52 protein-coding genes and 1 riboswitch (1 of these 53 cut by a window edge) are annotated in these 57002 nt (G+C 71.6%); of the genes, 13 read left to right on the top strand and 39 right to left on the bottom strand.

Features of this window, described 5'->3' with window-relative positions; translation table 11 throughout:
- The 7 genes from ACGFT2_RS16095 to ACGFT2_RS16065 form a co-directional block, all read left to right on the top strand.
- On the top strand, positions 1–172 hold the end of the coding sequence (locus ACGFT2_RS16095) for an Lrp/AsnC family transcriptional regulator (protein WP_393278235.1). It extends 347 nt beyond the left edge of the window; only the last 172 of its 519 coding nucleotides appear in the window; the start codon falls outside the window, past its left edge; it ends in the stop codon at positions 170–172.
- Positions 157–1539, top strand: coding sequence for an aspartate aminotransferase family protein (locus tag ACGFT2_RS16090; RefSeq protein WP_393278233.1), 1383 nt, complete (start codon positions 157–159; stop codon positions 1537–1539). Before ACGFT2_RS16095 ends, ACGFT2_RS16090 begins: the two co-directional genes overlap by 16 nt.
- A 190-nt stretch (positions 1540–1729) precedes the next feature.
- The gene (locus ACGFT2_RS16085; protein ID WP_393278231.1) at positions 1730–2470 is read left to right on the top strand and encodes an ABC transporter ATP-binding protein; all 741 of its coding nucleotides are present in this window, start codon (positions 1730–1732) and stop codon (positions 2468–2470) included.
- The gene (locus tag ACGFT2_RS16080; RefSeq protein WP_393278230.1) at positions 2452–4014 is read left to right on the top strand and encodes a hypothetical protein; all 1563 of its coding nucleotides are present in this window, start codon (positions 2452–2454) and stop codon (positions 4012–4014) included. Before ACGFT2_RS16085 ends, ACGFT2_RS16080 begins: the two co-directional genes overlap by 19 nt.
- Positions 4015–4151: 137 nt before the next feature.
- Positions 4152–4559 carry a VOC family protein gene (locus ACGFT2_RS16075; RefSeq protein ID WP_393278229.1) on the top strand — a complete coding sequence of 136 codons (408 nt, stop codon included), beginning with the start codon at positions 4152–4154 and terminating at the stop codon, positions 4557–4559.
- Positions 4560–4642: 83 nt separating this feature from the next.
- Entirely contained in the window at positions 4643–5782 is a 1140-nt protein-coding gene (locus tag ACGFT2_RS16070) for an LOG family protein (protein ID WP_393278428.1), read from the top strand.
- A gap of 159 nt (positions 5783–5941) precedes the next feature.
- On the top strand, positions 5942–6631 hold the full coding sequence (locus tag ACGFT2_RS16065; RefSeq protein WP_393278227.1) for an LAETG motif-containing sortase-dependent surface protein: 690 nt from the start codon (positions 5942–5944) through the stop codon (positions 6629–6631).
- Positions 6632–6846: 215 nt separating this feature from the next.
- Here ACGFT2_RS16065 and ACGFT2_RS16060 read toward each other — a convergent pair whose 3' ends face one another.
- From ACGFT2_RS16060 to rlmN, 4 genes are all read right to left on the bottom strand, one after another.
- Positions 6847–7866, bottom strand: coding sequence for an ABC transporter ATP-binding protein (locus ACGFT2_RS16060; protein ID WP_393278225.1), 1020 nt, complete (start codon positions 7864–7866; stop codon positions 6847–6849).
- A complete protein-coding gene (locus tag ACGFT2_RS16055; protein WP_393278426.1) occupies positions 7866–9467 on the bottom strand; it encodes an ABC transporter permease in 1602 nt (533 codons plus the stop codon). The genes ACGFT2_RS16060 and ACGFT2_RS16055 overlap by 1 nt, the downstream gene beginning before the upstream one ends.
- A 53-nt stretch (positions 9468–9520) precedes the next feature.
- Positions 9521–10603, bottom strand: a complete 1083-nt coding sequence (locus ACGFT2_RS16050) for a thiamine ABC transporter substrate binding subunit (RefSeq protein ID WP_393278223.1) — start codon at positions 10601–10603, stop codon at positions 9521–9523.
- A gap of 82 nt (positions 10604–10685) precedes the next feature.
- Positions 10686–10793, bottom strand: a riboswitch (TPP riboswitch).
- Between the two features lie 23 nt (positions 10794–10816).
- Positions 10817–11923, bottom strand: a complete 1107-nt coding sequence (rlmN, locus tag ACGFT2_RS16045) for a 23S rRNA (adenine(2503)-C(2))-methyltransferase RlmN (RefSeq protein WP_393278221.1) — start codon at positions 11921–11923, stop codon at positions 10817–10819.
- A gap of 258 nt (positions 11924–12181) precedes the next feature.
- Between rlmN and ACGFT2_RS16040 the strand changes: the two genes are divergently transcribed.
- Positions 12182–12712, top strand: coding sequence for a hypothetical protein (locus ACGFT2_RS16040; protein WP_393278218.1), 531 nt, complete (start codon positions 12182–12184; stop codon positions 12710–12712).
- Between the two features lie 192 nt (positions 12713–12904).
- On the opposite strand, the gene ACGFT2_RS16035 is transcribed toward ACGFT2_RS16040, so the two are convergent.
- The 7 genes from ACGFT2_RS16035 to rpsB all read right to left on the bottom strand — a co-directional run bounded on the left by ACGFT2_RS16035 (position 12905) and on the right by rpsB (position 20554).
- Positions 12905–13699 carry an SDR family NAD(P)-dependent oxidoreductase gene (locus tag ACGFT2_RS16035; protein WP_393278216.1) on the bottom strand — a complete coding sequence of 265 codons (795 nt, stop codon included), beginning with the start codon at positions 13697–13699 and terminating at the stop codon, positions 12905–12907.
- A gap of 21 nt (positions 13700–13720) precedes the next feature.
- A complete protein-coding gene (locus ACGFT2_RS16030) occupies positions 13721–14893 on the bottom strand; it encodes a cytochrome P450 (protein ID WP_393278424.1) in 1173 nt (390 codons plus the stop codon).
- Between the two features lie 850 nt (positions 14894–15743).
- Positions 15744–16895, bottom strand: coding sequence for a phosphatidate cytidylyltransferase (locus ACGFT2_RS16025; RefSeq protein ID WP_393278214.1), 1152 nt, complete (start codon positions 16893–16895; stop codon positions 15744–15746).
- Positions 16895–17452, bottom strand: a complete 558-nt coding sequence (gene frr, locus ACGFT2_RS16020; protein ID WP_393278212.1) for a ribosome recycling factor — start codon at positions 17450–17452, stop codon at positions 16895–16897. The genes ACGFT2_RS16025 and frr overlap by 1 nt, the downstream gene beginning before the upstream one ends.
- Before the next feature lie 184 nt (positions 17453–17636).
- Positions 17637–18395, bottom strand: coding sequence for a UMP kinase (gene pyrH, locus ACGFT2_RS16015; RefSeq protein ID WP_393278210.1), 759 nt, complete (start codon positions 18393–18395; stop codon positions 17637–17639).
- A 203-nt stretch (positions 18396–18598) separates the two neighbouring features.
- The gene (gene tsf / locus ACGFT2_RS16010; RefSeq protein ID WP_393278208.1) at positions 18599–19435 is read right to left on the bottom strand and encodes a translation elongation factor Ts; all 837 of its coding nucleotides are present in this window, start codon (positions 19433–19435) and stop codon (positions 18599–18601) included.
- A gap of 174 nt (positions 19436–19609) precedes the next feature.
- On the bottom strand, positions 19610–20554 hold the full coding sequence (gene rpsB / locus ACGFT2_RS16005; protein ID WP_393278206.1) for a 30S ribosomal protein S2: 945 nt from the start codon (positions 20552–20554) through the stop codon (positions 19610–19612).
- Between the two features lie 285 nt (positions 20555–20839).
- On the opposite strand from rpsB, the gene ACGFT2_RS16000 reads away from it, so the two are divergent.
- On the top strand, positions 20840–21409 hold the full coding sequence (locus tag ACGFT2_RS16000) for a peptidoglycan DD-metalloendopeptidase family protein (protein WP_393278422.1): 570 nt from the start codon (positions 20840–20842) through the stop codon (positions 21407–21409).
- 267 nt (positions 21410–21676) lie between these two features.
- Here ACGFT2_RS16000 and ACGFT2_RS15995 read toward each other — a convergent pair whose 3' ends face one another.
- From ACGFT2_RS15995 to ACGFT2_RS15915, 17 genes are all read right to left on the bottom strand, one after another.
- Complete coding sequence (locus ACGFT2_RS15995; protein ID WP_393278420.1) at positions 21677–22234, bottom strand: TetR/AcrR family transcriptional regulator; 558 nt, start codon at positions 22232–22234, stop codon at positions 21677–21679.
- Positions 22235–22298: 64 nt separating this feature from the next.
- Positions 22299–23141 (bottom strand): RNA polymerase sigma factor WhiG, encoded by an 843-nt coding sequence (whiG, locus tag ACGFT2_RS15990; RefSeq protein ID WP_100828489.1) that lies wholly within the window; start codon positions 23139–23141, stop codon positions 22299–22301.
- 322 nt (positions 23142–23463) lie between these two features.
- The gene (gene dprA, locus ACGFT2_RS15985) at positions 23464–24657 is read right to left on the bottom strand and encodes a DNA-processing protein DprA (protein ID WP_393278203.1); all 1194 of its coding nucleotides are present in this window, start codon (positions 24655–24657) and stop codon (positions 23464–23466) included.
- A gap of 112 nt (positions 24658–24769) precedes the next feature.
- Positions 24770–26380, bottom strand: a complete 1611-nt coding sequence (locus ACGFT2_RS15980; RefSeq protein WP_393278201.1) for a YifB family Mg chelatase-like AAA ATPase — start codon at positions 26378–26380, stop codon at positions 24770–24772.
- Positions 26381–26746, bottom strand: coding sequence for a YraN family protein (locus ACGFT2_RS15975; protein ID WP_393278199.1), 366 nt, complete (start codon positions 26744–26746; stop codon positions 26381–26383). It abuts the gene before it with no gap.
- Positions 26747–26866: 120 nt separating this feature from the next.
- Entirely contained in the window at positions 26867–27175 is a 309-nt protein-coding gene (locus ACGFT2_RS15970; RefSeq protein ID WP_014675276.1) for a DUF2469 domain-containing protein, read from the bottom strand.
- A gap of 56 nt (positions 27176–27231) precedes the next feature.
- Positions 27232–27756 (bottom strand): NUDIX hydrolase, encoded by a 525-nt coding sequence (locus tag ACGFT2_RS15965; protein ID WP_393278196.1) that lies wholly within the window; start codon positions 27754–27756, stop codon positions 27232–27234.
- Complete coding sequence (gene lepB / locus ACGFT2_RS15960) at positions 27746–28528, bottom strand: signal peptidase I (RefSeq protein WP_393278194.1); 783 nt, start codon at positions 28526–28528, stop codon at positions 27746–27748. The genes ACGFT2_RS15965 and lepB (ACGFT2_RS15960) overlap by 11 nt, the downstream gene beginning before the upstream one ends.
- Positions 28529–28678: 150 nt before the next feature.
- A complete protein-coding gene (lepB, locus tag ACGFT2_RS15955) occupies positions 28679–29692 on the bottom strand; it encodes a signal peptidase I (RefSeq protein ID WP_393278192.1) in 1014 nt (337 codons plus the stop codon).
- Positions 29580–30671, bottom strand: coding sequence for a signal peptidase I (gene lepB / locus ACGFT2_RS15950; RefSeq protein ID WP_393278190.1), 1092 nt, complete (start codon positions 30669–30671; stop codon positions 29580–29582). The genes lepB (ACGFT2_RS15955) and lepB (ACGFT2_RS15950) overlap by 113 nt, the downstream gene beginning before the upstream one ends.
- Positions 30664–31365, bottom strand: coding sequence for a signal peptidase I (gene lepB / locus ACGFT2_RS15945; protein ID WP_393278188.1), 702 nt, complete (start codon positions 31363–31365; stop codon positions 30664–30666). The genes lepB (ACGFT2_RS15950) and lepB (ACGFT2_RS15945) overlap by 8 nt, the downstream gene beginning before the upstream one ends.
- Positions 31366–31410: 45 nt before the next feature.
- The gene (rplS, locus tag ACGFT2_RS15940; protein ID WP_393278186.1) at positions 31411–31761 is read right to left on the bottom strand and encodes a 50S ribosomal protein L19; all 351 of its coding nucleotides are present in this window, start codon (positions 31759–31761) and stop codon (positions 31411–31413) included.
- 135 nt (positions 31762–31896) lie between these two features.
- Positions 31897–32730, bottom strand: coding sequence for a tRNA (guanosine(37)-N1)-methyltransferase TrmD (gene trmD, locus ACGFT2_RS15935; protein ID WP_393278184.1), 834 nt, complete (start codon positions 32728–32730; stop codon positions 31897–31899).
- Complete coding sequence (gene rimM / locus ACGFT2_RS15930) at positions 32727–33272, bottom strand: ribosome maturation factor RimM (protein WP_393278182.1); 546 nt, start codon at positions 33270–33272, stop codon at positions 32727–32729. Before rimM ends, trmD begins: the two co-directional genes overlap by 4 nt.
- A gap of 82 nt (positions 33273–33354) precedes the next feature.
- Positions 33355–33594, bottom strand: coding sequence for an RNA-binding protein (locus ACGFT2_RS15925; protein WP_005479813.1), 240 nt, complete (start codon positions 33592–33594; stop codon positions 33355–33357).
- 5 nt (positions 33595–33599) lie between these two features.
- The gene (rpsP, locus tag ACGFT2_RS15920; RefSeq protein WP_388389265.1) at positions 33600–34019 is read right to left on the bottom strand and encodes a 30S ribosomal protein S16; all 420 of its coding nucleotides are present in this window, start codon (positions 34017–34019) and stop codon (positions 33600–33602) included.
- 307 nt (positions 34020–34326) lie between these two features.
- A complete protein-coding gene (locus ACGFT2_RS15915) occupies positions 34327–34923 on the bottom strand; it encodes a hypothetical protein (RefSeq protein WP_393278180.1) in 597 nt (198 codons plus the stop codon).
- A 522-nt stretch (positions 34924–35445) separates the two neighbouring features.
- Here ACGFT2_RS15915 and ACGFT2_RS15910 point away from each other — a divergent pair.
- Positions 35446–36333 (top strand): SAM-dependent methyltransferase, encoded by an 888-nt coding sequence (locus ACGFT2_RS15910; protein WP_393278178.1) that lies wholly within the window; start codon positions 35446–35448, stop codon positions 36331–36333.
- A gap of 177 nt (positions 36334–36510) precedes the next feature.
- On the opposite strand, the gene ACGFT2_RS15905 is transcribed toward ACGFT2_RS15910, so the two are convergent.
- The 6 genes from ACGFT2_RS15905 to ACGFT2_RS15880 all read right to left on the bottom strand — a co-directional run bounded on the left by ACGFT2_RS15905 (position 36511) and on the right by ACGFT2_RS15880 (position 44882).
- Complete coding sequence (locus tag ACGFT2_RS15905; RefSeq protein ID WP_393278176.1) at positions 36511–36801, bottom strand: DUF6355 family natural product biosynthesis protein; 291 nt, start codon at positions 36799–36801, stop codon at positions 36511–36513.
- Positions 36802–37149: 348 nt separating this feature from the next.
- Complete coding sequence (ffh, locus tag ACGFT2_RS15900; protein WP_393278174.1) at positions 37150–38700, bottom strand: signal recognition particle protein; 1551 nt, start codon at positions 38698–38700, stop codon at positions 37150–37152.
- Positions 38701–38889: 189 nt separating this feature from the next.
- Positions 38890–41358 (bottom strand): [protein-PII] uridylyltransferase, encoded by a 2469-nt coding sequence (locus ACGFT2_RS15895; protein WP_393278172.1) that lies wholly within the window; start codon positions 41356–41358, stop codon positions 38890–38892.
- A 28-nt stretch (positions 41359–41386) separates the two neighbouring features.
- Positions 41387–41725, bottom strand: a complete 339-nt coding sequence (locus ACGFT2_RS15890; RefSeq protein ID WP_393278170.1) for a P-II family nitrogen regulator — start codon at positions 41723–41725, stop codon at positions 41387–41389.
- The gene (locus ACGFT2_RS15885; protein ID WP_393278168.1) at positions 41722–43062 is read right to left on the bottom strand and encodes an ammonium transporter; all 1341 of its coding nucleotides are present in this window, start codon (positions 43060–43062) and stop codon (positions 41722–41724) included. Before ACGFT2_RS15885 ends, ACGFT2_RS15890 begins: the two co-directional genes overlap by 4 nt.
- Positions 43063–43403: 341 nt before the next feature.
- On the bottom strand, positions 43404–44882 hold the full coding sequence (locus tag ACGFT2_RS15880) for a hypothetical protein (RefSeq protein WP_393278166.1): 1479 nt from the start codon (positions 44880–44882) through the stop codon (positions 43404–43406).
- Between the two features lie 459 nt (positions 44883–45341).
- Between ACGFT2_RS15880 and ACGFT2_RS15875 the strand changes: the two genes are divergently transcribed.
- A complete protein-coding gene (locus ACGFT2_RS15875; RefSeq protein ID WP_393278164.1) occupies positions 45342–46013 on the top strand; it encodes a bifunctional DNA primase/polymerase in 672 nt (223 codons plus the stop codon).
- A 129-nt stretch (positions 46014–46142) separates the two neighbouring features.
- Here ACGFT2_RS15875 and ftsY read toward each other — a convergent pair whose 3' ends face one another.
- Complete coding sequence (ftsY, locus tag ACGFT2_RS15870) at positions 46143–47345, bottom strand: signal recognition particle-docking protein FtsY (protein WP_393278418.1); 1203 nt, start codon at positions 47343–47345, stop codon at positions 46143–46145.
- Positions 47346–47515: 170 nt separating this feature from the next.
- Between ftsY and ACGFT2_RS15865 the strand changes: the two genes are divergently transcribed.
- Both ACGFT2_RS15865 and ACGFT2_RS15860 read left to right on the top strand, forming a co-directional pair.
- Positions 47516–48967: a cytosine permease gene (locus ACGFT2_RS15865; RefSeq protein ID WP_393278162.1), complete on the top strand. Its 1452-nt coding sequence runs from the start codon at positions 47516–47518 to the stop codon at positions 48965–48967.
- 118 nt (positions 48968–49085) lie between these two features.
- Positions 49086–50057 (top strand): LLM class flavin-dependent oxidoreductase, encoded by a 972-nt coding sequence (locus tag ACGFT2_RS15860; protein ID WP_393278160.1) that lies wholly within the window; start codon positions 49086–49088, stop codon positions 50055–50057.
- Positions 50058–50254: 197 nt separating this feature from the next.
- Here ACGFT2_RS15860 and ACGFT2_RS15855 read toward each other — a convergent pair whose 3' ends face one another.
- From ACGFT2_RS15855 to ACGFT2_RS15840, 4 genes are all read right to left on the bottom strand, one after another.
- On the bottom strand, positions 50255–51673 hold the full coding sequence (locus ACGFT2_RS15855; protein WP_393278158.1) for a sugar porter family MFS transporter: 1419 nt from the start codon (positions 51671–51673) through the stop codon (positions 50255–50257).
- A 228-nt stretch (positions 51674–51901) separates the two neighbouring features.
- On the bottom strand, positions 51902–55738 hold the full coding sequence (locus tag ACGFT2_RS15850) for an AAA family ATPase (protein ID WP_393278156.1): 3837 nt from the start codon (positions 55736–55738) through the stop codon (positions 51902–51904).
- Between the two features lie 261 nt (positions 55739–55999).
- Entirely contained in the window at positions 56000–56203 is a 204-nt protein-coding gene (locus ACGFT2_RS15845; RefSeq protein WP_393278154.1) for a hypothetical protein, read from the bottom strand.
- A 381-nt stretch (positions 56204–56584) separates the two neighbouring features.
- Positions 56585–56866, bottom strand: a complete 282-nt coding sequence (locus ACGFT2_RS15840; RefSeq protein ID WP_393278152.1) for an acylphosphatase — start codon at positions 56864–56866, stop codon at positions 56585–56587.
- Positions 56867–57002 lie beyond the last annotated feature (136 nt).

Here is a 57002-nt window from a genome sequence, read left to right as displayed (position 1 = left end):
GGTGATGGCCGCGGGCTCGTTCGACATCCTCGCCGAGATCGTCTGCGAGGACGACGACCACCTGCTGGACGTCATCAACAAACGCATCCGGGCGCTGCCCGGCGTGCGCTCCACCGAGAGCTTCGTCTACCTCAAGCTCAAGAAGCAGACCTACATGTGGGGAACCCGATAACCGTGAGTTCTAAGGACCTCAGCAAGACCGCGTACGACCACCTGTGGATGCACTTCACCCGCATGTCCTCGTACGAGAACTCCCCCGTTCCGACCATCGTCCGGGGCGAGGGCACCTATATCTACGACGACAAGGGCAAGCGCTACCTCGACGGTCTCGCGGGTCTGTTCGTGGTCCAGGCCGGTCACGGCCGCACGGAGCTCGCCGAGACCGCCTTCAAGCAGGCCCAGGAGCTGGCCTTCTTCCCGGTGTGGTCCTACGCCCACCCCAAGGCCGTCGAGCTGGCCGAGCGCCTCGCCGACTACGCCCCGGGCGACCTGAACAAGGTCTTCTTCACCACCGGTGGCGGCGAGGCCGTCGAGACCGCGTGGAAGCTCGCCAAGCAGTACTTCAAGCTCCAGGGCAAGCCGACCAAGTACAAGGTCATCTCCCGCGCGGTCGCCTACCACGGCACCCCGCAGGGCGCCCTGTCGATCACCGGCCTGCCGGCCCTGAAGGCCCCCTTCGAGCCGCTCGTCCCGGGCGCGCACAAGGTGCCGAACACCAACATCTACCGCGCGCCGCTCTTCGGTGACGACCCGGAGGCCTTCGGCCGCTGGGCCGCCGACCAGATCGAGCAGCAGATCCTCTTCGAGGGCCCGGAGACGGTCGCCGCCGTGTTCCTGGAGCCGGTGCAGAACGCCGGCGGCTGCTTCCCGCCCCCGCCCGGCTACTTCCAGCGCGTGCGCGAGATCTGCGACCAGTACGACGTACTGCTCGTCTCGGACGAGGTCATCTGCGCCTTCGGCCGCCTGGGCACGATGTTCGCCTGCGACAAGTTCGGCTACGTCCCGGACATGATCACCTGCGCCAAGGGCATGACCTCGGGCTACTCCCCGATCGGCGCCTGCATCATCTCCGACAAGCTCGCCGAGCCGTTCTACAAGGGCGACAACACCTTCCTGCACGGCTACACCTTCGGCGGCCACCCGGTCTCCGCCGCGGTGGGCGTGGCCAACCTCGACCTGTTCGAGCGCGAGGGCATCAACCAGCACGTGCTGGACAACGAGGGCGCCTTCCTGCAGACCCTGCAGAAGCTGCACGACCTGCCGATCGTCGGCGACGTCCGCGGCAACGGCTTCTTCTACGGCATCGAGCTGGTGAAGGACAAGAACACCAAGGAGTCGTTCAACGACGAGGAGACCGAGCGCGTCCTGTACGGCTTCCTCTCCAAGGCGCTGTTCGACAACGGCCTGTACTGCCGTGCCGACGACCGTGGCGACCCGGTCATCCAGCTCGCCCCGCCGCTGATCTCCAACCAGGAGACCTTCGACGAGATCGAGCAGATCCTGCGCGCCACCCTCACGGAGGCGTGGACGAAACTCTGATCATCCGACTGGATGATCGATCTCGGCCCCGGCGCCGTCCGTTCGAGTGAGAACGGCGGCCCGGGGCCGTGTGCTGTCCGGCCACACCGCCCCGGCTGCCTAGCGTTCCAGTGACCGATCGGCCCAGCCCTCGTTCCCCCGCACGGGGGAACAGACACGGGAAAACGGATCTGAACCGAGGTGTACGCCCATGGAGGCCCCGCCGGACAACGACGTGCTCTGGGCACGCTCCCTGCACTTCAAGCACCCCGACGGCTCGCCCGGACTCACCGGGGTCTCGCTCGGCGTGCGGGAGAGCGAGATCCTCGCCGTCGGCGGCCCCCGCGGCAGCGGCAAGACCACGCTGCTGCGCTGCCTGTCGGGGCAGGTACCGGTGCGGCACGGCGAGGTCTGGTTCAACAGCGCGCCCATGCACACCCTGGGCCCGGCGGCCCGGGAACGGCTGCGCCGGGACCGCTTCGGCTGGATCGACCCCGAGCCGGTCCTGATCCCCGAGCTGAACGTCTGGGAGAACACCGCGCTCCCGCTGATGCTGCGCGGCACCGGCCGCCGCCGCGCCAAGGTGGCCGCGCTGGAGTGGCTGGAACGGCTGGACGTCGGCGACAAGTCCCGCAGACGCCCGCACGAACTGCAGCACGCCGAACGCCAGCGCGTCGCCATCGCCCGCGCGCTCGCGCCCGCACCCACGATCCTCTTCGCCGACGAGCCGACGGCCCCGCTGCACCGCGCCGACCGCTCCCACGTCCTGCGCACGCTCACCGCGGCGGCGCGCTCGCACGGCATCACCGTGGTCCTCGCCACGCACGACTCCGACACCGCCGCCCTCGCCGACCGCACGGTGACGCTGCTGGACGGGCGGCGCGTGAACACCGTGCACCTGCCGGAGGCCCTCGAAGCGGAAGGCCGGGCCGCGTGCTCGCTCTCCGTCTGACCCGCGCCGCCCGGCCCGCCGTCCAGCTGCGCCGCCTGCTGGTGGCTGCGGCCTCGGCGGGTACCGGATTCCTCCTGCTGTCCTGCCTCGGCTACGCACTGGACCACCCCAGGGCGGCGGACGCCGCCGCCCTGCGCCTGGCCTGGTGCGCGGTGCCGCTGGCCGCCACCGTGTACCTCGCGCTCGCGGTCGCCCGCACCGACCCCGGCACCCGGCCGCGCACCGGGCTGTCCGCCGTAGGCCTCGGGCCGGCCCGTCTGATGGCGATCTCGGCCCTGACCACGGCGCTGGCCTGCGTCCTGGGCTCGATGCTGGCCCTGCTGGTCTTCCTGCACCTGCGTGGTGACCTGACGGGCATGCCCTTCGACGGCGCGGCGGCGGACTTCCTGGCCGCGGACCAGCCCCTCCCGGTCCCGGCCACCCTCACCCTGCTGGCCCTGCCCCCGACGATCACCTCGGCGGCGGTGGCCCTCGCCCTGCGCCCCACGGACCCGCGCCCGGCCGGCCCGGGCCCCCGGAGGTTCGGCCGTTTCGGGGCGTACGGCCACTCGGTGGCGCGCGAGACGTTCGGGGCGTACGCGAGGTTCGGCGCACGGCGCGGCGGCCGGCCGGCCGGCAAAGGTGTGCCGGGGGCCCCGGGCGCGGACGCCGAGGACGGCGGGCAGCGCGACCGCCGGACCGCGGCCGGTCACGGCTCAGCGGCGGCTCCCGTCCCCGAACCGTCCGGCCCAGCGGCGGCTCCTGCTCCGGAGTCGTCCGGCCCAGCGGCGGCTCCCGTCCCGGAACCGTCCGGCTCCCCGGCGGCGCCCGTCCCGGGCGCGGACGGCGCCCCGCCGTCGCCGGCCGGCGTGACCGTCGCCGAGCTGCCGGGCCCGAGTACCGGCACCGGCACCACCCGTACGGTCGACCCCACCCTCGCGCCCACCCCCGCACAAGCACCGGCGGATCGCGCTCCCGGTGGCCTTCCGTGGGGCATCGCCCTCCTCGCCGCCGGGCTCGCCGCACCGGCGTACGCGAACCGCTCGGTCACCACCCCCTCCCTCATCAGCCTCCCCGGCGACGCCGTCGCCGTACTGCTCGGCTGGGTGCTCACCGCCGCCGGGCTCGTCCTCGCCGCTCCGGGCCTGACCGACCTCTGCGGGCGGCTGCTGCAGTCGGCGCGCCCGGGTGCGCTCCGGCTGCTCGCGGGCCGGGTCCTCATGTCGGAGGCCGGCCGGATCGGCCGCCCCCTCGGTGTGGTCTGCGCGGTGGCGTCCGCCGGCTACGCCATGACCGCCCTGTACGACCACTCGGCACGCGCCGTCGGCCCGCTGACCACCCTCGGCGCGCTCCTCGTCGGCGGCTGCACGGTCGCGACCCTGCTCACCGCGGCGGTCGAGGCCCGCCAGTGCCGCGCCGGCACCACCGCGGCGCTGCTCCGCCTGGGCGCGCCGGCCACGATGCTGCGCGGTGCCGCCGCCCTGCGCGCGGCCGCCCTGCTGGCCGTGTTCGCCCCGCTCACCCTGGTGATCGCCACCCTCGCGGCACTGCCGCTCACCCGCTGAGGGATCCGGTACGAACGGCCGCCGAGCGATCCGGTACGAAAAAACTCTCGGCCGGCGATGAGTTCGGCGGGGGCCGCCGGTCTACCCACCGACCGCGACACCACGCGGGAGAGACACCCCCGACGGGAGAGGCCCCCATGTACCAGCAGATGATCTTCGTCAACCTGCCCGTGAACGACCTCGACGCCTCGAAGAGGTTCTTCACGGAACTCGGCTACACGATCAACCCGCAGTTCAGCGACGAGAAGGCGGCGTCCGTCGTGATCAGCGACACCATCTTCGCGATGCTGCTCACCAAGCCGTTCTACGCGACCTTCACCAAGAAGGAGGTCGCCGACGCGACGACGACCAGCGAGGTGCTCGTCTGTCTGAGCGCCGAGAGCCGCGAGAAGGTCGACGAGCTGGTCGGCAAGGCGATCGCGGCCGGCGGCACGGAGAGCGGCGAGACCCAGGACCACGGCTTCATGTACGGCCGGGCCTTCGACGACCTCGACGGCCACACCTGGGAGATCATGTGGATGGACCCGGCCGCGGTCCAGGGCTGACCCCGCGGTCCAGGGCTGACACCAACGTCGAACTTCCGTGCCAGCATGGGCGGGTGCATCCGATACCCGCCCAGCCGCTCCCCGTGGACCCCGGTCCCGCCCGAGCGGGGGACACCTCCGGCCCCGCCCCCGACCGCGAGATCGAGTCCCTCGCCGAGTTCGACGCGGTGGTCGCCGCGCACCGCTCGCTCGCCCGGTTCCGTGTGCAGGCCGTCGACCTGACCGGCCGCACCGACGTACTGCTCCGCCTGGACGCCACGGCCGCCGTCTTCCTCGGCTGCCCGATGACCCCCGAGGCCGCCGCCCACGTCCGCGCGACCGGCGCCCTGGTGTTCCCGCCGGTCCCCGGCCTCGCCTTCGACCCGTACCGCGGCCTGGTCTACACACCCGACGAGCTGTTCGAGTCGCTGGACGGGGAAGAGGGGTACGCGGCGACGCCGGACGCGCGGACCTACGCCTGGTTCCGGCGGACGAAGGCCGACGGTGACGTGTTCTCCTCGATGCTCAGGGCGATCCACGACGACGCCGTCTCCGACGCGCTGGACGAAATCCTCGACGGCACCCGGGTGGTGGGCGTCATGGGCGGCCACGCGATGGCGCGCGGGACGGCCGCCTATGCGGGTGCCGCCCGGCTGGGCCGCGAGCTGACCCGGGCCGGCTTCACGGTCGCCACCGGCGGCGGACCGGGCGCCATGGAGGCCGCGAACCTCGGTGCCTACGCGGCGCCCTTCGCCGACGGCATGCTCGACGACGCGCTCCGGCTGCTCGCCGAGGCGCCCTCGTTCCGTCCGTCGGTCACCGACTGGGCACGGGCCGCCTTCGAGGTGCGCGAACGCTGGCCGGGCGGCGGGGAGTCGGTGGGCGTCCCCACCTGGTTCTACGGCCATGAGCCGCCGAACGCGTTCGCCGCCCACATCGCCAAGTACTTCGCCAACGCAACCCGCGAGGACGGCCTGCTGGCCCGGTCCACCGCCGGGGTGGTCTTCCTGCCGGGCGCCGCCGGAACCGTACAGGAGATCTTCGACAACGCGACACCGAACTACTACGAGTCACGCGGTGAGCCGACGCCGATGGTGCTCGTGGACGAGGCGCACTGGACGCGGGAGCTGCCGGCCTGGCCGTTGCTGCAGGCACTGGCGCGCGGCCGGTCGATGGAGTCCCGTATCACCCTCGTTGACCGGATCGAGCAGGCGCCGGACGCGATCAAACGTCTAGGCGGTTAATAAGACGGCAAAGCCAACAGCTGTCGACGGCATATTCATTGACACTGCTTACGAGGCGCTTATAAACCTGTGAGCCTCTTGGGGGTGCTGGGACCTCACCTCATCCGTCGTCCCAAATCCCCCTCAGCCCCCCGCAGTTATGCTCTGTAAAGGACAAACGTGTCCATAACTCGTCGTAGCGCACGCCGTTCCGTGCGCATCCTGGGTGTCGCCTCCGCTTCGGCCGCGGTGGTGCTGGGTCTGTCCAGCTCCGCCCTCGCGTGCAACATCCGTGACTTCAAGGCCGAAGCGAAGTGCGACGGTGACAAGGGCGTCATCGTCGTGACCGACATCGACGCCACCGGCGTCCCCGCCACCGTCAGCGTCTTCCTCGAGGGCGACGGTGGCGTCGAGACCAAGGTGGGCGACCAGAAGGTCAAGGGTTCGAAGGAGGGTACGGCGGTCACCTTCCCGGAGGACTGGAAGCCGAACGCCACCTACCGCGTTCACATCAAGGCGGGCAAGTTCGTCGACGAGGACGTCAAGCCCAGCCTGGTGGCCCCTTCCACCGCCTGCAAGACGGAGGAGAGCGAGACCCCGAAGCCGCCGGCCTCCACGACGCCCTCGCCGTCCGAGTCGGCCCCGGCCGAGTCGGCGAGCCCGACGCCGTCGGCCTCCGAGTCCAGCTCCGCCCCGGCCGGCACGTCGAGCAACGCGCCGTCCCCGGCCGTCGGTGACTCCAACCTCGCCGAGACCGGCGCCAACTCCAACACCGGCCTCATCGCCGGCGTCGCGGCCGCCCTGGTCGTCGTCGGCGGCGGCGCGGTCTTCCTCGGCATGCGCCGGCGCGGCGCCCGCAACGACGGCTGACGCCTCCTCGTCCGGTACCGCACCGCGGCCCGTCCCCCCGTCCCCGGGGGACGGGCCGCGGTCGTTGCGCTACCAGTCCGGGCAGGTCGGCACGGTGGCGGACAGATCGGCGCCGGAGGTCACCAGAACTCGCAACTGCCCTACCTGGTGGGCGATTTCGTCGCAGTACCGGCCATGCGCGAGTGACGTCATGGCCTCAGCCTAGGGACCGGATGTCAATCGAGCACGACGATTTCCGCCACGTCGAACTCCACCCCGACCGCGTTCCCGACCTCCGGTGCGTCGCGGAGCGCGCAGGCCGCCTCCAGGCGCGGGCCGTCCTGGGGCCGGAGGCGGACGGCCACGTGGGTGCCCCGAAAGGTCCGGGCGGTCACCGTGCAGGGCAGGCCCGCGTCGCCCGGCACGAGCCGTACCCCGGCGGGCCGCACCAGCAGTGTGCGGCCGCCCTGCGCCGAGCCGTCGGGCACCGGCAGCTTGCCCCACGGGCTGTCGGCGACCGTACCGGCGACGGTCGCCGGGACCACGTTGTCGAAGCCGAGGAAGCGGGCCACGAACGCGTCGGCCGGCCGCCGCCAGACCTCGAGCGGCGTCCCGGACTGCGCGATCCGCCCGTCCCGCATCACCACCACCCGGTCGGCCAGCGCGAACGCCTCGCCCTGGTCGTGGGTCACGGCGAGCACGGTCGTACCCAGCCGGCCGAACAGCTCGCGCAGCTCGACCACCAGCCGTTCGCGCAGCGAGCGGTCGAGCTGGCCGAGCGGCTCGTCCAGCATGAGCAGCCGGGGCCGGGGGGCGAGCGCCCGGGCCAGGGCGACGCGCTGCTGCTCACCGCCGGACAGGCCGGCCACGGCCCGCCGGGCGGCCCCGGGCAGTCCGACCAGGTCCAGCAACTTCCCGACCTCGGCGTCCCGTTCGCCCCTGGCGACCCCGTGCATGCGCAGCCCGAACGCCACGTTGCCACCGACGTCGTGCTGCGGGAAGAGCTGGTGGTCCTGGAACATCAGCCCGACACCACGCCGGTGCGCGGGCGTGCCCGCCTGGTCGCGGCCGTCGAGCAGCACCCGACCGGAGTCCAGCCGCTGCAGTCCGGCGACGGCCCGCAGCAGCGTCGACTTGCCGCTGCCGCTGGGGCCGAGCACACACACCACCTCGTGCTCGGCGACGTCGAGGCCGACCGCGTCGAGCACGGCACGCCCACCGAAGCGCACGGTCGCGGCATCGAGGCTCAGCAGCATCAGAACTCCCCCGTCCGGTCGGTGCGCAGCCGCTCCAGGACGAGCAGCGCGACCGCGCACACCAGCATCAGAATCGTCGAAAGGGCCATCGCCTGGCCGTAGTTGAGATCGCCTGGGCGGCTCAGCAGGCGGGCCACGGCGACCGGCAGCGTCGGGTTGTCGGGCCGGGCGATGAACACGGTCGCCCCGAACTCACCGAGCGACACGGCGAACGCGAACCCGGCCGCGACCAGCAGTGCCCGCCGCACGAGCGGCAGGTCCACCTCCCGCCACACCCGCCACGGGGAGGCGCCGAGCACGGCCGCCGCCTCCCGGAGCCGGCCGTCCACCGCGCGCAGCACGGGCAGCATGGTGCGTACGACGAAGGGCGCGCCCACCAGTGCCTGGGCGAGCGGCACCAGGATCCAGGACTGGCGCAGGTCCAGCGGTGGCCTGTCCAGGGCGATCAGGAAGCCGAAACCGACGGTGACGGCGGACACGCCGAGCGGCAGCATCAGCAGCGCGTCGAAGCCCCGCACCAGCCGTCCGGCGTCGCGGCGGGCCAGCGCGGCGGCGGCGAGACCTCCGATCAGCAGGGCGATGGCGGTGGCGACGACGGCGTACTCCAGCGAGGTCCACACCGCGTGTACGGGCGCCACCAGGAACGTGCCGCCGTCGGGATCGGTCAGCGCCCGGTAGTAGCCGAGGCCGGGCGCGTCGAGCGAGCGCCGGACGAGGACGGCGAGCGGCAGCACCAGGAGCAGGGCGACGGTGGCGAGGACCCCGGCGAGCAGCGCCCACTGGCCGGCACCGCGCGGCCGGCGCGCGGTCACCTTGGGATCGACCAGCCTGAGGGCGGTCTCCCGCCGCCGTACCGTCCAGGCGTGCACGGCGAGGATCGCGCCGACGGCGGCGAACTGGACGAGGGTGAGGACAGCGGCCGTGGACAGGTCGAAGACCTCGGACGTCTGCCGGTAGATCTCCACTTCGAGGGTGGAGAAGGTGGGTCCGCCGAGGATCTGCACGACACCGAAGGAGGTGAAGGTGAAGAGGAACACCATCAGCGCGGCGGCGGCCACGGCCGGCGCGAGTGCGGGCAGGGTGATCTTCCGCCAGGCCGCGAGCGGCGAGGCGCCCAGCATCCGGGCGGCCTCCTCCTGCCGGGGGTCGAGCTGGGCCCAGAGCCCGCCGACCGTGCGGACCACGACGGCGAAGTTGAAGAAGACGTGGGCCAGCAGGATCGCCCACACCGTGGTGTCCAGCCGTACCCCCCACAGCTCGTCCAGCAGTCCGCCCCGCCCGACCAGCGCCAGGAAGGCGCTGCCGGCGACGACGGTCGGGAGGACGAACGGGACGGTGACGACGGCCCGCAGCAGGTGCTTGCCGGGGAAGTCGAGGCGGGCGAAGACATGGGCGGCGGGCAGGGCGAGCAGCAGGGTGAGCGCGGTGGAGGCGAGCGCCTGCCAGGTGGTGAACCACAGCACGTGCCGGATGTCCGGCTGCGTGACCACGTCCGCGATCCGCCCCAGCCGCCAGGTGCCGTCGGTCTTCAGGCCGCGCGCGACGATCGCGGCCACGGGCCAGGCGAAGAACAGCGCGAAGAACGCGACGGGCAGGGCGATGAGCCCGAGCCGCGCCGCGCTCACGCGGCTGCTCCGTCCGCTCCGTCCGGCGGTCACTTCAGTACGAGTGACGTCCACGTCTTGACCCACTGGTCGCGGTTGGCGGCGATCTTGCCGGGGGCCAGGGTCTCGGGGTGCTCGGCGGCCGGCCCGAACTCGGTGAACTCGGCGGGCACCTTCGCGTCCCGCACCACCGGGTAGACGTACATGTTCAGCGGCATGTCCTGCTGGAACTCCTTGGAGACCAGGAAGTCTACGAACGCCTTGGCGCCCTTGGGGTTCGCGGCGTTGCCGAGCACCCCGGCGAACTCGGTCTGCCGGAAGCAGGTGCCGGTCGCCACGCCGGTCGGGGCGGTGCCGGGCCGCTTCTTGGCGTAGATGACCTCGGCGGGCGGGGAGGAGGCGTACGACACCACGAGCGGCCGGTCGCCGCCGGCCTTCCTGCCCTGGGAGGAGCCGGAGAACTCCTGGTAGTAGGCCTGGTCCCAGCCGTCGACGACCTTGACGCCGTTGGCCTTCAGCTTCTTCCAGTAGTCCGGCCAGCCCTTGTCGCCGTAGCTCGCGGCGCTGCCGAGCAGGAAGCCGAGGCCCGGCGAGGAGGTGGCCGTGTTCTCGGTGACGAGGAGGTTCTTGTACCGCGGCTCGGCCAGGTCGGCGAAGGACTGCGGCGGCGTCAGCCTGTGCTCGGCGAACCAGGCCTTGTCGTAGTTGACGCAGATGTCGCCGTAGTCGACGGGCGTGACCCGGTGCTTGTCCTTGTCGAGCTGGTAGGCGGCGCCCACCCGGTCGAGGCCCTTGGCGGTGTACGGCTGGAAGAGGCCGTTGTCGAGGGCGCGCGAGAGGAGGGTGTTGTCGACGCCGAAGAAGACGTCGCCCTGCGGGTTGTCCTTGGTCAGGATGGCCTTGTTCACCGCCTGCCCGGCGTCGCCGTCCTCGAGGACCCGGACGTGGTAGCCGGACCGCTTCTCGAAGTCCGCGAGCACGTTCTTGGAGACGGACCACGAGTTGTGACTGACCAGGGTCACGGTCTTGGCGTCGGCGGACGACTTCCCGCCGGTGGAGCCGCACCCGGTCAGAACGGGCAGGGCGAGCAGGCCGAGCCCGGCGGCCACGGCCTTGAGGGTCTTGTGGTGCACTGGTATGTCCTCCTGGGGGTTGGCCAGGAAGAGACGCGGCCCCGCCCGGACTCCACGAGGGCTCCCGGGCAGGGCGCAACAGCTTGAGTGCTGACCGAACTCCCTACCCAGAATGACCTGGGCGAGGTTCAGAGGGTCTGCGGCCCGATTGCCGCACTCTCAGCGCTGTGGCGCTCCCCTGTCGGAATATGAAGATATGTGGACGCCGTCAGATTACCGTTCGGTGGCGGCGAGCTGACCACACGCCCCGTCGATCTCCTGACCCCGGGTGTCCCGGACGGTGACGGGCACCCCGTGCGCGGCGATGGCCTCGACGAAGGCCTTCTCGTCCTCGGGCCGCGACGCGGTCCACTTGGACCCCGGCGTCGGGTTGAGCGGGATGAGGTTGACGTGCACCGGCTTGCCCCGGAGCAGCCGGCCGAGCCGGTCACCGCGCCAGGCCTGGTCGTTGATGTCCCGGATCAGGGCGTACTCGATGGACAGCCGGCGACCGGACTTCTCGCTGTACTCGAATCCGGCGTCCAGCACCTCGCGCACCTTCCACCGCGTGTTCACGGGGACGAGGGTGTCGCGCAGTTCGTCGTCGGGGGCGTGCAGGGAGATCGCGAGCCGGCACTTGAAGCCCTCGTCGGAGAACCGGTGGATGGCCGGCACCAGACCGACGGTCGAGACGGTGATCCCGCGCTGCGAGAGCCCGAGCCCGTCCGGGGCGGGGTCGGTGAGCGCCCGGATGGCGGTGACGACCCGCTTGTAGTTGGCGAGCGGCTCGCCCATCCCCATGAAGACGATGTTGGACAGGCGCGCCGGTCCTCCGGGCACCTCCCCGTCGCGCAGCGCCCGCATCCCGTCGACGATCTGGTGGACGATCTCGGCGGCGGACAGGTTCCGGTCCAGGCCCGCCTGCCCGGTCGCGCAGAACGGGCAGTTCATGCCGCATCCGGCCTGCGAGCTGATGCACATGGTGACCCGGTCCGGGTACCGCATCAGGACGGACTCGACGAGGGTGCCGTCGAACAGCCGCCACAACGTCTTGCGCGTGGTCCCCTGGTCGGTCGACAGATGCCGGACGACGGTCATCAGCTCCGGCAGCAGCGCTTCCTGCAGCCTGCCGCGCGCCCCGGCGGGGATGTCGGTCCACTGCTCGGGGTCGTGCGCGTACCGCGCGAAGTAGTGCTGCGAGAGCTGCTTGGCGCGGAACGGCTTCTCACCGATCTCGGCCACCGCGTCCTTGCGCTCGGTGGGCGTGAGGTCGGCAAGGTGCCGCGGCGGCTTCTTGGCTCCGCGCGGGGCGACGAAAGTGAGTTCTCCGGGCTTAGGCATGGCTGTACCAGTGTCGCAGATCGACTTGGGTGACCTGCGGCCGTCGGTCGCCACGGCTGTCGGTAGTGGTCGTCGCCGGTTGCTGTTGCGCGGCCCGGACGGCCCAGGGACGGCCCGGCCAGGGACCTTGCGCCCGGCACCGAACCGGGGTGTACGCACATCTCATGCCGTCGAGCCGAGAGCGTACGAGGAACGCCATCGGCCGGACCTTCCTCAAAACGGCCCGGATCGATGGGGCTCGGGGGCAAGACTGATCGGATGGAAGCCACGATCGCAGTAGCCGCCATCACCGCCGGATCAACACTGGCGGCTGCCGGCTTGACCGGTTACCTCACACTCGTCCTCCATAAGCGGCAGGCAACAGCCGACCGGCGCAGGGCCCGTGAGGAAGCCCGCAGGCAGGCTTACGCGGATCTCCTCGCAGCATCCACGAGTACTTGGCTAGCCATCGACAAGATGTGGCAACTGCGACCGCCACAGGCGATGTCAGACGCCCCGCCTCAAGAAATCGCAGATGTGACGGAGAGCCTCAAGAGGCTCGATCACGCTCTTCACCTGGCAGTTCTCCATGGCCCGATGAAGATTGCCCCGGCGGCGGCAAGCCTCTACTTCGAAGCTCAAAAGGAGTTTCTCGAACTGGGGAGTCTGCTAGTCGACAATGCGGGTGACTCCCGGACCGCACAAGCCATACATCCAGGCAACGTGCCCGACCGGGCGGCGCGGATGGCTCTCCGCTCCACCTTCGTGGGCGAGGCGATGCGCGCAACCGGGGCGGACGTGGGCCCCTGACGGCCCAGAGACGGCCCAGCACACTGTGCCGGCCTCCCACCGGCACCGACGACGCAGGTGGGAGGCCCGTTCACGTCTGAAGCCCGCCAGTTCTCCGGGCCTAGCCATGGCTGTACCAGCCGTCGCAGATCGACTTGGGTGCCCTGGGCGCGAGCCGTGCGGGGCGGTCGTTGGCGCCGGTCACGGTGGTCGTCAGAGCGTCTTGATCTGGCCGCCGTCGATGGTGAACTCGGCTCCCGTGATGTTGCCGGCGAGGGGCGAGGCGAGGAAGAGGGCCAGGTCGGCGACTTCACGGGCTTCGGTGACCCGGCCGGTGGAGATGCCCATGCTCTGCGGCACGACGACGTCGATGGCCTCCTGCGCGGTGGTGCCGGCCCGGGCGGCCGTGGCCTCGGCGAAGCCGCCCGGAGCGGTCCAGAAGGGGGTGCGCACCGGTCCCGGGGCGATCGCGTTGACGCGGACGCCGCGCGGTGCGAACTCCTCCGACAGCGACTTGGTCAGGCTGGCCAGTCCGGCCTTGGCCGCGGAGTAGTCCACGACCGTGGGGAAGGGCAGGCGCGCGTTCACGGAGCTGATGTTGACGATGGCGCCCCCGTCCGCCGCCAGCAGGTGGGGAAGCGCGGCGCGGGCGGCCCGGACCGCGCTGAACAGGGTCAGGTCGAAGATCCGTCGCCATTCGGCGTCGTCGATGTCCAGGAAGCTCGGACGGGGTGTCGCGGCACCCAGGTTGTTGACCAGGATGTCGAGCCGGCCGCACCGCTCCACCGCCTGCCGCACGAGCGCGTCCGCCCCGTCGGCCGCGGACAGGTCGACCGGGACCGCGATGACGCCGTGGCTCTCGCCGAGCGCTTCGAGCTCGGGGGTGACGCTCCGGCTGCCGGCGACGACACGGACGCCCTCACGGGCGAAGGCGTCGGCGATGGCGAGGCCGATGCCCTTGCTCGCCCCGGTGACCACGGCGACCTTGTCGGTGAGCTGGAGGTCCATGGCATTCCTCTTCCGGTTTCGTCACCAGGCCACGGGCAGGGTCCTTGGGCCGCGGATCAGGCCGTTGCGCTGGAACTCGACCTCCCCGGGCGGAACGGCCAGCCGGATGCCGGGGAACCGGGCGAGCACGGTGCCGATGATCACCTCTGCCTCCATGCGGGCCATGATGGCGGCCAGGCAGTGGTGCGGGCCGTGCCCGAAGGCCAGGTGGCCCCGGTGTTCCCGGTCGAAGTCCAGGGCGTCGGGGTCGGGGAAGACCTCGGGGTCGCGGTTGGCGGAGACATAGGCGTTGTAGACGACCTCGCCGGCCCGGATCAGCCGGCCGCCGACCTCGACGTCCTCCATGGCGACGCGCGGGATGCCGACGCCGTTGCGGTGCGGGACGTAGCGGAACAGCTCGTCCACGGCCCGGGGCAGCAGCTGCGGCTCGCGGCGCAGCCGGTCCATCTGCTCGGGGTGGGTGAGCAGCGCGTACATCATCGAGCCGCTGTTGTTGCGGACCGCGTGACCGCCGCTGACCTGGATGGCCGTGGCGAGCGAGATCGCCTCGTCATCGGTGATCTCGCCCGTCGCGGCGGCCTGCGCCAGCACTCCGGCGAGGTCCTCGCGGGGCTCCGTGCGGCGGCGCCCGAGCAGTTCGGCGATGCGGGCCCGGGTGGCGCGGGCGGCCTCCCTGGCGCGTTCCTCGGACTCCGTGCCCGCGGACAGCAGGGCCTCGCCCGTCGCCGCCCAGCGGTGCCAGTCCTTCTCCTCCACGCCGAGGAAGTCCCGGACCACGGCGATCGGGAAGGGCCCGTGCAGGTGTTCCATGAGGTCGGCCGGTGCGCCCGCGCGTTCCATCGCGTCGAGCAGTTCGGTGGCCCTGCGCTCGGCCAGCGGTCGCAGCCGCTGCATGCTCCTGCCGGTGAAGGCACGGGCGACGACCCGGCGCAGCAGGGTGTGCCGGGGCGGATCGATGTACTGCAGGCCCGCCGTCTGCGAGGCCACCGGCACCGGCCGCATCGTGGTGACGTCCCTGCCGACGACCTGCTCCCGGGAGAAGCGCGGATCGGAGGTGACGAAGCGGACGTCCTCGTACCGGGTCACCAGCCAGGCGTGCCCTTCGCCGTACGGCAGCTTGATCCGGGTGACCGGATCGTCCCGCAGCATCTCGTCCAGGAACGGGTCGGGTTCGAGCGCGGGCAGGTCGTCCACCGTCCAGAACCGCACCGGCGGCACGTCCGCGCCGGCACCCGGACCGGGCGCCGTCGCGGCAGGGCTGAGGGAGGCTACGACGGGACAGGACGGGACTACGGCGGGGCCGGGCGGGGCCGCCGCCGGGCCGGGCGGGGCCACGGCGGGGCCGGGCGGGGCCGCCGCCGAGTCCGCCACCACAGTCGAGTCGAGCGACGCCACCGCCGAGTCGAGCGGGGCCACCGCCGAGTCCGGCAGAGTGAGCGCCGACTCCGGCAGGGTGACCGCTGAGCCCGGCGCGGCCGTCGCCGAGTCGAACGTGACCACGGCCGACTCCGGGAGGGCGACCGCCGAGTCCTGCCGGGCGACCGCCGGCTCCGCCGGGGTCACGGCCGAGTCCGGCGGGGTGACGGCAGGCTCCGGGGCGGCCGCCGTCGGGTCCGCCGGGGAGACGGCCGGGTCGGGCGGGGTGCCCGGGCCGGACGGAGCGGGGGCGGGGTCGTGGGGCATGGGCACACTCCCTGCGGCGTCGGAGGCGGCTGAGGACACGCACGCCGTCCTCTCAGGGAGTCTGCCGCCCACCGGCCCGGTCGGCGATTTCTGCTGCGGCATCCGGGGCCGAGGGCCGACGACACGGCAGCGGCCCCCCTCCTGCGCGCAGGAGGGGGGCCGAAGAAGCGGCCGACGCCACCGAACCCGGTCCACGCTCAGCCCCGGACACCGCCCCTACCGGCCGCCCGGACCGAAAGAGCGGCCGAAGCCACCGAACCCGGTGCACGCTCGTCCGGGACACCGCCCGTACCGTCGGCTCGGTGGGCGGAGTGCCGCTCTGTGATCCCGAGACGGTCGGCGCCGAGGCGCGTCGCGCGCCTCAGCTGCTGCCGACGAAGATCACCATCAGCAGCCAGACCACCGGTGCCGTGGGCAGCAGCGAGTCCAGGCGGTCCATGATGCCGCCGTGGCCGGGAAGCAGGGTGCCCATGTCCTTGATGCCCAGGTCCCGCTTGATCATGGACTCGCCGAGGTCGCCCAGGGTGGCGCTGGCCGCGACCGCGAGGCCCAGCAGCAGGCCCTGCCACCAGGCGCCGTCGTCGATCAGGAACCGCATGCACAGCGCGCCCGCGACCATGGCGAACAGCACCGCGCCCAGCAGGCCCTCGCGGGTCTTGCCGGGGCTGATGCGGGGGGCGAGCTTGTGCTTGCCGAAGCGCCAGCCGACCGCGTAGGCACCGGTGTCGCTGACGACCGTCAGCAGCAGGAAGGTGAGGACCCGCCAGGGCCCGTCGTCGGCTGTGAGCATCAGCGCGACGAACGTGGCCAGGAACGGCACGTAGAACGCCGCGAAGACCCCGGCCGTGACGTCCTTGAGGTAGCCCTCCGGCGGTTCCGTCATGCGCCAGACCAGGACGGCCAGGGCGGTGAGGGCCATGGCGACCCACGCACCCTCGGGCCCGCGCACGTAGCCGGCGACCACCATGGCCGCGCCGCCGACCGCGAGCGGCACGAGCGGCGCCTTGATGCCCTTGCGCTCCTGCAGCCTGCTGGTCAGCTCCCACAGGCCGACGACGACGGCGACCGCGATCACGCCGACGAACACGGCCTTGACGACGAACAGCGACGCGATGATCACCACACCGAGTCCGACGCCGACCCCTATGGCCGCGCTCAGGTCACGGCCGGCGCTCTTCTTCTGCGGCGCCGGCGGCGGCTGGGGGGCGTCGGGCATGGGCTCCGGATTCTGGCTCGCGGCCGGGACCGGCCGGTCGACCGGCCGGTTCTGGAAGGTCTCGTCTCGGAACAAGGGGCCACCCAGCCGAGCGGCCCCCCGCTCGTCGTCCTGGTCTCCGCCGTACGCGGGAACGTCGGGCACGATGGGCATGGGGCGAGTCTGCTGCGCCTGTGGCGCATCGTACGCGGGACCCGCCGGGGCGGCCCCCTGGGCAGGCCGGACCGGCCCGCCCTCGATGGACCCCCGGTACCCGGCCTGCCCCACCGGTGGCGGCCCCCAGGAAGAGTCGCTCATCAGACTTCGAGCAGCTCCGCTTCCTTGTGCTTGAGAAGCTCGTCCACCTGGGCGACGTACTTCGCCGTCAGGTCGTCGAGTTCCTTCTCCGCACGGCGGCCCTCGTCCTCACCGATGTCGCCGTCCTTGATCGCCTTGTCGATGGCGTCCTTGGCCTTGCGGCGCACGGAGCGGATGGACACCTTGGAGTCCTCGCCCTTGCCCTTGGCGACCTTGATGTACTCGCGGCGGCGCTCCTCGGTCAGCTCGGGAAACACCACACGGATGATGTTGCCGTCGTTGCTGGGGTTGACGCCCAGGTCCGAGTCGCGGATCGCCTGCTCGATGTTGCGCAGCGCGCTCTTGTCGAAGGGCGTCACGACCGCCATGCGCGGTTCCGGCACGGAGAACGAGGCCAGCTGGTTGATCGGCGTCACGGCACCGTAGTACTCGGCCACGATCTTGTTGAACATCGCCGGGTGCGCACGGCCGGTGCGGATCGCGGCGAAGTCCTCCTTGGCGACCAGGACGGCCTTCTCCATCTTCTCCTCGGCCTCGAGGAGGGTCTCTTCGATCACCACTTGCTCCTGCGTGTCTTGAGTGAGGCCCGGCTGCGGTTCCTCTGTCGGGCGGCGGCCGGCTGCGTCGCGTCTGCTTCCTGCACGGTTCCCGACCGGCAGGACATTGTCCATCCCCCGGTCAGGGCGCGTCCCGTCCGTCCCTCGGACAGGTGGCGCACCCCGGGCGACGGGGGTGTGCCGGTCAGTCCCGGCTGCCCTGGTCGCCCACCAGCGTGCCGATCTTCTCACCCTTGACGGCACGGGCGATATTGCCCTCCGCGAGAAGCTCGAAGACGAGGATCGGGAGTTTGTTGTCACGGCACAGCGTGATGGCGGTGGCGTCGGCGACCTTGAGGTCACGGGTGATGACTTCGCCGTAGCCGAGAGCGTCGAACTTGACGGCGTCCGGGTTGGTCTTGGGGTCGGAGTCGTAGACCCCGTCCACGCCGTTCTTGCCCATGAGCAGCGCCTCGGCGTCGATCTCCAGGGCGCGCTGGGCGGCGGTGGTGTCGGTGGAGAAGTACGGCATGCCCATGCCGGCGCCGAAGATGACCACGCGCCCCTTCTCCAGGTGGCGCACGGCACGCAGCGGGATGTACGGCTCGGCGACCTGGCCCATGGTGATGGCGGTCTGCACCCGGCTGTCGATGCCCTCCTTCTCCAGGAAGTCCTGGAGGGCGAGGCAGTTCATCACGGTGCCGAGCATGCCCATGTAGTCGGAGCGGGCGCGGTCCATGCCGCGCTGCTGGAGTTCGGCGCCACGGAAGAAGTTGCCGCCGCCGATGACGACCGCGATCTCCGCGCCGTCCCGGACGACGGCCGCGATCTCGCGGGCGATCTTGTGCACCACGTCCGGGTCCACGCCCAGGGCGCCGCCACCGGCGAAGGCCTCTCCGGACAGCTTCAGCAGAAACCGGCCGCTCACTTTGCCGTCGTCGCTCTTCTCGGCCTTGGTGGTCATGGGAATCCCGCCTCTTTCACGTGTTGCACATACGAAGAAGGCCATTGCCGATGGGGTCGTTTTTCGCTCCCATACGCGGCAATGGCCTCCTCGTCAGATCTGCTGCCGTCCGCCCCACGCCCGGGTGTGGCGAAGTGCGCGGACGACTGCTGTCGACCCTATCGAGATTTCCCGACGGGTCGCGCGTCGATCGCGGTACGGACTCAGATGCCGACCTTGATGCGCGAGAAGCGCTTCAGGGTGACACCGGCCTCGTCCAGCACCTTCTGGACCGACTTCTTGTTGTCCAGCGCGTACGGCTGGCCGAGCAGCGTGGCGTCCTTGAAGAAGCCGTTGACGCGACCCTCGACGATCTTGGCGATCGCGGCCTCGGGCTTGCCCTCGGCGCGGGTGGTCTCCTCGGCGACGCGGCGCTCGGTCTCGACGACCTCGGCCGGGACGTCCTCACGGGAGAGGTACTTCGGCGCGAAGGCGGCGATGTGCTGGGCGATGCCCTTGGCGACCTCGGCGTTGGGCTTGTCGAGCTCGACCAGGACACCGATCTGCGGGGGCAGGTCGGGCATGGTGCGGTGCATGTAGGCGGTGACGTAGCCGTCGGTGAACTGCGCGAAGCGGTCCAGGACGATCTTCTCGCCGAGGTTGGCGTTGGCCTCGTCCACGAACGCCTGGACGGTCTTGCCGGCCTCGATCTCGGAGGCCAGCAGCGCCTCGAGGTCGGCCGGGACCGTCTTGGCGACGTGCTCGGCGATGGCGTTGGCCACGGCCTGGAACTTCTCGCCCTTGGCGACGAAGTCCGTCTCGCACTTCAGCTCGACGATGACGCCGGAGGAGTTGTCGCCGGCGATGACGGAGACCACGGCGCCGTTCTCGGCAGAGCGGCCCTCGCGCTTGGCGACGCCCTTCTGGCCCTTGATGCGCAGCGCCTCGACGGCCTTGTCGACGTTGCCCTCGGCCTCGTCCAGCGCCTTCTTGCAGTCCATCATGCCGGCGCCCGTGAGCTCACGGAGCTTCTTGACGTCGGCGGCGGTGTAGTTCGCCATGAGTCTGTGAGTCTTTCTCGAAGTCTGGGAGATCTTCTGATCCGCACGGTCTGTCGATCCACAGGTGATCGCGGATCGCGGACGGCGTACCGACCTACGGGTGAACAGCGGGGGCGGACTTCACCGCGCCAGAGGCGCTCGGTTGTGGTGCCGCCCCCGCCGTCGACGCTGACGTCAGGCCTGCTCGCCCTCGGCGGCCTTCTCCTCGGCCGGAGCGGCCTCGGCGGCCGGAGCAGCCTCGGTGGCCTCGGCGGCCGGGGCAGCCTCAGCGGTCTCGGCGGCCGGGGCAGCCTCGGTGGCCTCGGCGGCCGGGGCGGCGGCCTCGGCGGCCGGAGCCTCGTCCTTCTTCTCACCCTCGAGCAGGTCGCGCTCCCACTCGGCGAGCGGCTCGCCGGCGGCCTTCTCGCCCTTGTCACCGGTGGCGACACCGGAACGGGAGATGAGGCCCTCGGCGACGGCGTCGGCGATCACGCGGGTGAGCAGGGTGACGGAGCGGATCGCGTCGTCGTTGCCCGGGATCTTGTAGTCGACCTCGTCGGGGTCGCAGTTGGTGTCGAGGATCGCGACGACCGGGATGTTGAGCTTCCGGGCCTCACCGACCGCGATGTGCTCCTTCTTGGTGTCCACGATCCAGACGGCGCTGGGCACCTTGGACATCTCGCGGATACCGCCGAGGGTCTTCTCCAGCTTGGCCTTCTCGCGCGAGAGCACGAGAAGCTCCTTCTTGGTGAGACCGGACGCGGCGACGTCCTCGAAGTCGATCTGCTCGAGCTCCTTGAGGCGCTGCAGACGCTTGTAGACGGTCGAGAAGTTGGTGAGCATGCCGCCCAGCCAGCGCTGGTTGACGAAGGGCATGCCGACGCGGGTGGCCTGCTCGGCGATGGCCTCCTGCGCCTGCTTCTTCGTGCCGACGAACATGACCGTGCCGCCGTGGGCGACGGTCTCCTTGACGAACTCGTAGGCGCGGTCGATGTACGACAGCGACTGGAGCAGGTCGATGATGTAGATGCCGTTGCGCTCGGTGAAGATGAAGCGCTTCATCTTCGGGTTCCAGCGACGGGTCTGGTGACCGAAGTGGACGCCGCTCTCCAGCAGCTCCCGCATCGTGACGACGGCCATGGCCGTTCTCCTTGGTTTTCTCGGTTGTGCCGCGCCCGCCGGACGACGGTCGCGCCTGACGCCCGCGACGCGCCGTGCCACGAAGGACCGAGGGGCGCTTGGTACGAACCGTTGCCGGGTGCCGTACCGGGGCGTGCGAAGTCGACCCGGTGACCCGGATCGCCAGAAGAAGTGTACGTGACCGGCGGGGCACCGGGTGACGCCGCTGTCCACAACCGGGGAGTGGTCCACAGGGTCCGGCCATGATCGGCGGGGATCGGGGACGGTGTTCGCATGCGACGAGCGATGCGATGTGTGGTCTTGTGGGTGGGTTTGACGCTCGGCCCGGTGACGGCCACCCTGTCCCCTCCGGCCTGGGCGGACCCACCGGTGCCCGCGCCTGTGCCGCCCCGGGCACCGGTGCCGGCCGTGGCCCGCGTCTGGCCGGTGGGAATCCGGCCGCCGGTGGTACGGGGCTGGGAGCCGCCGGCGACGGTGTACGGCCCCGGTCACCGCGGCGTGGACCTGGCGGCGCCGGCCGGCGCCGAGGTACGGGCGGTCGCGGCCGGCCGGGTCTCCTTCGCGGGCCGGGTGGCAGGACACGGTGTGGTGTCCGTGGAGCTGACGGGGACGGGTCTCCGGACCACGTACGAGCCGGTGAGCCCGTCGGTGCGGAAGGGGGCGGAGGTGACGGCGGGTGGCGTGGTGGGGCACGTGGAACCGGCGGGCTCGCACTGCGGGACGACGGGGTGCGTGCACTGGGGCCTGCTGAGAGGCACGGCCTACCTGGACCCGCTGTCCCTGCTACCGCCGTGGCTCCTGCACGCGGGCCCGTCGAGACTGCTGCCGGTGCTGGAGGCACCACCGCCCGGATGACCGCGGAAGGCGCACGGGCCCTATGCCGCAGCCGGCCGTCCCCCATCGCCCCGCCGGACCGATGCGCGGCCGGCCCGGCCCCGCACACCTCCGCCACCGTGACCACGGCCCCGCGCACCTCCGCCGCCGCGGCCCCGGCCCCGCACACCTCCGCCGCCGTGGCCTCGCCCCCCGCACGCCTCGCGGAGCCGATGACGCGACCGGCCCGCACCCGCGGCAGGTCCCTGGTCGGCGCAGCCGGCCCCGCACGCTCTCAGGAGCGTGGCGTCAGCCGCGTACGCCCCGCAGGACCATGGTCACCGCGGTGTCCGTCACCGCGGCGGGGTCTTCCGCCGCACCCAGTTCGATCCGCCGAACCGCCGCGTCCACGACCCCCTGCAGCAGCATCGCCGCCAGCCGCGGCTGCGCGTGTCCCATCTGCCCCAGCGCCTCGACGATCATCGCGACCAGCCCGCCGTGGGCCGCCCGGATCTTCTCCCGCGCGCCCGCGTCCAGCTCGCTGGCGGAGATGGCGACGACCGCCCGGTGCCGCCGGTCCCCGACCAGCGCCAGCTGGCGCCGCACATACGCCTCGACCTTGCCCTCGGGCGACTCCGCGAGCTGCATGGCAGAGGCCACCTCCGCCGCCCACAGCGGGAAGTCGACCTCGCACAGCTCCTCGACCACGGCGGCCCGGGAGCGGAAGTACTCGTACACGGACGACCGTGCCAGCCCCGTCCGCTCGGCCAGCGCGGGGAAGGTCAGCGCCTCCGTGCCGCCCTCGGACAGCAGGCACCGAGCCGCGTCCAGCAGGGCGGCTCGCTGCATCGACCGGTGCTCGGCCACGGAGGCCGCTCGAATCCTTGGCACGCCGACCACTTTACGGACACACCGCCCCGGAAGGGAGGACTCAGCGCCCGAAGCTCGCCAGCTTGGCCCGCAGCTGGAGCACCGACTTGGTGTGGATCTGGCTGACCCGGCTCTCGGTGACGCCGAGCACGTTGCCGATCTCGGCGAGGGTGAGCCCCTCGTAGTAGTACAGCGTGACCACGGTCTTCTCCCGCTCGGGCAGCGTGTTGATGGCCCGCGCGAGGAACCGCCGCAGCTCCCGGTCCTCGGCCACCTCCACCGGGTTGTCGGCGGCGGTGTCCTCCAGCGTGTCCATCAGACTGAGCCGGTCCCCGCCCTCGCCGCCGACATGCAGCAGCTCCTCCAGGGCGACCACGTTGGCCAGCGACAACTGACTGAACACGGCGTGCAGTTCATCGACCTCCATGCCCAGCTCGCCGGCCACCTCGCCCTCGGTGGGGGTGCGTCTCAGCCGGGCCTCCAGAGTGGCGTAGGCGCGCTCGACGTTGCGCGCCTTCTGGCGGACCGAGCGGGGGATCCAGTCCAGCGCCCGCAACTCGTCGATCATCGCGCCGCGGATCCGGGTGATCGCGTAGGTCTCGAACTTGATCTCACGGTCGATGTCGAACTTCTCGATCGCGTCGATCAGCCCGAAGACGCCCGAGGACACGAAGTCCGCCTGCTCCACGTTGGGTGGCAGGCCGACGCTCACCCGGCCCGCCACGTACTTGACGAGCGGCGAGTAGTGCAGGATCAGCTGCTCCCGCAGCCGGTCGTCCCCCGTCGCCTTGTACGACCGCCACAGCTCGTCGAGCGTCGAGGGAGCGGGCGGCCGCACGCTGCCACCGTCGCGGGCGGCTGGGGGGATCGCCGCCCGGTCTGACCCGGAGGTGTGCTGGGGCATTCGTCGCCTTGTGCCGTTCTGCCGTGAAGTGCTGTGAAGTGCCGTGAAGCGGGGGAGGGTGGGACGCGTGGAAGGGAATGGGCTGCATGGGTGAGCTGTCGGTCTGATGGCGGGTTGGCGCATTCTGCGCTCTCGCCTTCGTGAGCGTAGCGTGACTGAGGTGTCGCGGTGTGCGAACGGCGAGGCGCCACCCGTGAGCGGGGCGACCCGGCCGGGCCCGTGACCGCACCTCCGGGATCGCTCTGCGTGAACGGCCGCTGGGGCCAACTCCGGGAAACCGCAAGGGCGTCGGGGGATCCCCCGGACGGCCGAACACGCTCGGTCAGCACGGGTGCCGGCCGCTCCGGACCGACATCATCGCCTGGCGTGTCAACTTCCAGCCATCGCCGTGTCGTTCGACGTAACCAACTGCTCGGAGTTCGTACAGTCTCGCGATCGCGTCGTCGCGCGTGGTCCGCGCGTCGAGCGCGATCTCCTCGGCGGCGGCCGCGCGGTCGCCGGGCAGTGCGGCGAGGACGCTCCGGGCGGCCGGTGCCAGCAGATCGCGGGGCAGGACGGGCCCGCGCCGGGGCGGGGCCAGTTCACCCATGTCGCCGACGAGTTCGACGACTTCCGCGGCATCCGTGACCAGGGTGGCCTCGCCCCGCAGCAGTTCGTGCACGCCGGCCGAGAGGGCGCTGGTGACGGGCCCGGGCACGCCCATGGTGAACCGGCCGAGGCGCTGCGCGGCCCGCGCGGTGGCCAGCGAGCCGCTGCGGCCGGCGGCCTCCACGACGACGGTACCCCGGGTCAGTGCGGCGATGACCCGGTTGCGCAGGATGAACCGGCTCGGTGTCGGGTGATCGCCCGGCGGCAATTCGCCCACGACCAGTCCCTGTTCCGCGATCCTGTCGATCAACGCGGCGTGGCCGCGCGGGTAGGGGCGGTCGACGCCGCAGGCGAGGACGGCGACGGTTGCTCCGCGGGCGGCGAGGGCGCCGCGGTGGGCGGCGCCGTCGATGCCGTAGGCCCCGCCGGAGACCACGACCCATCCCCGCTGGGCGAGGCCCGCGGCGAGGGTGGCGGCCACATGGGTGCCGTACTCGGTGCAGGCGCGGGCGCCCACCACGGCGACCGATCCGAGCGCCCACATCCGCAGGCTCGGCCGCCCGCGCACCCAGAGTCCGACGGGCCGGGCGTCCCCGAGATCATCGAGCTGCCCGGGCCACTCGGCGTCCCCGGGCCGCACGAACCGGGTCCCGGCGGCCTCGGCCACCGCGAGGTCCCGCGCCGGATCCGCCCGTGCGGCGCGTGCCACGAGCCCCGCCCACCGCGCCCCGCTCACACCGGGCAACGGCTCCCGGCCGGCGCGCAGCCGCCGCACCACCTCCCCCACCCCGAACTCCCGCAGCCATCGCCCGCCGACCGCGTCCCCAGGCTCCAGCACCCGTCCCAGAAAGACCCGCCCGAACACGTCCCCGCCCGGTTCGCCGCCGGTGACGTCGTGTCCGGTGGGCGTCGTCGGCCCGCTGGTCACGCCCCGCCCCCTCCCGTGTCCGGGCCGGCCGGGACAGCCGTCCCGGCCTCGCGCCCGCCCGGCCGCCGCCCGCTCGCGCCGGGCCGTGCGGTACGGCCGGGCGTCCCGCCCCTCATGTGCCGATCCGTTCCAGGACCGCACCGCGGCGGACGCCGGTGCGCAGTTCCAGGGCCCAGTTCACGTCGTTCGCCGAGGGCCGGTCGCGGCCGCCGAGATCGGCCAGGGTCCAGGCGACCCGGAGGACCCGGTCGAATCCGCGAGCGGTGAGCAGGCCCCGGTCGAGGTCCTCCTCGGCCTTGGCGAGGGCTCCGGGCCGGACGTGCCAGCGGGTGCGCAGTTCGTGGCCGGGCACCTCGCTGTTGGTGCGCCAGGGCAGTCCCTCGTAGCGCCGGGCGGCTCGCTCCCGGGCCAGTCCGACCCGATCGGCCACGACGGCCGTGGTCTCGGCGCCGGTGTGCAGCCGGAGCAGCTCGGCCCTGGCGACCGGCTCCACGGTGACCCTCAGGTCCACCCGGTCCATGAGGGGACCGGACAGCCGGGCGCGGTAGCGCTTGATCGAGGACGGGCGGCACTCGCAGATGTCGTCGCCCCTGCCGTGCCGGCCGCACGGGCACGGGTTCGCGGCCAGGACCATGAGGAACCTGGCCGGCATCCGCAGCATGCCGGCGGCCCGGGCGATCACGACGTGGCCGGATTCCAGCGGCTGGCGCAGGGCGTCGAGCACGCTGCCGTGGAACTCGGCCGCCTCGTCGAGGAAGAGCACGCCGTGGTGGGCCAGGGACACCGCACCGGGCCTCGGCAGCCCGTTCCCGCCGCCGACGAGGGAGGCCATGGTCGCCGAGTGGTGGGGTGCGCAGTACGGGGGCCTGTCGACCAGGGGGTGCCCGGGTGGCAGCAGCCCGGCGACCGAGTGGACGGCGGTGACCTCCAGCGACTCCTCCCGCCTCAGCTCGGGCAGCAGGCCGGACAGCCGTTCGGCCAGCATCGTCTTGCCGGCGCCGGGCGGGCCCTTGAGGAACAGGTGGTGCCGGCCCGCCGCCGCCACCTCCAGCGCGGCCCTGGCCAGGGGCTGCCCGGCGACATCGGCGAGATCGGGGGCGTGCGAGGTGCCGGCGGGCCCGGTGCCGAGCCCGGTCCCGGGCAGTGCCAGGCCCGCGAGGAAGGGATCGGGGCGGATCTCTCCGGGCACGGGCTCCTCGTCGGGCACCGGTTCCTCGGCGAGGACGGCGATGAGCTGGCGCAGGCTGCGCACGCCGAGCACCGAGACGCCGGGCACCAAGGACGCCTCCGGTACCGCGCACTCCGGCACCACCACCTGTTCGTACCCCGCGTCCGCCGCTGCCAGGACCGCCGGCAGGATGCCCCGTACCGGTCGAACCCGGCCGTCCAGTCCCAGCTCACCGATCATGACGATGTCGGCGAGCACCCGGGGGTCGATCCGCTCGGCCGCGCCGAGGACGGCCGCGGCGACGGCCAGGTCGAAGCCACTGCCGCTCTTGGGCACGGACGCCGGGCTGAGGCCGACGGTGAGTTTCTTCGCGGGCCATGCCGCCCCCGAGTTGACCACCGCCGCCCGGACCCGGTCGCGGCTCTCCGTAAGGCTCTTGTCCGGCAGGCCGACCAGGGTGAAGGCCGCGACGCCCGGTTCGAGGTCGGCCTGGACCTCGACCACCACCCCCTCGACGCCCACCAGGGCCACCGAGCACGTACGGGCGAATCCCATTCAGGCCACCCCCCGGGCGTGCTCGACGGACGGAGCGCCCCGGCGGGGCAGGAGGACGCCGATCAGGTCGATGCGGACGCCCCCGGGCGGCGCTCCCCCGTGGGCGTGGATCCAGTGTTCGGCCAGGCTCCTCAGCCGTTCGGCCTTCTCGGGGGTGATCGCGGCCATCGGATGCTCGTAGGAACCGCCCCTGCGGGTCTTGACCTCGCAGACGACCAGCGCGTCGCCGTCGCGTGCCACGATGTCGATCTCACCGGACCGTCCGCAGCGCCAGTTGCGCTCCAGGACCGTCATTCCGGCCTGGACCAGCCGCCGCGCGGCCAGGTCCTCGCCGTACCTGCCGAGTGCACTGCGTGCCTTGCTCATGTCGGCACCACCTCCGGCGCCAACGGTCACGCATTCCGCCCACCCCGTGTCGATCTTGGTGGACTACTCGGCGGTTGTGGAGAACCCCGTCATCCGAACGAGGAGACGATCACCGGTCGATCATCCGCCCGGGAGCTCGAGGTCGCTCTTGTTCAGCTCTTCGATGTTCACGTCCTTGAATGTGAGGACGCGGACCTGCTTGACGAAGCGAGCCGGCCGGTACATGTCCCAGACCCAGGCGTCGGCCATGGTCACCTCGAAGAAAACCTCACCCTGGACCGAGTGCACCTGCATCTCGTAGTCATTGGTGAGGTAGAAGCGCCGTTCGGTCTCGATCACGTATTTGAACAGACCGACGACGTCTCGGTACTCCCGGTAGAGCTTCAGCTCCATCTCGGTCTCGTACTTCTCGAGGTCCTCGGCGCTCATGGCATGTTCCCCTTCAGCCGTGCGATCTCCCCATTGTGCGCCAGTCCCGGGAGCCCTCAGACGATTTCCGTGTCGAGGGTCACGGGCGTGGCCGGGGGACCGTCGTCGAGCAGCCGCTGCAGCAGCTCGGCGAGTCTGGTCGGATACACCGTCTCATGTGCCCGGGTCAGTTCCCGACACGTCCACCAGCGCGCTCCGGCGACGCTGCGCCGCTCCAGCTCCGTCAGGCCCGTCGCGGCGGTGGCCGTCTGGGTCGTACGGGCCAGGTAGTACCACTCGTCCTGGTCCCAGCGGCGGCCCGCGAACGGGAAGGAACACCTGCGCCGCCACAGCACGGGGCCGAGGGCGACGTCGGTGATGCCGGTCTCCTCGGCGAGTTCCCGCAGCGCGGCCTCCTCGCGCGTCTCGGCACCCTCCAGCCCGCCGCCGGGGGTGAACCACCAGTCGTCGGCCGGATCGTCGGGTTCATGGCCGTGCAGGAGGAGAATCCGGTCCTCCGGGTCGAGGAGGACCACCCTGGCCACCTTGCGCAGGCCCCCCGTGTCCGACTCCTCGCCCGTCCGCGTGGGCTCAGCGGGCACCGGCCGGCCCCGGTTCGGTCCGGGCGCGGGAGCGGCCCAGGCGTCCCGCGATCGGGCCGTACGCTCCCCCGCAGAGGATCAGGACGGCACCGGCGCCGACCATCAGCTCGATCGTGCGCAGCGGGCCGGGGCTCGACAGGGCGCCGAGCGACTCGAAGCCGGTGGGGCGCTTCAGCATGCCGTTCCAGGGCCAGACGACGGCGTCGACGCGGGCGGAGACCGCGTCGCGGCCGACGGTGCCCTTCGCGGCGTCCGTGAGGTGGGCGGTGGAGTCCAGGGAGCCCTGGCGTTCGTCGCCGAGCAGGAACAGCCGGCCCTCGGGGACGGTCACGGTCGGGAAGTCCGTGATCTCGGCGAGGCTGCCCTCGGGCAGGTACGGCTCGTCGATCTGCTTGCCGTTGACGGTCAGCTTGCCGTCGGTGCAGCAGGCGACCTTGTCGCCGCCGATCGCGACCACGCGCTTGACCACCTTGGCGTTGCTGACCCAGGACTTGTCCTCGAAGACGACCACGTCACCGCGCCGCACCTCGTCACCGTCGACGCGCTGGGCGAGCACGCGGTCGCCGGCGTCGATGGTCGGGGTCATGGAGCTGGTCGGCACCGTGTAGGGCCGGTAGATCAGGGCCGCCCACGCGAAGCCGCCGAGGAACAGCACCAGGCCCAGTGCCACGGCCAGCCCGGACAACCGCTGGCCGATCCGGCCGCCGCCGCCCTGTGCCGTGCCTGTGCCGCCGCCGTGCGGGGCCGTACGCGTCGTGCTCTCGCCACCCATGGACCCGCACCCTACCCGGCGGTACCCAGGTGGGCCCACCCCCACGAGGTACGGCGCCCCCGCACGCACGTGGGCCCCCATCCGGTCCGCCGGCGTGCAGGGCACGGCCGACCGGGTGGGGGCCCACGGCGAGGAGCGCGACGGGCGGAGTCACCGCTTCCCGGCGGTCGCCTTCGGCTCGGTCGTGGAGCGCAGCCGGTCCGCCCGCCTGCGCCGCCACACGACCACCGGCAGCACCGCCGCGACGGCCACGCCCTGGGGCGCGACGGTCAAGGACGCGGACGCGGTGGACTGCCGGCCGAGGCCGGGCTGGTCGAAGGTGTCGGGGACGGGCAGGGTGCCCCAGCGGTTGATCGGCCAGGCCTTGACGATGGCGCGGCCGACGACCTTGTCGACGGGGACCATGCCGTGGTTCTTGTCGGACTGGTTGTAGCGGGAGTCGCGGGAGTTCTGGCGGTGGTCGCCCATCACCCAGATGAAGCCCTTGGGCACCTTGACCTTGAACTGGCCGCCCAGTTCGTCGTCGGTGCACGGCGTGTTGCCCGGGTAGACGTAGGGCTCGTTGAGTGCCTTGCCGTTGACCGTCAGCGGGCCGTCGCCCTTGCACTGGACCGTGTCACCGCCGACGCCGATGGTCCGCTTGATCAGGTCCTTCTCCTCGGCGGACGGCATCAGGCCGATCCAGCTGAGCACCTTCTGCACGGCGTTCGGGTTGGGCGCGGGCTCGCCGGCCAGCCAGTTGTCCGGGTCGTGGAAGACGACGACCTCGCCGCGCTCGGGCTCGGAGCCGAACCACGGGGTCAGCTTGTCGACCAGGACGCGGTCGCCCTGCTGAAGGGTGTTCTGCATCGAGTCGGACGGGATCGAGAACGCCTGCACCAGGAACGTCTTGATCAGCAGCGCCAGGACCAGCGCGATCACGATGAGGATCGGCAGCTCCTTCCAGAAGGAGCGCGGCTTGCCCGACCGGGCCGGGGGCTCGTCCGTGCCCACGGCGCCGCCGCCCGCGCGCTGCCCGTCCTCCGGCGTGCCGTCGCCGCCCGGCGCCGCGTCACTCCCGGAGCTCATGACGCCTTCCGGTTCCCGGGCGCCGCCTTCCACGGGGTGCCCGCGGTGCTCCTCGCCGTCGTGTCCCGAACGTGCGCCAACCGCCACATCCCCCACGCCAACTCCTTACTCCGTGCCGCCGCCTGCTCCGGAAACGGTGCAGGCCCACCACTCCCATAACGAGCGGGAGTTCCGCAGGGGTCGGGAGTCGGGTCAGTCCGTTCTGATCCTCGGAGGCAACCCTATGCGACGGCCGGGGGCCCGCGGTCGCCCCCGACACGGAGTCGGTGACGCTTGCGAAGGTTTTAGGTTCCTCCAGGCGCGTCCAGTGGCCGACCGGCCAGCCGATGATCATGGCGCGGCCGACCACCGAGTCCTCGGAGACCGTGCCGCCGTAGGGCGTGTTCTGGTGGAAGCGGGAGTCCGCGGAGTTGCCGCGGTGGTCGCCCATCACCCACAGCCGGCCCTGGGGGACGGTGATGTCGAACGGGGTCGCGGAGGGCGCGTCCCCCGGGTAGATGTAGGGCCCCTCGGTGAGCGGTACGCCGTTGACGGTCAGGCGGCCCTGCGCGTCGCAGCACTTGACGTGGTCGCCACCGACCCCGATGACCCGCTTGATCAGGTCCTTCTCGTTGTCGGAGGGCAGCAGGCCGATGAAGGTGAGGCCTTCCTTGAGCTGCTTGACGACGATGGGGTCGTTCTTCTTCGCGGTCTGTTCGTCGGCGAGCCAGCCACCGGGGTCGTGGAAGACGACCACGTCCCCGCGCTGCGGCTCGGAGCCGAACCAGGGGGTGAACTTGTCGACCAGTACGCGGTCGCCGATCCGGATCGTCTGCTCCATGGAACCGGAGGGGATCACGAACGCCTGGACGAGGAAGGTCTTCAGCACCAGCGCTATGAGGACGGCGACACCGACCAGGAGGGGGATCTCCCGCACGGCCGAACGGCGGCGCTTGCGCTTGACCTTGCGCTGCAGTTTGCGGCGCTCCGCGCGCGTGCGGCCGCCTCCGGGCGTGGCGGTGCGGCGGGACCCGGTGGGCAGCAGGTTCTCGGCGGGCGTGCTGGGCACTCCGCGCGGTTTGCCGCGGTTACCCATGGGCGGCCTCGCCGGGGGCGGCGGGCACGCGCGCGTAGGCGGACGGCCGCGTCAGGTGGGTCCAGCGCCCGTGGGGCCACACGATCCAGTCGGCCCGGCCGATCACGTCACCCGTGGGGATCATGCCGCCGCCGGGCGAGCCGAGGTGGTCGCGGGAGTCGCTGGAGTCACCGCGGTGGTCGCCGAGGACGAAGAGGCGGCCCGCGGGCACGACGACGTCGAAGGGCACGCCGGAGGCGCTGTCCCCGGGATAGAGGAACGACGTCTCGTCGACCGGCCGGTCGTTCACCTCGATCCTTGCCTCCTTGTCACAGCAGACCACATGGTCTCCCCCCACCCCGACAACGCGCTTGATGTAGTCCGCGTCCCCGAAATACCCGGTGCCGTCGAACACAATCACGTCACCGCGGCGCGGCTGGGCACCGAAACGGTACGCCAACTTGTTTACGAGAACGCGGTCCCCGATCCTCAGTCCCTGTTCCATGGATCCGCTCGGAATCTGGAACGGTTGCACCACGAAAGCGTTGAGAAGGAGCAAAAAGGCCAGGCAGAGGAAGACGGTGAGGGTGATCCGGCCGCCCGGGACCGACTCGGCGATCCGCGCCGGCAACGCGAAACGCGACCGGCCCTCCGTCCCCGGAGAGTCCGGGTGGGAGGAGCGGTCGCGTTCTGCCGGCTGTGCTTCGGTGTCCATCGGAGCCAGATGTTATCCGGCCCCGCCGTGACGCCGGGGAGGCGCTCAGCTCTCGCGCTTCTCCTTGATCTTCGCGGCCTTGCCGCGCAGGTCACGGAGGTAGTACAGCTTGGCGCGGCGCACGTCACCACGGGTGACGAGCTCGATCTTCTCGACGATCGGGGTGTGCACCGGGAAGGTGCGCTCGACGCCGACGGAGAAAGAGACCTTGCGGACCGTGAAGGTCTCGCGGACACCGGAGCCCTGGCGGCGGATCACGACGCCCTTGAACTGCTGCACACGCGAGCGGTTGCCCTCGATGACGCGGACGTGGACGTTGACGGTGTCACCCGGGCGGAAGGCCGGGATGTCACTGCGCAGCGACGCGGTGTCGACGGTGTCGAGCAGGTGAGACATTTCGTCTGCTTTCTTCGCTGATGCCACAGGCCATCAACGGCAACTAGGTGTATACGAGGTCTGCCGTGCGGGTCGGAGCGGGCGTCGTGTCCCCCTGTGGCAGGGACGCGCGCCGGACGGACGCACAACAGCCGCCTATTCTTCCACGCCCTCGGCCCGGCGCCAAAATCGGCCGTGGCCCTCTCCTTCGGGGACCGGTTCCCAGCCCAGGATGGAGAGCATCTCGCGGTCCTTCTTGTCGAAGGCCGCGGGGACGCAGCGCTCGATCAGATCGGGCCGGTTGGCCGTCGTACGCCTGAGGGCCTCGTCGCGGCGCCAGCGGGCGATCTTCCCGTGGTGGCCGCTGAGCAGGACGTCGGGGATGGTCCGGCCACGCCACGCGGGCGGCTTGGTGTAGACGGGGCCTTCGAGGAGGTTGGCCATCGCACCCGGCGCGAAGGAGTCGTCGCGGTGGGACTCGGCGTTGCCGAGGACGCCGGGCAGCAGCCGGGCGACGGCCTCGGTGACGACGAGCACGGCCGCCTCTCCGCCGGCCAGGACGTAGTCGCCGATGGAGACCTCGTAGACGGGCATGCGGGTCGCGTACTCGTCCATCACCCGCCGGTCGATGCCCTCGTAGCGGGCCGGGGTGAAGATCAGCCACGGGCGCTCGGACAGCTCGACGGCCAGTTCCTGGGTGAAGGGGCGGCCGCTCGGGGTGGGGACGATCAGGGCGGGGGCCCGGGTGCCGGCCTCGTAGCCGTCGGCGAGGACGGTGTCCAGGGCGTCGCCCCAGGGCTCGGTCTTCATGACCATGCCGGGTCCGCCGCCGTACGGGGTGTCGTCGACCGTGTTGTGCCGGTCGTACGTCCAGCCACGCAGGTCGTGGACGTGCACGTCCAGCCGGCCACGCGCGCGTGCCTTGCCGACGAGGGAGACGTTCAGCGGCTCCAGGTACTCCGGGAAGATCGTGACGACGTCGAGCCTCATTCGCCGTCGTCCCTGGACGACGCGATCTCGGCGCGGTCGTCGATCAGGCCGGGCGGAGGCGCGATGACCGCCCTCTGCTCCGCCAGGTCGATCTCGGTGACGATCTCGCCCACGAAGGGGATCAGGACCTCGCTGCCGTCCGGGCGCTCGACGATGAACAGGTCCTGGGAGGGCAGGTGGGAGATCTCCGTGATCCGGCCGATCTCCGTACCGTCCTCGGTGACCACGTCGAGGTCGATGAGCTGATGGTCGTAGTACTCGTCCTCGCCCTCGGGAAGTTCCTCGGGGTCGATCTCCGCGATCAGCAGGGTGTTGCGCAGGGCCTCTGCGCCGGTGCGGTCGGTGACGCCCTCGAAGCGCAGCAGCAGCCGGCCGCTGTGGACGCGGCCGGTGGCGATCGTGAGGGGCCCGGTGGTGGCCGGGTCGGTGGCCAGGACGGCGCCCGGGGCGAGCCGCAGCTCGGGCTCGTCGGTACGTACCTCGACGGTGACCTCGCCCTTGATGCCGTGGGCGCGGCCGATCCGTGCGACTACCAGCTGCACGTGTACAGATCTCCTGTCGTACGACTGCGGGCCGGGGACGGCCCAGGGGCCCTCCCCGGCCCGAGCCGGTTGCACTGAAGCGTCAGCGGACGTGGTCCACGTCGACGAGGTCGACGCGCACACCGCGACCGCCGATGGCACCCACGACGGTACGCAGGGCACGCGCGGTGCGGCCGTTGCGGCCGATCACCTTGCCGAGGTCGTCGGGGTGGACCCGGACCTCCAGCACGCGCCCGCGGCGCAGGTCGCGCGAGGCGACCTGCACATCGTCAGGGTTGTCGACGATGCCCTTCACGAGGTGCTCAAGCGCCTCTTCGAGCATGGTGCTCAGGCCTCGGTCGACTCGGACTCAGCCGCGGCCTCGTCCTTCTTCTCAGCCTTCTTCTTCTGGGTGATGGCCTCACCCTTGCCCTCGTCGTCACCGCCGAGAGCCTCGAACGACGGGCGGGTCGACTTCGGCTCGGCGACGAGCAGCGGCGCCGGGGCGGGCTCGCCCTTGAACTTCTGCCAGTCGCCGGTCTTCTTCAGGATGGCGAGAACCGGCTCGGTCGGCTGCGCGCCGACACCCAGCCAGTACGCCACGCGCTCGGCGTCCACCTCCATGACCGACGGGTTGTAGGTCGGGTGGTACTTGCCGATCTCCTCGATGGCCCGGCCGTCACGGCGGGTACGGGAGTCGGCGACGACGATGCGGTAGTGAGGCGAACGGATCTTGCCCAGACGCTTCAGCTTGATCTTGACTGCCACTGGAGTGGGTTCTCCTGGTTTTGACGTGGGTGGGCACGGCGAGCTGCCGCGTGGGGTTGCGGTACCCGAGTGCCCGATGGACGCGTCAGCCGGAGGAGAGAGGGGTCCTGTGCGACTGTCGAGTACAGCTGACCATTGTGCCACACCCTGTGGGGCGCTTTCGGCCGCGGGCGGCTCGGGGAACTTCGGGGCATGACGGGGTGGCACCCGGCGCGGAGGTGACCGTACGTCGGGTGCGCCGCCCGGCGCCGCGAAGCCGCCGCCCCGGTCCGGCACCCACGAGATGCCGGTTCCAGGCGGCCCCGCGCTACGCCGCTCCCACGATCTCCGGGATGCGGAACGGCTTGCCGCAACCGCCGCACACGATCGGCGCCTGGGCCAGGACCGACGGAACCACCCGGACGTTGCGCCCGCAGTCGCAGACCGCCTTGACCCGGACGCCGCCGCCCGAGGAGCCGTGCCGGGCGGCCGGGCCGCGGAAGGTGCGGGAGGTGTCCGAGGAGGTGGCTGCCGTGTGGGCCTTCAGCGCGCGCTGCAGCCGCTCGATGGTCGGGCGGTAGCGCCGCTTCGCCTCGGGGTTGAGCGTGACCAGTGAGAAACCGCTGCTCGGGTGCGGCTCCTCGGGGTGGTCGAGGCCCAGCTCCTCGGCGATCGCGAGGAAACGACGGTTGTGGTAGCGGCCGGCCCGGGAGGTGTCGCGGATGCCGCGGGAGGCGGCGATGCCGTGGACTGCCTCATGGAGCAGCCGCTCGAAGGAGAGCTCGTGCCCGCACGCGGACGACGACTCTCCGATCAGGGACTCTGGCGCGGCAAGGTCAGGCAGCTCGGGGTGGTACCGCTGAATGTCGGCCCACGCCTGCGCCAGCTCTGCGGCGAGAACAGGTGGTGTCTGTGTCGTGCTCACGTAATGACAACGAGCGTGGGTGCCGCTGTGTTCCGATTCCGGGGCATCCCAAATAATTTGCACGTACCCGTCAGTTGGCACTGATGCGTCCTGACGAGGGCGGGTGCGCTGATCTGCGGAGAAGCCTCACAGCTCATACCAAGCTGGTGCGTAGGCGACGGTACGACCGTCGTGTAGCACGGGAGTGCGAGCGTGGCCGCCGGATACGCAAGACGGGTTTCGGCCGCACTCGGTGCGAGCCTCATCCTGATCAGCGTCCGTGACGGTCGTGACGTTACCGCGCGCTGCCGCGACCCCCGGGACCGGCGCGTTCGCCCGGAGCGGTCACCGTAGGGCCATCCGGATTGCCGGGATGTGAAATCTCGCCACACTGGTGCCCGGACCCCAAGCCGGACCCCACGACCCCTGGACGGCACCGCGAGCCGGGAGTTACCTGGCATACGTGGGAAGTGCGCGCGCACGGCACGGGGGCCACGCAACCGGGCACAGCGGCGAACTGTCGGCGGATTGGGGCGCTTACCTATGACACCTACGCTCGTGCGGCAGCACCGGCCTCCTGCGGACTCCACACCCCGCGTGGACCGGTGCGCACGCGCGCGTGACTGGTCGGAGATCCAGGAACGGATGCTGGTCCCGCTCTACCAAGCGGTCTACGAACGGCTCGAAGTGGGCCCTGCCACCAGGCTGCTGGGCCTGCGCTGCGGCTCGGGGCTCGCGCTGCTGCTGGCGGCGTCCAGCGGGGCGGCCGCGGTGACCGGCGTCGACTCCTCCCCCGAACGGCTCGCCCTCGCGCGCGAGCGCCTGCTCCCGGACACCCGGCACGGCGTCCGCGGCTGCCGCGGCGCCCGCGCGCGTACGGCCGTGAAGCTCGTGGGCGGTGGACCGCGGGACGCGGGGGACGCGGCCGACGCGGAGACGGCCGCGTACACCCTGGTGACCGTGTTCGAGCCGGTCGGCTGTCTCGCGGGTGACTCCGAAGGGCTCGGCGAGCAGCTCGCGGCCGCGCTGCCGCAGGCCGCGCGCGGGGCCTGCGTGGTGCTGGCCGGCTGGGGTCCGCCGGAGCGCTGCGCCACCTCCTCGGTGCTGCGGGTGGCCACCAAACTGGCCGATCCGCTGCGCAGCGCGCAGAGCTGGCGGCCGGCCCGGCGGGACGACCTGGAGGAGGTCGCCCAGCGGGCCGGGCTGAAACCGGACGGCTCGGGCCGGGTCGCCTGCCCGTTCGGCTACGCCGGCCTCGACAGCGCCGTGCGCGGACTGCTCTCGACCGGCCTGTTCGATGCGGCGATCGCGGCGACCGACGCCAAGCAGGTCGACAAGGAGCTGACGGAGGCCCTGCACGCGCACCGGCGCGAGGACGGCACCGTGTGGATGCCGAACGTCTTCCGCTACCTCATGGCGCGCGTGCCCTAGGCGGACCGGAGGCCGGCCCAGGGGCGGACGGGCCCGAGGCGACCGGAGGCCCCGGAGGGACGGGCCCGACGCATACAGGGACCCGAAGCGGCCGGACCATGGGCGGAGCCGACCGTCAGTACGGGCGGAGCCGACCGACAGCACGGGCGGAGCCGACCGTCGGGGGGGCGTGGGGCGTCAGCAGGTGCGGCCCGCGTAGTAGGCACCCTGGATCTTCTTGGCGGTGCCCAGCCAGGTCCGGCCGGGGCCCACGCAGCGGTCGTAGTCCGCCGCCAGGGCCACCTGGACCCTGATCACCACATGGGAGCCGTCGGAGGTGCAGTGGTTGTAGTAGGCGTCCGAGCCGGTCTCGTAGAAGCCGCACGGATCGGCGGCCGCCGGGGTCGCCGTGGCCGGGCCGCCGGCCAGGAAGGCGAGCGTGAGGGCGACGGAGCCGAGAGTACCGGTGAGCAGGCGGGGGACACGCACGGCGAACTCCTCTGATAGGCGCACGGAAGCAAGGCGACCGGGAGGGGCGGGGCCGCTCGGCCGGCCGCGCGCCCATGATCACGGGTCGCGGAGGCCCTGGCCGCGCCTTGCCCTCAGATGTCACCCGCCGAATCGTTTGCTCGGTACGCCGACCGGGTCACCCGTCCGGTTCACCCGTCCGGACGCGCGCCCGCCCGCCACCCCGCCGGGGCGGTCGCGGGCACCGGCACACGCCAAGAGGCACCCCCGTCGTACGAAGGCGGCCCCAGCACGGTCGCGGGCACCGGCACACGCCTAGGGGCGCCCCCGTCGAACGGAGGCGCCCCCAAGGCGCTGTGCGGGGCCGGTTCAGCCCATGAACTTCTTGAACTCGTCCGGCAGTTCGAAGTCCTCGCCGCCCTGCTGCGGCAGTCCGAAGGCGCCCCCGCTCTGCGCGGCGGCCTCGCGGCGCTGGGCCTCCTCCAGCTCCTGCTGCTTGCGCTTCATCGGGTTGCCCGAGCGCTGCTTGCCCTTGGCCTTCTTCGGCTGCTTCTTGGTCCGGCCGGGGCCGCCGCCCATGCCCGGGATGCCCGGCATACCCGGCATGCCGCCGCCCTGAGCCATGCGGGACATCATCTTGCGGGCCTCGAAGAACCGCTCGATGAGGTTCTTCACGGCGCTGACGTCGACACCCGAGCCCTTGGCGATACGGGCCCGGCGGGAGCCGTTGATGATCGTCGGGTCCTGGCGCTCGACCGGGGTCATCGACTTGATGATCGCGGCGACACGGTCCACGTCCCGCTCGTCCAGGTTGTTGATCTGGTCCTTGATCTGCCCCATGCCCGGCAGCATGCCGAGCAGCTTGGAGATCGACCCCATCTTCCTGACCTGCTCCATCTGGGACAGGAAGTCGTCCAGGGTGAACTCCTGGCCCTTCTTGGACGCCAGCTTCGAGGCCATTTTCTGGGCCTCTTCCTGGCTGAAGGTCTTCTCCGCCTGCTCGATCAGGGTGAGCAGGTCACCCATGTCGAGGATGCGGGAGGCCATCCGGTCAGGGTGGAAGGCGTCGAACTCGTCCAGCTTCTCGCCGTTCGACGCGAACATGATCGGCTTGCCGGTGATCTGCCGGATGGACAGGGCCGCGCCACCGCGGGCGTCACCGTCGAGCTTGGAGAGCACCACGCCGTCGAAGCCGACGCCGTCGCGGAAGGCCTCGGCGGTGTTGACCGCGTCCTGACCGATCATCGCGTCGACGACGAACAGGATCTCGTCCGGGGAGACGGCGTCGCGGATGTCCGCGGCCTGCTGCATCATCTCCTGGTCGATGCCGAGCCGGCCGGCGGTGTCCACGATCACGATGTCGTGGACCTTGGACCGCGCGTGGTCGATGGAGTCCTTGGCGACCTTCACCGGGTCGCCGACGCCGTTGCCCGGCTCCGGCGCGTAGACGGCGACGCCCGCGCGCTCGGCGACGACGCTCAGCTGGTTGACGGCGTTCGGGCGCTGGAGGTCGGCCGCGACCAGCAGCGGAGAGTGGCCCTGCTCCTTCAGCCACCGGCCGAGCTTGCCCGCGAGGGTCGTCTTACCGGCACCCTGCAGACCCGCGAGCATGATCACGGTGGGCGGCTGCTTGGCGAAGCGCAGGCGCCGGGTCTCGCCGCCCAGGATGGTCACGAGCTCGTCGTTGACGATCTTCAGAACCTGCTGCGCGGGGTTGAGGGCCTTGGAGACCTCGGCGCCGAGCGCGCGCTCCTTGACGTTCTTGATGAACGTGCGGACGACGGGCAGGGCCACGTCGGCCTCGAGCAGCGCGATACGGATCTCGCGTGCGGTGGCGTCGATGTCCGCCTCGCTCAGACGCCCCTTGCCGCGCAGATTCTTGAAGGTCGCTGAGAGGCGGTCGGAGAGAGTATCGAACACGGCGGCGTCGGTCCTCGGAGTCGGGGGCAGGGTGAGCGGCTTCCAGGGTATCCGGCCGCGCAAGACAATCGTCCCCACCCACCGGGTACGGACGGCGGCGGCGATCGCGCGACCGGCGGCGGCGAAGCGCCGCCCCGGGGTGCCGTCCCCACCCGCGGGGTACGGACGGCGGGCCGCGGCGCCGCGGGGTCACCCGCGCAGGGTCTCCTCCAGCACCCGTGCCAGCGACGCGGCGTCCTCGTCCGGGAGTGCGGCGCCCGTACCGGTGGTGACGTAGAACGCGTCCACCGCGTTCGACCCCAGGGTGCTCACGTGCATGCTCCGCACCCGTACCGCCGCCTTCTCCAGCGCCATCCCGATGCGGTGCAGCAGTCCGGGGGCGTCCTGTGCGCGTACCTCGATCACCGTGGCGTGGTGGGAGGCCGCGGGAGCCACCGTCACGCGCGGGGGCGGGGCCGCGCGGCCGCGACGGTGCGGGTAGGCCGCGTCGCGCTCGGCGAGCCGGCCGGCGATGTCGAGCGAGCCGTCGAGGGCGCGGACCAGGTCGGCCCGCAGCCGGGCGGCCTGGGGCAGCGAGCCGTACTCGGCGGCCACCCGCCAGTTCAGCAGCAGGACCGCCCCCTCGTCGACGTCGTCGACGTCACCGACGTCGTCGGGCAGCCGCAGGGCCCGTAGCTCGGCGGTGCGGACCGTGAGGCGGTGCACGGCGAGGACACCGGCCACCGCGGGCAGCACCGCGGGCCGCGCCGGTACGGCGATGAGGAGCTCCACGCCGAGCGGCTCGGGCCCGCCGGAGGGTTCGCCCTCCGGCACCGGTTCGGCCTGCGCGCGCAGGGCGAGGACCGGGCCGCGGGTGCGGAAGGCCTCGATGGCCAGGCGTTCCTGCTCGGCCGTGACCGCGGCGGGCTCGGGCTCCTCGGGGGCGTCTCCGGCGAGGACGGCGCGGGCGCGTCGTACCAGGTCGGCGACGAGCGAGCCGCGCCAGGACGACCAGGCGGCGGGGCCGGTCGCGAGCGCGTCGGCCTCCGTCAGGGCGTGCAGCAGTTCCAGGGTGCTCTGGGTGCCCACCGTCTCGGCGACCGAGCGGACGGTGGCCGGGTCGTCCAGGTCGCGCCGGGTGGCCGTCTCGATGAGCAGCAGGTGGTGGCGGACCAGTGTCGAGATCACGGCCACGTCCGTACGGTCGAAGCCGATCCGTGCGGCGACGTCCTTGGCGATGATCTCGCCGGCCACGGAGTGGTCGCCGGGCCAGCCCTTGCCGATGTCGTGCAGCAGGGCGGCGACCAGCAGCAGGTCGGGGCGGCTGACGTGCCGGGTGAGAGCCGAGGCGCGGACCGCCGTCTCGATCAGGTGGCGGTCGACCGTCCACAGGTGGACGGCGTTGCGCTGCGGGCGGCAGCGGACCCGTTCCCAGTCCGGCAGTAGACGGCTGACCAGGCCTTCCGCCTCCAGGGCCTCCCAGACGTCCACCGTGGGGCGGCCGGAGCCGAGGAGCGTCACCAGCTGCTCGCGCGCCTCGGCGGGCCAGGGCGTGGGCAGGGCGCCCGCGGTGGCGGCCATCCGCCGTACGGCGTGCAGGGAGAGCGGCAGGCCGGCCTGTGCGGCGGCGGCCGCGGCGCGCAGCGGCAGCACGGGATCGCGTTCCGGGCGCGCGGCGCGGGCCAGCACCGCCTCCCCGTCCTGCTCGACGACGCCCTCGGCGAGCGGAGAGCGTTCGGCGACCGGTTTGCCGCCGCCCAGCATGGCGCGCAGGCGCGGCCGTACGGCGCGTGAGCGCAGCACGCGTCCCACCTCCCGCCAGGTGACGTCGCTGGCGTAGGAGATGACCCGCGCCGCCTCGTACACCTGCCGCAGCAGGATGTCGGCGTCCAGCAGGTCCAGCTCGGCCGCCACCTGGTCCTGTTCCTGCAGCGCGAGCCGGTCGGTGGCACGGCCGGTGGCCAGGTGCAGGGCGTCCCGGACGTCGAGCAGGCGCCGGCGGGCGTCCGCGAGGCCCTCGCGGGGGGCGTCCGCGAGCCAGGAGGCGGCGACCGCGCGCAGGGCGGTGGCGTCGCGGAGGCCACCGCGGGCCTCCTTGAGGTCGGGTTCCAGCAGGTACTGCAGCTCGCCCTGCCGCTCCGCGCGATCCGCGCAGAGTTCCTGCAGTTCGGGGAGTCGCTTGGGGGCCGCGTTGCGCCAGTCGGCGAGGACGGTGGTGCGCAGTGCGGCGGTCACGCCCGGGTCGCCGGCGAGGTGACGGGCGTCCAGGAGACCGAGCTGGACCTTCAGATCCTCGGCGGCCGTCCTGCGGGCCTCGGCCGGGGTGCGCACGGAGTGGTCGAGGGCGAGCCCCAGATCCCAGACCGGGTACCAGAGGCGGTCGGCGAGGACGGCGACGGTGCCGGGGTCGGAGCCGTCGTGCAGCAGCAGGAGGTCGAGGTCGCTGCGCGGGGACAGCTCGCCGCGGCCGTAGCCGCCGACGGCGACGAGGGAGACGCCCGCGAGCCCGTGCGCCGCCGCCGTGAACAGTCCGGCGAGCCAGTCGTCGGTCAGTTCGGCGAGGGCCGTACGGCGCGGCGGCCCGGACCGCGCCCCCTCGGTGAGGAGGCGCAGCCGGGCCGCCGCGTAGCCGCTGGGTCCCGAACCACCCGTTTCGTTCCGTACATCCGTACCCGTCACCCAGCGACTCCTGTTCCGTCGTCCCTGCTCAGAGCGCGTCCGGCCCGCGCTCCCCGGTGCGCACCCGTACGGCCGTCTCCACCGGCAGGGCCCAGACCTTGCCGTCACCGATCTTGCCCGTCCGGGCGGCCTTGACGATGACCTCGAGCAGTTGCTCGGCGTCGTCGTCCTCGGCCAGCACCTCGATACGGATCTTGGGTACCAGGTCGACGGTGTACTCGGCACCCCGGTAGACCTCGGTGTGGCCTCGCTGCCGGCCGTAGCCGCTGGCCTCGGTGACCGTCAGCCCCTGGACACCGAAGGCCTGCAGGGCCTCCTTGATCTCGTCCAGCCGGTGGGGCTTGACGACGGCGGTGATGAGCTTCATGCGTCCACCTTCCTGTTCTGCGGGGCGGCCAGGGGCGAGGCGGTGACGGAACCGAGGACACCGCCGCCGGCGCCGCTGAAGTCGTACGCGGTCTCGGCGTGCTGCGCCTGGTCGATGCCCGAGATCTCCTCGTCCTCGGACACCCGCATCCCGATGGTCCGATCGAGCAGGAAGGCGAGGACCGCGGAGGCGATCAGGGAGTAGGCGAGGACCGCGAAGACCCCGGCGCACTGCTTCCACAGCTGGTCGAAGGAGTGGTCGCCGTAGAAGACGCCCGTGGCGGTGGACTGGCCCTTGCCGGTGGCGAGAAAGCCGATGAGCAGGGACCCGATGATGCCGCCGACCATGTGGACGCCGACGACGTCGAGGGAGTCGTCGAAGCCGAAGCGGAACTTCAGGCCGACGGCCGCCGCGCAGGCGACACCGGCGACGACGCCCACGGCGATCGCGCCGAGCGGCGAGACCGCGCCGCCGGACGGGGTGATCGCGACCAGGCCGGCGACCGCGCCGGAGGCGGCGCCCAGCGTGGTGAACGCGCCGTGCCGGATCTTCTCATAGGCGAGCCAGGCCAGCATGGCGGCGGCCGTCGCGACCTGCGTGTTGACGAACATCAGCGCGCCGACGCCGTCGTCGTTGCCGAGCCACGAGCCGGCGTTGAAGCCGAACCAGCCGAACCACAGCAGCCCCGCGCCGAGCATGACCAGCGGGAGGCTGTGCGGGCGCATCGGGTCCTTCTTGAAGCCGACGCGCCTGCCGATGACCAGGATCACGCCGAGGGCCGCGGCACCGGCGTTGATGTGGACCGCCGTACCGCCGGCGAAGTCGATCACGCCGAGCTTGAAGGCCCAGCCGTCGGCGCCCCAGACCCAGTGGGCGACCGGGACGTAGACGATGGTGACCCACAGCGTGATGAAGAGGGCCCAGGCCGAGAATTTGACGCGGTCCGCGAGGGCGCCGCTTATCAGGGCCGGCGTGATGATGGCGAACATCAGCTGGAAGACCATGAAGACGAAGACCGGGATGGTGTAGCCGTCCCACAGCTCCGTCAGCCCCACGTTGCCGAGGCCGATCCAGTCGGCGTTCCAGCCGATGAGGCTGGAGCCCGTGCCGAAGGCGAGGGAGAAGCCGTACAGCACCCAGAGGATGGTGACGATGCCCATGCTGATGAAGCTCATCATCAGCATGTTGAGGGTGCTCTTGACCCGGACCATGCCTCCGTAGAAGAAGGCCAGGCCCGGCGTCATGAGAAGGACCAGGGCGGAACAGATGAGCATGAAGCCTGTGTTCGCGGAGGAAAGCTTGGGTGCCTCCGCGGCAAGCGTGATGGCTGGGGCCATCGGCGTCTCCTCGTCGTTGGTACGGCCCCGTGCGGGCGGTGCCTGAGCGGTCCGGTCGGTTGAGGGGTGGGCCGGTTATGCGCCATGAGACTGACGCAGCACGGTTTCGGTGGAAGCCCCTCGTTGTTTCGCCGGGGTGACGAAGACGCCCTGTGTGTTACGCGCCGATGAAGTGCCGGAAACAGGGCCGCGAGACCGTTATCGTGGCGCAACCTTCCGGGCGAGGATCCCGCGGGGAGACAGGCCGGCCGCGGCGGTCCTCTCGATGACCTGGCGTGGGGGAGCCGAGTCGGGCAGTTCGGGAGGACCGGCCGCGGCCGGGGCTCGGGTGACCGGAACGCTCAGACCGCCTCGGCACTCTCGGGCAGATCGACGGCGAGCTGATCGGTGAGGTCGACGACGACGGCGAGATCCCCGAAGTCGCGTACGGCCGTGTCGACCGTCTTTCGGATACGGGTGTTCACCCGCTCGGAACGGACCTTCTTGGCGATGTGCATGGCCTGCGAGGCGTACTCCGTGCTGCTCTCGGGTTCGCGGCGCAGCAGGTGCACGGTGGCCAGGCCGATCAGGTTGAGCGCGTAGGACCGCTGGTGCTCGGCGTCCTTGGCGAACAGCTCCACGGCCCGCTGCATGAGCGGCTCGGCCAGCGAGGCGTAGGTGGGGCTCCGGCCGGCGACGTAGGCGAGGTCGCGGAAGGAGTGGGAGTTCTCGCCGTACAGCTCGGCCTCGGAGAAGAAGCGGATCCAGTCGGGGTCCGGCTCGTCCCACTCGTCGGACTCGGCGAAGGTGTCCTCGGCCATGCGGACCGCGCGTTTGGTCTTGCCGGGCTGGCCCATGTTGGCGTAGGCGCGGGCCTCCATCGCATACAGCATGGACTGGGTGCGCGGGCCCGCACAGTCCCGGCTGCCGTACTGGGCGAGGTGGATCAGCTCCAGGGCGTCGTCGGGGCGGCCGAGATGGATCATCTGGCGGCTCATGCTGGACAGGACGTACGAGCCGAGCGGCTTGTCCCCGGCCTCCTTGGCCGCGTGCAGGGCGAGGACGAAGTACTTCTGCGCGGTCGGCTGCAGGCCCACGTCGTAGGACATCCAGCCGGCCAGTTCGGCGAGTTCGGCGGCCACCTTGAAGAGTCTGCGGGTGGTCGCCTCGGGCTGGGGCTCCTGGAGGAGGTCGGTGACCTCGTGCAGCTGGCCGACGACCGCCTTGCGGCGCAAACCGCCGCCGCACTGGGCGTCCCACTGGCGGAACATCTGCGTGGTGGACTCCAGCAGGTCCAGTTCGGGCTGCGAGAGCCGGCCCGGCCTGCGGGCCTCGAGAGCGGGAACCGGCTCGGCCGGGGCCGGGGAGGCGGGGGTGGGCACGAGCCAGCGCTGCATGGGCTCGATGAGGGAGGGGCCCGCGGACAGCGCGAGCGAGGTGCCGAGGAAGCCGCGGCGGGCGAGCATCAGGTCGCTGCGCGAGAACTCGCTGAGCAGGGCGACCGTCTGCGGGCCCGTCCAGGGGAGGTCGACGCCGGAGGCGGAGGGCGACTGGCGGGCCGCGCGCAGGCCGAGGTCCTCGATGGAGACCACGCAGCCGAAGCGCTCGGAGAACAGCTCGGAGAGGATGCGCGGGATCGGCTCGCGCGGGTTCTCCCCGTCCAGCCAGCGCCGGACGCGCGAGGTGTCGGTGGAGATGTGGTTGGCGCCCAACTGGCGTGCCCTGCGGTTCACTTGACGGGCCAGCTCGCCCTTGGACCAGCCGCTGCGCACGAACCACGAACCGAGCAGCTCGTTGGGGCGCTTGTCAGCGCTCGCCCCGCTACCGCCGTTGCCGCCCACTGGAACGCCCCCATCCCTGAGACCACTTGTCGCCCTGGTGCGCCAAGCCCTATCAGGATGCCGGTATGCACGGCCCGCCGTCCGCCGGTTCTCACCCTTCGAACGAGTTGCCGACTTGCCTCCGGCATACCCGGAAGTGCATGTGCCCCCAGGGTTCGCACACTCACAGTAATCCCGCGATCACCGCTCCAGCCACGGGGATCCCGGAAACGCCACCATTCGCCACCCCTTCGAATGAACTCACGATGGCGTCCACGCGATTCACTTGACATAGGACGACCGGAAGTGGGCGGAGTGAGGCATACCAGGGGCGCACGGCCTCAGGTGCGCCACCTCATTCGCTTCGATGCGCCGCCCTGATCTCACGGCACCGCGGGCACGCGAACCCGTAGCGTTACGTTCCGCTTCCGTCTCGCTCCGTGTCGTAACCACCGGCGCGCCGGACCCGTTGGAGGGGGCATGGGCTTCACGATCGGCGGCATTCGCGAGATCCGCTCCGGCACGCGCCGGCGCGGCCGTTCCTCGGAGTGCACCACCGTCGCCGAGTTCACCGGGCTGTGGGGCTGGGACGTGGTGCCGGGAGCGCGGGCCGCGGCGGGCGCCTGTTCGTGCGGACGGGCCGACTGCCCGGCGCCGGGTGCGCATCCGCTGGACTTCGCGTCCCCGGTGCCGGCCGGGGCCACGCTGGACGAGGCGACGAAGGCCTGGTCCGAGTTCCCGGGCGCCGCGGTGATGCTGCCGGTCGGGCGTGCGTTCGACGTCATCGAGGTCTCCGAGGCCGCCGGGTGCCGCGCCCTGGTCCGGCTGGAGCGCATGGGCCTCCCCGTCGGCCCGGTGACCGTGACCCCGGACGGCCGCGCCCACTTCTTCGTCGCGCCGGGCGCGGCGACGGAACTCCCCCGGTTGCTCTACCGCACGGGCTGGGACGACCCCGCCGCGCTGGACCTGCACGGACTCGGCCCGGGTGCCTGCATCACCGCGCCACCCTCCGACCGCGGCGGCCTCGGCCCGGTGCGCTGGCTGCGTCCGCCCGCGCTGGACTCGGCGACGAAACCCCCGGCGGCCCGGCTGCTGCTGGGCACGCTGGCCTACGTGGCACACCGGTCGCGGGCCAGGGCCCGACGGTCCTGACCCCCCGGCGAACGAAGCGCCCGCCCCCGGCTGCACCTTGGGGGCGGGCGCTTCTCGCGAGCACCGCGGACCGGTCCCGGCCGTACGACCACCTACGCCGTACGACCACCTACGGAGATCCGGAGGTGGTCAGTCACCGATGAGGGCGTCCACGAACGCCTCCGGCTCGAACGGCGCGAGATCGTCCGCGCCCTCGCCGAGTCCGATCAGCTTGACCGGCACGCCCAGCTCGCGCTGGACCGCGACGACGATGCCGCCCTTGGCGGTGCCGTCCAGCTTGGTCAGCACGATGCCGGTGATGTCCACGACCTCGGCGAAGACGCGGGCCTGCACCAGGCCGTTCTGTCCGGTGGTGGCGTCCAGGACCAGCAGCACCTCGTCCAGCGGCGCGTGCTTCTCCACGACCCGCTTGACCTTGCCCAGCTCGTCCATGAGGCCGGTCTTGGTGTGCAGCCGGCCGGCGGTGTCGATGAGGACGACGTCGACCCCCATCTCCTTGCCCTCCTTGACCGCGTCGAAGGCGACGGAGGCGGGGTCGCCGGCCTCGGGCCCGCGCACGGTGTGGGCGCCGACCCGCTCGCCCCAGGTCTGCAGCTGGTCGGCGGCGGCGGCACGGAAGGTGTCGGCGGCGCCGAGGACGACCGTGCGGCCGTCGGCGACGAGCACCCGGGCCAGCTTGCCGGTGGTGGTGGTCTTGCCGGTGCCGTTGACCCCGACGACCATCACGATGCCGGGCTTGCGGTCCTCGGGCTCGGTCTTCACCACGCGGTCCACGTCCGTGCCGACCAGCTTGAGCAGTTCGTCGCGCAGCAGGCCGCGCAGCTCGGCCGGGGTGCGGGTGCCGAGCACCTTCACCCGCTCGCGCAGCCGCTCGACCAGCTCCTGGGTGGGCTGCACGCCGACGTCGGCGGTGAGCAGCGTGTCCTCGATCTCCTCCCAGGTCTCCTCGTCGAGGTGCTCGCGCGACAGCAGCGTGAGCAGGCCCTTGCCGAGGGCGTTCTGCGAGCGGGACAGGCGGGTGCGCAGGCGCACGAGCCGGCCCGCGGTGGGCTCCGGGATCTCGATCTCGGGAGCCTCGACGGTGGGCGGCTCCTCCACGACGACCGGTGCGGGGCCGCCCGGGAGGTCCACCTCCTCGATCGTCCGGCGCGGTTCGTCGCGCGGTGTCTCGGCCTCTTCGCCGACGTGCGGCTCGGCCGGGGGCGCGGTGATGTCGGGGACTGCGGGGGGCGGCGGAGGCAGCGGCTTCCTGCGCCGGCTGCCGACGATGAGCCCGCCGAGCGCACCGAGCACGACCACGGCGATGACTACAGCAAGGATGATGGTCTCCATAACCCGTCCAGTATCAGCCATGGGCCACGGCGTAAGCTCGTTTGTGGCTTCCTCCGAGAGACAAACGCCACTTATGACGAGGACTGGGAGCAAAGTACGATGGTGGCGGCTCTGTCAACGCGCGTAGAGTCCCCTCGTCACCTTGTCCCCCCATGTCTGGCACCTCTTTCATGAGCAAATCCGTCGAGACCGAAGGCGCTCTCGAGACCCGAGGCATCGAGCAGGTCCCCGACCACGAGCGCACCGCGAAGACCCGTGAGCTGTTCCCCACCTGGGTCGGTGCGAACATCAGCGTGCTGCTGCTGACGATGGGCGCGAGCCTCGTCGTGGCCTATCACCTGAACATCTGGCAGGCACTCGTCGTCGCGGTGACCGCGCCGATCGTGTCGTACGGCCTGGTCGGGCTGATCGGCATCGCCGGGAAGCGGGGCGGCGCCCCCGGCATGGCGCTGTCGCGGGCGGTCTTCGGGCAGCGCGGCAACCTGCTGCCCGGTTCGCTGATCTGGGTCGCCCGCTGGGGCTGGGAGACGATCAACGCGGTCACCGGCGCCTACGCGCTGCTCACCATCCTGGACATGCTGTTCGGCATCAAGGCGAACAGCGTGCTGGACATGGTGACGCTGCTGGTGTTCGTCGTGGCGACCTTCGCGATCTCCGGGCTCGGCATCAACGCCGTGCAGAAGTGCAACACGTACGCGACCTACCTCTTCGGCGTCTTCTCGGTGCTGGTCCTGGGCTACCTGGTGGCGAACACCGACTGGTCGAAGGTGATGGACCACGGTGCCGGCTCCACGGCCGCGGTGATCACCGGTGTCGGCATGATCGCGGCCGGCGGCGTCAGCTGGATCCCGTCCGCCCCGGACTTCACCCGCTACCTGCCGCGCACGGCCTCGTCGAAGGCGATCGTGGGCACGGCGGTCGGTGGCGCCGGTGTCGTGGTCCTGCCGATGGTGCTGATGGGCGCGGTGATGGCGGTCGCCACGCCGGACCTGGCCTCGGCGACCGACCCGGTGTCCTTCCTCGGGGAGATCCTGCCGACGTGGATCGCGGTGCCGTACCTGTGCATCGCGCTGATCGGCATGCTGCTGATCAACTCGATGTCGATGTACTCGGCCGGCTTCACCGCGCAGACCCTCGGTTTCAAGGTGCCGCGCCACTGGGCGGTCTCGGTCAACGCCGTGATCTCGCTGATCTTCGGCGGAGTGCTGATGCTGGTGGCGACGAGCTTCATGGGCTCGTTCATCGCCTTCCTGTCCCTGCTGGCGGTCGCCTTCTCCGCCTGGGTCGGTGTCTTCGGCGCGGACATGCTGCGCCGCACGGAGTACGACGCCCGGGCCATGACCGACACCACGCGCTCCAGCGCCTACTGGTACCGGGGCGGCTTCTCCCCCGCGGCCGTGGCCGCCTGGGCGGTCGGCCTGCTGTCGGGCCTGATGTTCACCACCTCGGACTGGTTCACCGGCCCGCTCGCGAAGAACAACGTCATCGGTGAGTACGGCCTCGGCTGGGTCGCCACGATCGTGATCTCGGGTCTGCTGTACCTGGCGCTGCCGAAGCCGCCGGTGACCACGCCGGCACCGGCCGAAGAGCCCACCGCGCAGAGCGAGCCGGCCACCGTCTGACGCCACCGGCCCCGGCCACTTCCGTGGAGCGCCGCTCCACCGCGCACCCCTCCTGGCCATCTGACGCTTCGTCAGCTACCGTCCCCCTCCACCGCATCGCACCGGAGGGGGACTTCCCATGCCCGTCACGGTCGTACGTTTCAATCTGGTCGCCCCCGGCGCCGGACCCGCCGCCCTGTCCGCCCGCTACCGGGCCGCGCTGGCGATGGCGGCGTACGCGGACGAGCACGGCGTCACCACCGTGCAGACCGAGGAGCACCACGGCGCCGACGACAACTGGCTGCCGTCGCCGTTCGCCTTCGCGGCCGCGGTGTTCGGGGCGACCCGGAACATCGCCGTCACGGTGTCGGCGGTGATCGGCCCGCTGCACGACCCGTTGCGGCTGGCCGAGGAGATCGCCGTACTGGACCTGCTGAGCGGTGGCCGGCTGGTGACGGTGGCCGGGATCGGGTACCGGCCCGAGGAGTACGCGCTGTTCGGCGTGGACTGGAAGCGCCGGGGCCGGCTGCAGGACGAGCTGCTGGAGACGCTGCTGAAGGCCTGGTCGGGCGAGGAGTTCAGCTATCGGGGCCGTACCGTACGGCTCACCCCGCGCCCGTACACCGACCCGCACCCCCTGCTGCTGGTGGGCGGCTCCTCGAAGGCCGCCGCCCGCCGGGCCGCGCGGCTCGGCCTGCCGTTCTTCCCGAGCGCGCACCTGCCGGAGCTGGAGGCCTACTACAAGGAGAGGCTCACCGAGTACGGCACCGAGGGCTGGACGATGATGCCGGCCGCCGAGACCCCGCTCCTCCACGTCGCCGAGGATCCGGACCGGGCCTGGGCCGAGTTCGGCGAGCACTTCCTGCACGAGGCGCGGACGTACGCCTCCTGGCAGTCGGACCAGATCCGCTCGGCGGTGCGGTCGGCGGCCACGACGGTGCGGGAGCTGCGCGCGGAGGGCGTGTACCGGATCCTCACGCCGGAGCAGTGCGCGGCGCAGGGCCTGGACAGCCTGGTCCTGCATCCGCTCGCGGGCGGCATGCCGGTGGAGGAGGGGTGGCGGAGCCTGCGGTTGTTCGCGGAGCGGGTCCTGCCGGCCTTGGGCGGGTGACCCGCCCGGACTCCTCGCCGTAAGGGCAGTCCTCCCCGGCCGGGTCCGCCGAGGGACGGGCCCCCCGGGGCTCCGCGACCGGGCCGGGCGGAAGGCCGCCGCCCCCGGTCCGGGCAGTGACCGGGCCGGGGGCGACGGGATCTACGGGGAGAGGGGCAGCGGGGACTTGGCCCTTCCCCCCGAGTCCGGGGGGCTGCTCAGCCCATCTCCTCCAGCGACTTGCCCTTCGTCTCCTTGACGAACTTCAGGACGAAGGGGATCGAGAGCGCGGCGAAGATCGTGTAGATGATGTAGGTGCCGGACAGGTTCCAGTCGGCCAGCGACGGGAAGCTGGCCGTGATGGCCCAGTTGGCGATCCACTGCGCGGAGGCGGCGACACCGAGCGCGGCGGCACGGATCCGGTTCGGGAACATCTCGCCGAGGAAGACCCAGACCACCACACCCCACGAGAGGGCGAAGAACAGGACGAACACGTGGGCGGCGATCAGCGCGACCCAGCCCTGGGTGGCGGGAAGCTTGCCGTCCACCAGGTCGTAGGAGAACGCCCACGCCTCCAGCGCGAGGCCGATGACCATGCCGACCGAGCCGATGAGGGCGAGCGGCTTGCGGCCGATGCGGTCCACGAAGATCATCGCGATCACGGTGCCGACGATGTTGATGATCGACGTCGTGAAGGAGTAGAGGAAGGAGTCCGTCGGGTCGACGCCGACCGACTGCCACAGCGTCGAGGAGTAGTAGAACGCGACGTTGATGCCGACGAACTGCTGGAAGACCGACAGGCCGATACCGATCCAGACGATCGGCTTGAAGAAGAACGAGCTGCCGAGCAGGTCCTTGAAGGAGGACTTGTGCTCCCGCTTCATGGCGTGCTCGATCTCGGCGATCCGGGCGTCCAGGTCGATCTTGTCGCCTTCGACCTCCTTCAGCACCTCACGGGCGCGCTCCTTGCGGCCGACCTCGATCAGGAAGCGCGGCGACTCGGGGATCGCGAAGGAGAGCAGGCCGTAGAGGACGGCCGGGATCACCATGACGCCGAGCATGACCTGCCAGGCCTCCAGGCCCAGCAGCTTGCCGCGCTGGTCACCGCCCGCGGCGTTCAGGATGGCCCAGTTGACCAGCTGGGAGACGGCGATGCCGACCACGATCGCGGCCTGCTGGAAGGAACCGAGGCGACCGCGGTAGGCCGGTGGGGCGACCTCGGCGATGTAGGCGGGGCCGATCACCGAGGCCATGCCGATGGCGAAGCCGCCGATGATGCGCCAGAAGGCGAGATCCCAGAGAGCGAAGGGCAGCGCGGAACCGACGGCGCTGATCGTGAAGAGGACGGCGGCGATCTGCATGCAGCGGATACGGCCGATCCGGTCCGCTATGCGGCCGGCGGTGGCGGCGCCGATGGCACAGCCGATCAGCGCGATCGCGATGACCTGCGCGAGGGCCGCGGAGCCGATGTCGTAACGGCCGCGGATGGCCTCGACGGCGCCGTTGATGACGGAGCTGTCGTAGCCGAAGAGGAAACCGCCCATGGCGGCCGCCGCCGCGATGAAGATGACATGCCCGAGATGCTCGGGATGAGCCGTCCTGGCTCCTGGCTGAGGTGCCTGCGCAGTGCTGGTCACGAAAAAACTCCTCGGGCCGCGGCAACGCTGCCGGGGTGGGGGTGATCCCTTCCGGGTATCCAGTGGCGCACAGGTTCACACCACTTACACCTGAAGGTAAAGACAACGTTGCAGAGACTATGCCTTCAAGTTTCGAAGTCAATACCTCAACGGCTGTGAGTTTTTAGATGCAGCGAAGCTCTCTATGTTCAAGAAGTGAACGAGAGTTAGTTGATCTTGATGGCTGCGTCAGCGAAGGCGCTGCGAGATGACCTTCGACACGCCGTCGCCCTGCATGGAGACGCCGTAGAGCGCGTCGGCTACCTCCATCGTGCGCTTCTGGTGCGTGATCACGATCAGCTGCGAGGCCTCCTGCAGCTCCTGCATGATCCGGATCAGCCGCTGGAGGTTGGTGTCGTCGAGCGCGGCCTCGACCTCGTCCATGACGTAGAACGGGCTCGGCCGGGCCTTGAAGATGGACACCAGCAGCGCGACGGCGGTCAGCGAGCGCTCGCCGCCGGAGAGCAGGGAGAGCCGCTTGACCTTCTTGCCCGGCGGACGGGCCTCGACGTCCACGCCCGTGGTGAGCATGTTGTCGGGATCGGTCAGCACCAGACGCCCCTCCCCACCGGGGAAGAGCCGCCCGAAGACACCCTCGAACTGCCGCGCCGTGTCCCGGTAGGCCTCGGTGAAGACCTGCTCGACGCGCTCGTCGACCTCCTTCACCACTTGAAGCAGGTCGGCGCGGGTCTTCTTCAGGTCCTCCAGCTGCTCGCTGAGGAACTTGTGCCGCTCCTCCAGCGCCGCGAACTCCTCCAGCGCCAGCGGGTTGACCTTGCCCAGCTGCTGGTACGCCCGCTCGGCCGCCTTCAGCCGCTTCTCCTGCTCGGCGCGTACGAAGGGTCTCGGCCGGTTGCGCGGGTGCTCGGGATCCTCCGGCAGGATCTCGCCCTCGGCGGGGGGCGAGGGCGGCACGGGTTGGCCCGGCCCGTACTCCGCCGCCAGTCCCGCCGGCTCGACGCCCAGCTCCTCCAGGGCCTTCGTCTCCAGCTGCTCGATGCGCAGCCGCTTCTCGGCGCCGAGTACCTCGCCGCGGTGGACCGAGTCCGTCAGCTTGTCCAGCTCGGACTTCAGTTCCCGGCCCGCGGTGCGCGCTGCGGTCAGCTCCTGTTCCCGCCGGGCCTTGGCGGCCTCGGCGGCGACGCGCTCGCGGTCGGCCCGGGAGAGGGACACCTCGACGTGCGCGAGCAGCTGCCGGGCGCCCGAGGCCACGGCTTCCGCCACGGCCGCCTCGTGCCGCAGCCGGGCCCGGCGCTGCTCGGCACGCGCGCGTGCCTCCCGTTCGGCGCGCGCGGCCCGGTCGAGCGAGTCGGCCCGTCCGGCGAGGCCCTTGACCCGCTCCTCGTGGGTACGGACCTGGAGCCGGGCCTCCATCTCGGTCTGCCGGGCGTTGGCACCGTCGGCGGCGAGCCGGTCCCGCGCGGAGGTGTCCGGTTCCTCCTCGACCGGCATCTCCTCGGCCACGGCCAGCCGCTCGGCCAGTTCCTCGGCCTCCTGCACGGCCTTCTCCAGCGCCTCCTGCGCCCGCGCGGCGGCCGCCGCCGACCTTTCGGCCTCGCCGGCCGCCCCGCGGGCCTGTCCGGCGAGCCGTCCGAGCTGCTGGGCCACAGCCGACTTCTCCCGATCGGCGGCCCGTCGGCGCTCCCCCAGTTCCTCCACGAGGGCGGCGGCCGCCGCCCGGCGCTCGGCCGCCGCGCCCTGCGCCCCGGCCAGCTCCTCGCACCGCACCGCCAGCTCGGCCAGCTGGGCGGCGGCCTCGTCCACCGAGGCCTGCACCTCCAGCAGGCTGGGCACCCCGGCGGATCCGCCGTGCGCGAAGTGGGCGCCGAGCAGGTCGCCCTCGGCGGTCACCGCGGTCAGCTCGGGGTGGGCGTAGACGAGGTCCTCGGCGTCCTCCAGGGTGCCCACGACGACGATCCCGGACAGCAGGCGGCGTACGGCCGGCAGCAACTCGGCGGGGCCGCGCACGAAGCGGTCCGCCGGGGTGGCCGGGGGCGCAGGGGTTGCCGGTGCGGGCGCGGGTGTGCCGGGGCCGGGTGCGTCGTTGGCCGCGCCGCTCAGGGGTGGCGGCGGTGCGTGGTCGGGTGCGGGTGCGTCGTTGGCCGCGCCGCTCGGGGGTGGCGGCGGTGCGTCGTCCGGTGCGGGTGCGTCGGGGCCCGCGCCGCTCAGGGACGGGGGGGTTGCCGGTGCGTGATCGGGTGCGGGTGCGTCGGGGCCGGGCGCGCCGTTCCCCGCGTCCCTGGGGGGCGCCGCCATGGGTGTGCGGTTCTCCGCACCCCTTAGGGGCGGTGCCGGTGTGGTTTCGGGGGCCGTCGTCAGGAGCAGCGCCGCTCGGCCGCCGTCCTGTTTGCGGAGCAGGCGGATCGCCTCGGCGGCCGAGGCCGGGTTCGTCACGGCGACGGCGTCCGCCGCCGCGCCGAAGGCGGCGGCGAGGGCGGTCTCGTGGCCGGGCGTCACCGTGAGCAGTTCCGCGGCCGGGCCGAGGACTCCGGTGAGGCGGTCCCGGGCGCCGAGCAGTATGCCGGTGCCGTCCTTGCGGCGCAGGCCGAGCGCCAGTGCCTCGTGGCGGGCCTGGGTCGCGGCGCGCGCCCGTTCCGCCGCGGTGACCGCCTCGCGGGCCGCGCTCAGGGCGGCCTCGGCATCGGCGAGCAGCCGCTTGGCGGTCTCGTGCCGCTCGGCCAGGTCCACGTCGTCCGCGTCGAGGCCGTCGACCTCGGCCTTCTGGGCCTCGTACTCCTCCTGGGCGCGGACCGCGCGCTCCTGGGCCTCGTCGCGGGCCGTGGCCAGCCGGTCGATCTCGGCCTGGGCGGAGGCCGCACGCGAGCGGGCCGCGTTGACCTGCCCGGAGAGGCGGGCCAGGCCCTCGCGGCGGTCGGCGATGGCGCGGGCGAGGTCCTTCAGGCGACGCTCCTCGACCGCCAGCTCCCGCTCCAGCTCGGCGCGGTGGGCGACCGTGTCGTCCAGGGCGTGCTGGGCCGCCTCCAGGGCCGCTTCCAGCTCGGCCTCCTGCTCACGGACCCGGGCCGCCTCGCGCTGCAGGTCCTCGGGGTCGCGGCCGCGCCGCTCCTCGTCGGGCGCCGAGGTCGCGCTCTTCACCCGCGCGTCGGCCAGCGAGACGGTGCCGCGGACGCGCTCGGCCAGCTGGGACAGCTCGTACCAGGTCTGCTGGGCGCGCTGCAGCCGGGGCGTGAGCCGGCGTACCTCGTCCTCCAGCAGGGCCTCGCGCTGGAGTGCCTTCCTCAGCTCCCGGTCCGCGGTGTCCTTGCGTTCCTTCAGGGCGGCCTCGTCGGCGATCTCCGCGTTCAGGGCTTCGCGCATCCGTACGAGGTCGTCGGCGAGGAGCCTCAGGCGCGCGTCGCGCAGGTCCGCCTGGATGACGGCGGCCCGCCGCGCGACCGCCGCCTGGCGGCCCAGCGGCTTCAGCTGGCGCCGCAGTTCGTCGGTGAGGTCCTGCACGCGCGCGAGGTTGGCCTGCATCGCGTCCAGCTTCCGCAGCGCCTTCTCCTTGCGCTTGCGGTGCTTCAGTACGCCCGCGGCCTCCTCGATGAAGGCGCGCCGGCCCATGGGGTCGGCGTGCAGTACGGAGTCGAGCTGGCCCTGGCCGACGATGACGTGCATCTCGCGGCCGATACCGGAGTCGGACAGCAGGTCCTGGATGTCGAGGAGACGGCAGGTGTCGCCGTTGATCTGGTACTCGCTGCCGCCGTTGCGGAACATGATCCGCGTGATGGTGACCTCGGCGTACTCGATGGGCAGCGCCCCGTCGGAGTTGTCGATGGTCAGCGACACCTCGGCCCGGCCGAGCGGGGGACGCCCGGTGGTGCCGGCGAAGATGACGTCCTCCATCTTGCCGCCGCGCAGGGACTTGGCGCCCTGTTCGCCCATGACCCAGCTGAGCGCGTCCACGACGTTGGACTTGCCCGAGCCGTTCGGACCGACGACGCAGGTGATGCCCGGTTCGAACCGGAGCGTGGTCGCGGAGGCGAACGACTTGAACCCGCGGAGGGTCAGGGCCTTGAGGTGCACGCCGCCGGACTCTACCGGGCGCCGCTACCTCACTCCACGAACCCTCGCAACCGCGCGGTTTCGCCAATGAACATGCAGGGCACACCGTACGTTAAAGAGGGTGAAAGGATGCGCGGGGGAAAGAAAGAAAAGAAGGGACGCCGAAGCGTCCCTTGCAACTCTGAGGCAACTCTGACGACCGGGTCCCGGTCGTCCGATCAACTGAGCGGTTGATACGGGCAGCCCAACCACTGCGACTGCTGTCGTGGAGCGATGCAGTGATCAGGTGAGCGCAGGCTCCGCCTGGTGTGCGTCGATGCTCTCCATGATCCTGTCCTGAGAGGCGGCAGCCGCCAGCGCTTCGTTCTCCGCCTGGATGCGTCCGAGTTCGGACTCCAGGTCCTGTACACGCTGCTGCAGCCGTCGCATCTCGGCGAGGAGTCGAGGGTCGGAGCCGCCGACGTAACCGAGAAGCGCCTTTGCCATGATGGATGGTCCTCCACACTGAGTGACCGACCGATGCGGTGTGGGTCGTGAGGGATTCGCACCCTCGGTGCTTGGCACATCGGGGTGTTGCTCTGTGTTGCTCCATGCCAAACAGCTAAGGTGCGCGGGGCTTTCAGCGTCTCACCAAAAAGTTTGACGGTCAACACGATCACGCCCCGTATTGGCGGGCAAACCCGGGCGCGCGGCCGGAAAGCGGCGGCGCTGCGACTCCTGCGGGGACCCTCGGGACGTGACGATCAGCTGTACCGACGGAGCCTGCCACGCCACGCCGTTCTTGGCAACCACCAGGTCGTTTCCGCTTTCCGCATGTGCCCCCGGCAGCTTGCCGCGCTCCGGCCTGCGGGTCTGCACGGAACCGGCTCAGCGGATGGCGAAGCCGTCGTAGCCCCCGCGGGGTGTGTCCCAGATCTCGGTGACGCCGTCCACCCGCCCGGGCGTGTCGTCGCCCTGGAGCCAGTGGAGCAGTCCCTCGCAGTCCGGGCGCGGCCCCTCCGCGACCACCTGGACCCGGCCGTCGGCCAGATTGAGAGCAAAACCACTCAGGCCGCCGATCTCCAGCGCCTTGGCACGGGTGAACCAGCGGAAACCCACACCTTGCACGCGTCCACGCACCCAGGCGACCAGTCGTACTTCCTCGCTCATGGGGGCAACCTAACCGGCCCCTGTCACCCGGGACACATCGCGCCCCCCTTGGCATGCGGTAGCGTCCGCATCCAATACATCTCATATGAAACTCACTCCTTCGAGTGAGCCGGGTCGACCAGGGGGAGTCACTCGC

The organism is Streptomyces sp. NPDC048514 (assembly GCF_043199955.1).
Taxonomy (GTDB): domain Bacteria; phylum Actinomycetota; class Actinomycetes; order Streptomycetales; family Streptomycetaceae; genus Streptomyces.
This window is presented reverse-complemented; position numbering and strand designations above follow the sequence as displayed.

Excerpts from the sequence above, each read along its gene's own strand:
- ACGFT2_RS16085 (WP_393278231.1), top strand. The coding sequence starts at position 1,730 with ATGGAGGCCCCGCCGGACAACGACGTGCTCTGGGCACGCTCCCTGCAC.
- ACGFT2_RS16075 (WP_393278229.1), top strand. The coding sequence starts at position 4,152 with ATGTACCAGCAGATGATCTTCGTCAACCTGCCCGTGAACGACCTCGAC.
- ACGFT2_RS16060 (WP_393278225.1), bottom strand. The coding sequence starts at position 7,866 with ATGCTGCTGAGCCTCGATGCCGCGACCGTGCGCTTCGGTGGGCGTGCC.
- rlmN (WP_393278221.1), bottom strand. The coding sequence starts at position 11,923 with ATGCCTAAGCCCGGAGAACTCACTTTCGTCGCCCCGCGCGGAGCCAAG.
- ACGFT2_RS16040 (WP_393278218.1), top strand. The coding sequence starts at position 12,182 with ATGGAAGCCACGATCGCAGTAGCCGCCATCACCGCCGGATCAACACTG.
- ACGFT2_RS16035 (WP_393278216.1), bottom strand. The coding sequence starts at position 13,699 with ATGGACCTCCAGCTCACCGACAAGGTCGCCGTGGTCACCGGGGCGAGC.
- ACGFT2_RS16025 (WP_393278214.1), bottom strand. The coding sequence starts at position 16,895 with ATGAGCGACTCTTCCTGGGGGCCGCCACCGGTGGGGCAGGCCGGGTAC.
- pyrH (WP_393278210.1), bottom strand. The coding sequence starts at position 18,395 with ATGACCACCAAGGCCGAGAAGAGCGACGACGGCAAAGTGAGCGGCCGG.
- tsf (WP_393278208.1), bottom strand. The coding sequence starts at position 19,435 with ATGGCGAACTACACCGCCGCCGACGTCAAGAAGCTCCGTGAGCTCACG.
- rpsB (WP_393278206.1), bottom strand. The coding sequence starts at position 20,554 with ATGGCCGTCGTCACGATGCGGGAGCTGCTGGAGAGCGGCGTCCACTTC.
- ACGFT2_RS16000 (WP_393278422.1), top strand. The coding sequence starts at position 20,840 with ATGCGATGTGTGGTCTTGTGGGTGGGTTTGACGCTCGGCCCGGTGACG.
- whiG (WP_100828489.1), bottom strand. The coding sequence starts at position 23,141 with ATGCCCCAGCACACCTCCGGGTCAGACCGGGCGGCGATCCCCCCAGCC.
- ACGFT2_RS15980 (WP_393278201.1), bottom strand. The coding sequence starts at position 26,380 with ATGGGATTCGCCCGTACGTGCTCGGTGGCCCTGGTGGGCGTCGAGGGG.
- ACGFT2_RS15975 (WP_393278199.1), bottom strand. The coding sequence starts at position 26,746 with ATGAGCAAGGCACGCAGTGCACTCGGCAGGTACGGCGAGGACCTGGCC.
- ACGFT2_RS15970 (WP_014675276.1), bottom strand. The coding sequence starts at position 27,175 with ATGAGCGCCGAGGACCTCGAGAAGTACGAGACCGAGATGGAGCTGAAG.
- lepB (WP_393278194.1), bottom strand. The coding sequence starts at position 28,528 with ATGGGTGGCGAGAGCACGACGCGTACGGCCCCGCACGGCGGCGGCACA.
- lepB (WP_393278190.1), bottom strand. The coding sequence starts at position 30,671 with ATGGGTAACCGCGGCAAACCGCGCGGAGTGCCCAGCACGCCCGCCGAG.
- lepB (WP_393278188.1), bottom strand. The coding sequence starts at position 31,365 with ATGGACACCGAAGCACAGCCGGCAGAACGCGACCGCTCCTCCCACCCG.
- rplS (WP_393278186.1), bottom strand. The coding sequence starts at position 31,761 with ATGTCTCACCTGCTCGACACCGTCGACACCGCGTCGCTGCGCAGTGAC.
- trmD (WP_393278184.1), bottom strand. The coding sequence starts at position 32,730 with ATGAGGCTCGACGTCGTCACGATCTTCCCGGAGTACCTGGAGCCGCTG.
- ACGFT2_RS15925 (WP_005479813.1), bottom strand. The coding sequence starts at position 33,594 with ATGCTCGAAGAGGCGCTTGAGCACCTCGTGAAGGGCATCGTCGACAAC.
- ACGFT2_RS15910 (WP_393278178.1), top strand. The coding sequence starts at position 35,446 with ATGACACCTACGCTCGTGCGGCAGCACCGGCCTCCTGCGGACTCCACA.
- ACGFT2_RS15890 (WP_393278170.1), bottom strand. The coding sequence starts at position 41,725 with ATGAAGCTCATCACCGCCGTCGTCAAGCCCCACCGGCTGGACGAGATC.
- ACGFT2_RS15885 (WP_393278168.1), bottom strand. The coding sequence starts at position 43,062 with ATGGCCCCAGCCATCACGCTTGCCGCGGAGGCACCCAAGCTTTCCTCC.
- ACGFT2_RS15875 (WP_393278164.1), top strand. The coding sequence starts at position 45,342 with ATGGGCTTCACGATCGGCGGCATTCGCGAGATCCGCTCCGGCACGCGC.
- ftsY (WP_393278418.1), bottom strand. The coding sequence starts at position 47,345 with ATGGAGACCATCATCCTTGCTGTAGTCATCGCCGTGGTCGTGCTCGGT.
- ACGFT2_RS15865 (WP_393278162.1), top strand. The coding sequence starts at position 47,516 with ATGAGCAAATCCGTCGAGACCGAAGGCGCTCTCGAGACCCGAGGCATC.
- ACGFT2_RS15860 (WP_393278160.1), top strand. The coding sequence starts at position 49,086 with ATGCCCGTCACGGTCGTACGTTTCAATCTGGTCGCCCCCGGCGCCGGA.
- ACGFT2_RS15845 (WP_393278154.1), bottom strand. The coding sequence starts at position 56,203 with ATGGCAAAGGCGCTTCTCGGTTACGTCGGCGGCTCCGACCCTCGACTC.
- ACGFT2_RS15840 (WP_393278152.1), bottom strand. The coding sequence starts at position 56,866 with ATGAGCGAGGAAGTACGACTGGTCGCCTGGGTGCGTGGACGCGTGCAA.